The 45,834-nt window shown below is 59.1% G+C and carries 38 protein-coding genes (1 of these 38 only partly in view); 16 read left to right on the top strand and 22 right to left on the bottom strand.

Annotated elements, in window-relative coordinates:
* Together AC3WMT_RS17285 and AC3WMT_RS17280 are read left to right on the top strand one after the other, a co-directional pair.
* Positions 1 to 2,697 (top strand): immunoglobulin-like domain-containing protein (locus AC3WMT_RS17285; protein ID WP_492577875.1); only part of this gene is annotated, 2,697 nt, incomplete at its 5' end.
* An 822-nt stretch (positions 2,698 to 3,519) separates the two neighbouring features.
* Positions 3,520 to 3,879, top strand: a complete 360-nt coding sequence (locus AC3WMT_RS17280) for a DUF6124 family protein (RefSeq protein ID WP_315449314.1) — start codon at positions 3,520 to 3,522, stop codon at positions 3,877 to 3,879.
* Positions 3,880 to 4,132: 253 nt separating this feature from the next.
* Here the strand turns inward: AC3WMT_RS17280 and metR are convergent, their stop codons facing one another.
* Positions 4,133 to 5,050 (bottom strand): transcriptional regulator MetR, encoded by a 918-nt coding sequence (gene metR / locus AC3WMT_RS17275; protein WP_103305460.1) that lies wholly within the window; start codon positions 5,048 to 5,050, stop codon positions 4,133 to 4,135.
* Positions 5,051 to 5,163: 113 nt separating this feature from the next.
* Here metR and metE point away from each other — a divergent pair, with 113 nt between their 5' ends.
* Entirely contained in the window at positions 5,164 to 7,476 is a 2,313-nt protein-coding gene (gene metE / locus AC3WMT_RS17270) for a 5-methyltetrahydropteroyltriglutamate--homocysteine S-methyltransferase (RefSeq protein ID WP_103305461.1), read from the top strand.
* A gap of 76 nt (positions 7,477 to 7,552) precedes the next feature.
* On the opposite strand, the gene AC3WMT_RS17265 is transcribed toward metE, so the two are convergent.
* Positions 7,553 to 13,084 (bottom strand): dermonecrotic toxin domain-containing protein, encoded by a 5,532-nt coding sequence (locus AC3WMT_RS17265; RefSeq protein WP_103305462.1) that lies wholly within the window; start codon positions 13,082 to 13,084, stop codon positions 7,553 to 7,555.
* A gap of 209 nt (positions 13,085 to 13,293) precedes the next feature.
* Here AC3WMT_RS17265 and AC3WMT_RS17260 point away from each other — a divergent pair, with 209 nt between their 5' ends.
* Complete coding sequence (locus tag AC3WMT_RS17260) at positions 13,294 to 14,328, top strand: alpha/beta fold hydrolase (RefSeq protein ID WP_103305463.1); 1,035 nt, start codon at positions 13,294 to 13,296, stop codon at positions 14,326 to 14,328.
* A 162-nt stretch (positions 14,329 to 14,490) separates the two neighbouring features.
* The gene (locus tag AC3WMT_RS17255; RefSeq protein ID WP_103305464.1) at positions 14,491 to 15,156 is read left to right on the top strand and encodes a DsbA family oxidoreductase; all 666 of its coding nucleotides are present in this window, start codon (positions 14,491 to 14,493) and stop codon (positions 15,154 to 15,156) included.
* Positions 15,157 to 15,359: 203 nt separating this feature from the next.
* Here the strand turns inward: AC3WMT_RS17255 and AC3WMT_RS17250 are convergent, their stop codons facing one another.
* The 9 genes from AC3WMT_RS17250 to AC3WMT_RS17210 all read right to left on the bottom strand — a co-directional run bounded on the left by AC3WMT_RS17250 (position 15,360) and on the right by AC3WMT_RS17210 (position 24,362).
* Complete coding sequence (locus AC3WMT_RS17250) at positions 15,360 to 15,689, bottom strand: GlpM family protein (RefSeq protein WP_177431437.1); 330 nt, start codon at positions 15,687 to 15,689, stop codon at positions 15,360 to 15,362.
* An 8-nt stretch (positions 15,690 to 15,697) separates the two neighbouring features.
* Positions 15,698 to 17,026 (bottom strand): two-component response regulator AauR, encoded by a 1,329-nt coding sequence (gene aauR / locus AC3WMT_RS17245; protein WP_103305466.1) that lies wholly within the window; start codon positions 17,024 to 17,026, stop codon positions 15,698 to 15,700.
* A complete protein-coding gene (aauS, locus tag AC3WMT_RS17240; RefSeq protein WP_103305467.1) occupies positions 17,023 to 18,924 on the bottom strand; it encodes a two-component sensor histidine kinase AauS in 1,902 nt (633 codons plus the stop codon). Before aauS ends, aauR begins: the two co-directional genes overlap by 4 nt.
* 158 nt (positions 18,925 to 19,082) lie before the next feature.
* Positions 19,083 to 19,817, bottom strand: coding sequence for an amino acid ABC transporter ATP-binding protein (locus AC3WMT_RS17235; protein WP_007927141.1), 735 nt, complete (start codon positions 19,815 to 19,817; stop codon positions 19,083 to 19,085).
* Positions 19,814 to 20,485 carry an amino acid ABC transporter permease gene (locus AC3WMT_RS17230; RefSeq protein WP_103305468.1) on the bottom strand — a complete coding sequence of 224 codons (672 nt, stop codon included), beginning with the start codon at positions 20,483 to 20,485 and terminating at the stop codon, positions 19,814 to 19,816. The genes AC3WMT_RS17235 and AC3WMT_RS17230 overlap by 4 nt, the downstream gene beginning before the upstream one ends.
* Complete coding sequence (locus AC3WMT_RS17225) at positions 20,485 to 21,231, bottom strand: amino acid ABC transporter permease (protein WP_103305469.1); 747 nt, start codon at positions 21,229 to 21,231, stop codon at positions 20,485 to 20,487. The genes AC3WMT_RS17230 and AC3WMT_RS17225 overlap by 1 nt, the downstream gene beginning before the upstream one ends.
* A gap of 194 nt (positions 21,232 to 21,425) precedes the next feature.
* Positions 21,426 to 22,340 (bottom strand): glutamate/aspartate ABC transporter substrate-binding protein, encoded by a 915-nt coding sequence (locus tag AC3WMT_RS17220; RefSeq protein ID WP_103305470.1) that lies wholly within the window; start codon positions 22,338 to 22,340, stop codon positions 21,426 to 21,428.
* Positions 22,341 to 22,600: 260 nt separating this feature from the next.
* Complete coding sequence (locus AC3WMT_RS17215) at positions 22,601 to 23,014, bottom strand: DUF4440 domain-containing protein (RefSeq protein WP_103305471.1); 414 nt, start codon at positions 23,012 to 23,014, stop codon at positions 22,601 to 22,603.
* Complete coding sequence (locus AC3WMT_RS17210; protein ID WP_103305472.1) at positions 22,995 to 24,362, bottom strand: MFS transporter; 1,368 nt, start codon at positions 24,360 to 24,362, stop codon at positions 22,995 to 22,997. The genes AC3WMT_RS17215 and AC3WMT_RS17210 overlap by 20 nt, the downstream gene beginning before the upstream one ends.
* A gap of 105 nt (positions 24,363 to 24,467) precedes the next feature.
* On the opposite strand from AC3WMT_RS17210, the gene AC3WMT_RS17205 reads away from it, so the two are divergent.
* Positions 24,468 to 25,355 (top strand): LysR family transcriptional regulator, encoded by an 888-nt coding sequence (locus tag AC3WMT_RS17205; protein ID WP_103305534.1) that lies wholly within the window; start codon positions 24,468 to 24,470, stop codon positions 25,353 to 25,355.
* Between the two features lie 204 nt (positions 25,356 to 25,559).
* Here the strand turns inward: AC3WMT_RS17205 and glpD are convergent, their stop codons facing one another.
* The 4 genes from glpD to AC3WMT_RS17185 form a co-directional block, all read right to left on the bottom strand.
* Complete coding sequence (gene glpD / locus AC3WMT_RS17200) at positions 25,560 to 27,095, bottom strand: glycerol-3-phosphate dehydrogenase (RefSeq protein ID WP_103305473.1); 1,536 nt, start codon at positions 27,093 to 27,095, stop codon at positions 25,560 to 25,562.
* 274 nt (positions 27,096 to 27,369) lie between these two features.
* Complete coding sequence (locus tag AC3WMT_RS17195) at positions 27,370 to 28,125, bottom strand: DeoR/GlpR family transcriptional regulator (RefSeq protein WP_016986643.1); 756 nt, start codon at positions 28,123 to 28,125, stop codon at positions 27,370 to 27,372.
* Between the two features lie 95 nt (positions 28,126 to 28,220).
* On the bottom strand, positions 28,221 to 29,723 hold the full coding sequence (gene glpK / locus AC3WMT_RS17190; RefSeq protein ID WP_103305474.1) for a glycerol kinase GlpK: 1,503 nt from the start codon (positions 29,721 to 29,723) through the stop codon (positions 28,221 to 28,223).
* A gap of 77 nt (positions 29,724 to 29,800) precedes the next feature.
* A complete protein-coding gene (locus tag AC3WMT_RS17185) occupies positions 29,801 to 30,652 on the bottom strand; it encodes an MIP/aquaporin family protein (RefSeq protein WP_103305475.1) in 852 nt (283 codons plus the stop codon).
* Between the two features lie 362 nt (positions 30,653 to 31,014).
* On the opposite strand from AC3WMT_RS17185, the gene ybaK reads away from it, so the two are divergent.
* Together ybaK and AC3WMT_RS17175 are read left to right on the top strand one after the other, a co-directional pair.
* Positions 31,015 to 31,485: a Cys-tRNA(Pro) deacylase gene (gene ybaK / locus AC3WMT_RS17180; RefSeq protein WP_103305476.1), complete on the top strand. Its 471-nt coding sequence runs from the start codon at positions 31,015 to 31,017 to the stop codon at positions 31,483 to 31,485.
* 98 nt (positions 31,486 to 31,583) lie between these two features.
* Positions 31,584 to 32,366, top strand: coding sequence for a PhzF family phenazine biosynthesis protein (locus tag AC3WMT_RS17175; protein WP_103305477.1), 783 nt, complete (start codon positions 31,584 to 31,586; stop codon positions 32,364 to 32,366).
* A 115-nt stretch (positions 32,367 to 32,481) separates the two neighbouring features.
* Here AC3WMT_RS17175 and AC3WMT_RS17170 read toward each other — a convergent pair whose 3' ends face one another.
* Complete coding sequence (locus AC3WMT_RS17170) at positions 32,482 to 33,591, bottom strand: ABC transporter ATP-binding protein (RefSeq protein ID WP_103305478.1); 1,110 nt, start codon at positions 33,589 to 33,591, stop codon at positions 32,482 to 32,484.
* Entirely contained in the window at positions 33,588 to 34,508 is a 921-nt protein-coding gene (gene argF / locus AC3WMT_RS17165) for an ornithine carbamoyltransferase (protein ID WP_045123046.1), read from the bottom strand. The genes AC3WMT_RS17170 and argF overlap by 4 nt, the downstream gene beginning before the upstream one ends.
* Positions 34,509 to 34,911: 403 nt before the next feature.
* On the opposite strand from argF, the gene plzR reads away from it, so the two are divergent.
* From plzR to grxD, 3 genes are all read left to right on the top strand, one after another.
* Positions 34,912 to 35,202 carry a PlzR type 4 pili assembly inhibitor gene (plzR, locus tag AC3WMT_RS17160; RefSeq protein ID WP_103305479.1) on the top strand — a complete coding sequence of 97 codons (291 nt, stop codon included), beginning with the start codon at positions 34,912 to 34,914 and terminating at the stop codon, positions 35,200 to 35,202.
* Between the two features lie 133 nt (positions 35,203 to 35,335).
* Positions 35,336 to 37,441, top strand: coding sequence for a molybdopterin oxidoreductase family protein (locus AC3WMT_RS17155; RefSeq protein WP_103305480.1), 2,106 nt, complete (start codon positions 35,336 to 35,338; stop codon positions 37,439 to 37,441).
* A gap of 97 nt (positions 37,442 to 37,538) precedes the next feature.
* Complete coding sequence (gene grxD / locus AC3WMT_RS17150; RefSeq protein ID WP_016773402.1) at positions 37,539 to 37,880, top strand: Grx4 family monothiol glutaredoxin; 342 nt, start codon at positions 37,539 to 37,541, stop codon at positions 37,878 to 37,880.
* A gap of 177 nt (positions 37,881 to 38,057) precedes the next feature.
* Here grxD and bfr read toward each other — a convergent pair whose 3' ends face one another.
* Complete coding sequence (gene bfr, locus AC3WMT_RS17145) at positions 38,058 to 38,531, bottom strand: bacterioferritin (RefSeq protein WP_103305481.1); 474 nt, start codon at positions 38,529 to 38,531, stop codon at positions 38,058 to 38,060.
* Positions 38,532 to 38,732: 201 nt separating this feature from the next.
* Positions 38,733 to 38,951, bottom strand: coding sequence for a bacterioferritin-associated ferredoxin (locus tag AC3WMT_RS17140; RefSeq protein ID WP_003227725.1), 219 nt, complete (start codon positions 38,949 to 38,951; stop codon positions 38,733 to 38,735).
* A 313-nt stretch (positions 38,952 to 39,264) separates the two neighbouring features.
* Here AC3WMT_RS17140 and AC3WMT_RS17135 point away from each other — a divergent pair, with 313 nt between their 5' ends.
* The 3 genes from AC3WMT_RS17135 (at position 39,265) to AC3WMT_RS17125 (ending at position 40,944) form a co-directional block, all read left to right on the top strand.
* Positions 39,265 to 39,867 (top strand): peroxiredoxin, encoded by a 603-nt coding sequence (locus tag AC3WMT_RS17135; RefSeq protein WP_003227723.1) that lies wholly within the window; start codon positions 39,265 to 39,267, stop codon positions 39,865 to 39,867.
* 189 nt (positions 39,868 to 40,056) lie between these two features.
* Positions 40,057 to 40,527, top strand: coding sequence for a Panacea domain-containing protein (locus AC3WMT_RS17130; protein WP_103305482.1), 471 nt, complete (start codon positions 40,057 to 40,059; stop codon positions 40,525 to 40,527).
* A 3-nt stretch (positions 40,528 to 40,530) separates the two neighbouring features.
* Positions 40,531 to 40,944 (top strand): hypothetical protein, encoded by a 414-nt coding sequence (locus AC3WMT_RS17125; protein WP_103305483.1) that lies wholly within the window; start codon positions 40,531 to 40,533, stop codon positions 40,942 to 40,944.
* 57 nt (positions 40,945 to 41,001) lie between these two features.
* On the opposite strand, the gene rnt is transcribed toward AC3WMT_RS17125, so the two are convergent.
* Together rnt and pyrC are read right to left on the bottom strand one after the other, a co-directional pair.
* Positions 41,002 to 41,679 carry a ribonuclease T gene (gene rnt / locus AC3WMT_RS17120; protein ID WP_007916667.1) on the bottom strand — a complete coding sequence of 226 codons (678 nt, stop codon included), beginning with the start codon at positions 41,677 to 41,679 and terminating at the stop codon, positions 41,002 to 41,004.
* The gene (gene pyrC, locus AC3WMT_RS17115) at positions 41,676 to 42,722 is read right to left on the bottom strand and encodes a dihydroorotase (protein ID WP_103305484.1); all 1,047 of its coding nucleotides are present in this window, start codon (positions 42,720 to 42,722) and stop codon (positions 41,676 to 41,678) included. Before pyrC ends, rnt begins: the two co-directional genes overlap by 4 nt.
* Before the next feature lie 160 nt (positions 42,723 to 42,882).
* Here pyrC and AC3WMT_RS17110 point away from each other — a divergent pair, with 160 nt between their 5' ends.
* Together AC3WMT_RS17110 and AC3WMT_RS17105 are read left to right on the top strand one after the other, a co-directional pair.
* Positions 42,883 to 43,791 carry a flagellar protein MotY gene (locus tag AC3WMT_RS17110; RefSeq protein ID WP_103305485.1) on the top strand — a complete coding sequence of 303 codons (909 nt, stop codon included), beginning with the start codon at positions 42,883 to 42,885 and terminating at the stop codon, positions 43,789 to 43,791.
* A 129-nt stretch (positions 43,792 to 43,920) separates the two neighbouring features.
* The gene (locus tag AC3WMT_RS17105; RefSeq protein ID WP_003227714.1) at positions 43,921 to 45,138 is read left to right on the top strand and encodes an argininosuccinate synthase; all 1,218 of its coding nucleotides are present in this window, start codon (positions 43,921 to 43,923) and stop codon (positions 45,136 to 45,138) included.
* A 136-nt stretch (positions 45,139 to 45,274) separates the two neighbouring features.
* On the opposite strand, the gene AC3WMT_RS17100 is transcribed toward AC3WMT_RS17105, so the two are convergent.
* Positions 45,275 to 45,834: the 3' portion of a hypothetical protein gene (locus tag AC3WMT_RS17100; protein ID WP_103305486.1), read on the bottom strand. The gene runs 154 nt beyond the window's last position; only the last 560 of its 714 coding nucleotides appear in the window; the start codon falls outside the window, past its right edge — the gene reads right to left on this strand; it ends in the stop codon at positions 45,275 to 45,277.

Here is a 45,834-nt window from a genome sequence, read left to right as displayed (position 1 = left end):
TCGCAGATCGCCCTGTCCTATCGCCTGGAAAAGGCCGACGGTACTGCCGACCTGCGCGCCAAGACCCAGTTCATCAGCGCCATCGGCGAGGTGCAACGGCTCCTGGCCCCCGTGGCGCTAGACGCTGTGTCGGGAGCTCTCGACCCAGCGCTGCCGCAAGTGCTGATCGACATCCCCTTCGACAACTCCTTCGCCGTCGGCCAGTCGATCCAGCTGTTCTGGCTCGGCACCCGCCCCGAACTGACCCCGTACCTGCCCGACCTGGATTTGCGCCCAATCACCAACGGCGATATCGACAAAAAGGAACCGCTGCGGATCATCGTCGACAAAAAGCACTTGACCCCGATCAACGGCGGCAAGCTTGAGCTGTACTACCAGTTGATCATCAAGGACGGTGTACTGGGCACGATGAACCGGGTCAACGCCACCCACGCCATCCGCGAATCGATCCACGCCGACATCCTGCAAATCGGCGAACCGCGCCTGGAACTGCCGGAGCCGAAAGTGGCCGGCGTAGTCGACGGCGTGCTGCCCGCCGACACCCAAGGCACCACCCTCACCGTGGTGTACCTGAATACCGTCAAGGATGACGAAGTGGTTTACGAGTGGTTCGGTTCAAAAACCGGCAAGACCATCGACTCGCTCATCCTGAGCTCGTTCACCGCCGGCAAACCGATTGCGTTCACCATCGACGCCAAGGTGATCAAGGACAACGAAGGCGGCACCGTATCGGCGTCGTATTTCATCAAGCGTGCGGCGGGTGGGACGAGTTATTCCAATCCGCAGGATTTCAGGGTCGGGCGTGCTGTCGAGGATTTGAAACCGGTGATCAGCACGGTGAAGGATTCCAAGGGTGAAGACATTCCGCATAACGGTGGCACAGTCGATCCGAAGATCAAACTGACCGGCACCGCAGCACCGCTTCAGGAAGTCGAAGTGTTCGACAATGGGGCTTCAAAAGGTAAATACACCGCCAATGACGCTGGCATCTGGACCTGCGAAACCACGCTGACCGGCATTGGTACTCGCACGCTCACTGCCAAGGCGCTGTACGGTACGGGGCAGGTATCGCTTGGCAAAATCTTCACACTTTCCAATGCCATCAAGCCAACCATCATCTCGGTGAAAGACTCCAAAGATGTGGATATTCCCGATAAAGGCACCACGCTCGATACCACCGTCAAGTTGACCGGCGGCGGCACACCGCGTCTGAAAGTCGAGATCTTTGATGGCACGACACCCAAAGGCATAGCGGAGGTGGGTGCCAGTAATGGCAGATGGGAACTTGAGGTGACCGGCCTAAGCCTGACGGAGCACAGCTTTACCGCCAAGGCGCTGTACGCTCCGGGGGAGAGTTCCGTCGCCAGGACGCTGACCGTCGGCCTGTTTACACCGATCAAACCTTCCATCAAGGAAGCTGCCGGCAGCAGCAATCTGAACCCGATCGCTGCAAAGGAGCGCTTGACCGTGGTGGTGCCGCAATACACCGGCATGGACAGCAACGACCAGCTCACCGTGACCTGGACTGGCGCCGCCAACACCTTGCCGGGTGGGTCGCACACCTCGACGGCGTTTCCCGTGGGCACCGTTGGCCAGAAAGAAATTGAGATTCCCAATACGGTGGTGGCTTTCAACTTGGGCAAGTCAGTGAAGGTGTTCTACACGGTTACGCGTAACGGTGTGCCGACCAAGTCTGCGGAGTTTGACTTGAATGTGCAGGTCATCCCGAATGGCCATGCCGAACTCACCAAACCGACCATCGATGGGGCAACGGGCGATGTCCTGGATGTCAAAGCCTTGCCAGCCGGCGGCAGCACCCGTATCGCCCGTTGGCCGTTGATTGCCGTGGAACAAACCTTATGGTTACGATTTTCCGGGACCAAGGCCGATGGTTCGGCTTACACCTCGGCGCCCTATGTGGCGACTCCATTAACAACCGAAGGGCTGCCCACCGGAGTGCGCCCGTATACCCCGGATTTGCGTGGTTTGAAGGATAGCTCGACATTGCGGGTGGAGTTCAAGGTTGGGTTTGATCGCAGCACCGATGAGGCCAAAGCGGTAAGTTTTCAGTTGCGGAATTACACCGTTAATACGCTGCCAAAGCTCATCGTGGATACGTCACCGCTAACCCTCAGCGGAACAAACATAAAGTTTCTCGGAGTCAGCCCGCCATGGTCAATAAAAGGAACACCCCCGGGCACATCAGAAACTCGTGAAGCGAGCGGCGGAGTCCGCCCATATACCTACGTATCTTCCAATCCCCAAATCGCCACCGTCCATCCCACTGAAGGCATCATCACAAGCGTAGACAACGGCTCAACAACCATAACTGTGACAGATACAGCTGGCCAGACCGAGAAGATCGAAGTTGAAACAGCCAACGTAGTCCATGTTTATTACAATCCCATCAGTCTCACGCTGGGAAAATATGAAGAATGGTTTAAGGAAGTCGGCGGACGGGAACTCACTAATGGGCAGTGGAGGAGTATCGAAACAGCAATAGATGCAAAATATATGCACTCAGGAAGTCCACCCCAGAAATATTTCATTACTTGGCTCAGTACCCGCCAGGTTAATCCAGACTATATTGCAGGCTTGGAATGGTTCCCCCAGGACCGCAAATTTGTGATTAGCCCTTACGGAAGTATCACTTTACTCTCTTTTCCAGGACTTGCCGTAATGAACGAGCCAAACTAGTTGCTGGACTCCATCGTATTAATTCGATATTAACCCACCTCATCCACTTCCTACTCAGACAAGTGGATGAGGTTTCCCCTAAAGATTTGCAATCTTTCGCTTAAACTGAACGCCACATAAGAGATTATGACCAGCAACATTTTTCCCAAGACGTAATCCTCTGCTCACTACATTCGACATAAGTCGTGACCCGAATTCTGCTTCAAATTCAGCTGATCAAAAAGGTTATTAATACGCCCACACAGACATAACTAATTTTCTATTTAAGCTAATATAAACCCAATTTTTTATTTTCGGTATAAGCAGAACAGACTCCCCCACTTAACTCTTCTTCTAAACGTCTTAGGAAACGGAACACGATCACACTGTTGTAACGGGCTTGTTCGCGAAGGCGGTGTATCAGTCAGCATTTATGTTGAATGACCCACTGCCCTTGTGAGCAAGCCCACTCCACAGGGATTTGTAGCCATTCTGTAAGGGCTGCGATCTTTTGCTTTTAAACAGTCGCGTTTAAATGAAACGGCAAGACACGTAATCAGGCTACACGACCTTGCGTAATTGCCTACAGCTACGCCAGAATCCGCCGGCTTGTGCGCCTTGGGGGCGGGTTCTATTGTGGTGCGGTCGCTGACTAATCAGCGATCGGGTTTAGCAGCCCGGGTTATCTCTAGACGCATAAGGTCCGTTGTCGTTATGGCGGCTTTGCGTGGGGCACTTCGGTGCGCCGGGTTCTAGAGTCCTGGTCTGCTAACCCGCGTACAGCCGCCACCTCCTTCGTTAGCAGCGAACGGTGGCAGGTTCATTACTCTAGAGGCTTTTGCCATGATAAAACCAACACCTAACCCGCCCGAAACCGACCTCACCTCCCCCTACGAATCCCTCGATTCGAAAAAACTCAACGACGCCGCCGACCGCGCCCTCGATCACTATCTCTGTCCGCCCGGGTCCACGCCACCGCCCCGCAGAACCCGCAGGATGTACGCCGTTACCGCCGACTTCAAAAACGAGGAGATGCTGGCCGATGCCTTCGAGACCCTTGCTTCGGCAAGAACCATAGCCAGTGACTTCGCCCACCTCTTGCCAGCGTCGCAACGCCGGACGTTGTTAGGGATTGCGCAGCTGATCATGCTCGGGGAGTTGGCGGTGAATCGGGTGCTGGATAATTTGCAAATTCCGGACTGACACCTGCCCCCTGTGGCGAGGGGATAAATCCCCTCACCACAGGTATGGTGTTTCTGAAGGATCGAAGTCGCAGATTTTTGGGCTGCTGTGCAGCCCATCGGGGCGGTGCGAGGGTTCGCTAAACCCTCTCATCACAATGACTAGGTGGAGCGAGCCTGCTCGCGATAGCGATCTTTCAGTCTGCATCCAGGTGACTGACACACCGCTATCGCGAGCAGGCTCGCTCCTACAGGGGAGGGTGGCGTTGTTTCGATCAGCGTACGGCGCTGACGCCATCCAGGGTCGAGAACGAGGTGTCCTTGGCCGTCAGCAAAAAATCGCGCATGTACGGCGCATCGAGCATGTCCGCACGGATCGCTGCGTACAGCGTGGCGAACAGACCTTTCTCGCCCAGCCGCTTGCCCTTCACGTAACCGCGCGAGCTGTATTCATGCAGCGCCCAGTGCGGCATGCCGCAGACGCCACGGCCGCTGGCGACCAGTTGCATCATCATCACCGTCAGTTCCGAGGTGCGTACTTGTGCCGGTTCGATGTCGGCCGGTTCGAGGAAGCGCGTGAAGATGTCCAGACGATCGCGTTCCACCGGGTAGGTGATCAGCGTTTCCGTCAGCAAATCCTCAGGGACGATGTACGGTTTGCTGGCCAACGCGTGCTGATTGGCCACCGCGAGCATGGCTTCGTAAGTGAACAACGGCACGTAGGTAATGCCGGAGATGTCCAGCGGGTCGGAGGTCACCACCAAGTCCAGGTCGCCCCGGGCCAGCGCTGGCAGCGGGGCGAAGGAGAAGCCCGAAGCGAGGTCGAGTTCGACTTCCGGCCACGCATCGCGGAACTGATCGATGGTCGGCATCAGCCACTGGAAGCAGCTGTGGCATTCGATTGCCATGTGCAAACGTCCGGCGGTGCCGCCGGCCAGTCGACCGATATCACGCTCGGCGGCGCGCAGCAGCGGCAGAGTGGCGTCGGCCAGTTGCAGCAGGCGTAGGCCGGCGCTGGTGAAGCGCACCGGTTTGGTCTTGCGCACGAACAACGGCATGCCCATGCGCTCTTCGAGTTCCTTGAACTGGTGGGACAGCGCCGATTGGGTCAGGTGCAAACGATCGGCGGCATCGACCAGGCTGTCGGCTTCGCGCAGTGCGTGCAGGGTTTTCAGGTGACGGATTTCAAGCACCGGCTGGCTCCATGAGGAAAACTTGTGATCAACACGAAAAGGTTGAGTTTGTCTCATGTTGGTCTGGCTGTCGACAATGGCGCCATCTTTTACGCAAATGGAGCACCTTCGACATGGCCGTGGCCCACACCCTTGGTTTTCCGCGCATCGGCGCCGACCGCGAACTGAAAAAAGCCCTCGAAGCCTACTGGAAAGGCGATCTCGATCAGGCCGCGCTGAACCAGGTCGGCCGTGATCTGCGCGCCGCTCACTGGCAGTTGCAGAAAGATGCCGGCATCGACCTGCTGCCGGTCGGCGACTTCGCCTGGTATGACCAGGTGCTGACTCATTCGCTGACCTTCGGCGTGATCCCCGAGCGTTTCGACAATGTGCGCGATGAACACGGCCAGCCGAGCCTCGACACGCTGTTCGCCATGGCTCGCGGCGCGACGGCAGGCTGCTGCGGCGGCGAGCACGGCAAGACTCAGTACGCCCAAGAGCTGACCAAGTGGTTCGACACCAACTACCACTATCTCGTCCCGGAATTCACCGCAGACCAACCGTTCAAGCTGAGCTGGGAACAGCTGTTCGACGAAGTCGAAGAGGCCCGGGCACTGGGGCACAACGTCAAACCGGTGATCATCGGCCCGCTGACTTACCTGTGGCTGGGTAAGGCTAAAGGAAACGAATTCGACAAGCTCGATCTGCTTGAACGCCTGCTGCCGGTGTACAACGAAATCCTCGGCCGCCTCGCTGGCCAAGGCGTGGAATGGGTGCAGATCGATGAGCCGATCCTCACCCTCGACTTGCCGCAAGCGTGGAAAAGCGCCTTCGAACGCGCCTATCACATCCTCCAGTATTCGCCGCTGAAGAAACTCGTGGCGACCTACTTCAGTGGTCTGCAAGACAACCTCGGTCTGGCCGTGGGCCTGCCGGTGCAAGGCTTGCACATCGATGCGGTGCGGGCGCCGGAGCAGCTCGGTCAGGTGCTTGATCGCCTGCCGACCTACAAGATTCTCTCGGTGGGCCTGGTCAACGGGCGCAACGTCTGGCGCTGCGAACTGGAGCAGGCGCTGGCACAACTGCAACCGGCGCAGGAGCGTTTTGGCGACAACCTGTGGGTCAGCAGTTCCTGCTCGTTGCTGCACAGCCCGGTGGATGTCGAGCGCGAAGACAAGCTCGATCCGGAACTCAAGAGCTGGCTGGCGTTTGCCGTACAGAAGTGCAGCGAAATCTCGGTGCTGCGCAATGCCTTGAATGATCCACAAGCGCCCAAAGTGCAAAACGCACTGGCTCAGAGCCGGGCGATTCAGGCCAGCCGTGCGCAGTCGTCGCGCATTCATAAACCCGAGGTTCAGGCGCGGATCAGCGCGATCAATGCTGAGGACAGTCAGCGTCATTCGCCGTTTGCCAAACGCATCGCCCGGCAACAGGCGCGCCTGCAATTGCCGACGTTCCCGACCACCACGATTGGCTCGTTCCCGCAGACCGGTGCAATCCGGCTGGCGCGTCAGGCGTTCAAGCAGGGCAAGCTGTCGGCCAACGATTATCACGACGCCATGCGCAGTGAAATCCGCCACGCCGTGCAGGTGCAGGAACGCCTCGGCCTGGACGTGCTGGTGCACGGTGAAGCCGAGCGCAATGACATGGTCGAGTACTTCGCCGAGCAGCTCGACGGCTACCTGTTCACGCGTTTTGGCTGGGTGCAGAGCTACGGTTCGCGCTGTGTGAAACCGGCGGTGATTTATGGCGACCTCAGTCGTCCACAAGCCATGACCGTTGACTGGATCACCTACGCGCAGAGCCTGACCGACAAGGTCATGAAAGGCATGCTCACCGGTCCCGTGACAATGCTGATGTGGTCGTTCCCTCGCGAAGACGTGTCGCGAAAAGTCCAGGCGCAACAACTGGCGCTGGCCCTGCGTGATGAAGTGGTGGATCTGGAACGCGCCGGGATCAAGATCGTGCAAATCGACGAAGCCGCTTTCCGCGAAGGCCTGCCGCTGCGCCGGGCGCAATGGCAGGAGTATCTGGATTGGGCGGTGGAAGCGTTCCGTCTCACAGCCTCCGGCGTCAACGATGAGACGCAGATCCACACCCACATGTGCTACAGCGAATTCAACGACGTGATCAAGGCGATTGCCGCCATGGACGCCGACGTCATCACCATCGAAACCTCACGCTCGGACATGGAATTGCTGGAAGCCTTTGAAGCGTTCGACTACCCGAACGATATCGGCCCGGGCGTCTACGACATTCACTCGCCACGGGTGCCGGACACGGCGGAAATGGTCAAGTTGATGAGCAAGGCAGTGAAGCGGATTCCTGCCGAGCGACTGTGGGTCAACCCCGATTGCGGCCTGAAGACGCGTGCGTGGCCGGAGACGGAAGCGGCGCTGGTGAACATGGTGGCGGCGGCGCGGCAGTTGCGCAGCCAACTGGCGTAAACCTCTGGCCTGTCCGTTGATGCAGAACACCCGCTGAACCAAAAAGCCAGCGGGTGTTTTGTTTTAAGGGCGGCGATCAAAGCGCTTCGAAATGCGTCAACACCGCCGACTGTTTACCAATATCGGCATATGGCAGGCTGGCGTTATCGGCATGAGTCAAGAAGCGGTGTTCAGGCAGTTTCAGGTGGGCCTTTTCGAATGTGCGCATCACCGGCGTTGCGCTGGCGTAATGAAAGTGGGCATACCACAGTAGCTCATTGGGGATCAGGGTCTGATCCCAGATCTCATACTCCTGCAGGTAGTCTTTGCGCGCTTTTGGTTTGCTGAGGTTTTTCAGCAGGCTGGGTTTGCGGATCTCTACGGCGTCCTGTTCGATCAGGTCCAGCAGCATGCCGTCAGTGGGCCTTTTACTGGTCAGTGACTGGCGGGTACGCAGGTTGCGACCGGTGGCGATCAGCTCGTTGGCCTTGTTGCGTAGTTGGGGAATGACCGGATCCTGCGGCGCGACGTTCGCGATCCGGTCGGCGCGGTGGCTCAGCTCTGCGGCTTCACTGACCATCATGTGTTCAAGGTCGACCGGCAGCATGTCCTGATCGGCGTAGGACTCGACCCGGGCCCGATAACTCGCCTGAAAGTCGAGGCGTTTGCGCGCTTCGTTTACCAGTGTCGACAGGCTCAGTTGAGGCGGCGCCGGTGGCGCAGACTCTGTCAGTCGATACTTGCCGCTTGCGGTCTGTTCCCAGACTTCGCCGCTGTTCATTTCGAACTGAAGCTTCTTGTTTTTCTTGTCCCATCGCTCTACGCCGATCAGCCATTGATCGTCTTCGGTGGGAAAGACTTTGCGATTGATACTGCCTTGCGGTGGCGTGGCATGCACCGGGGTGCCAATGTTTTTGCGCGCCTGTTCGCCGAGCTTTTCTATCCCGGAGATCAGCGGCTCTATCAGTTCTTCATGGAAATACTGCGGGTAGCTGGCGGTCCAGACTTTCATTTCACGGATAAATTGCGCGTACGTATCGACGCAGTCTTGAAGAATGGCATCGCGCTGTACGCGGGTGACGTTGGCGCTGAGCAGATCGTGATGGGTATTGAGCGCACGGGCGACCTTTTCCCGTAATCGGCGCGCCTGCCCCAGCAGATAAATCCATGAAGCGTCGCCGACGCTACCGGCACGCTGTACCGCCTCAAGGCGTTGATAGGTCTTCTGAAAGCTCAGTAGAAACGGACTGTGTTTGGCGTTCAGGTCATCGACAAGGCTGGCCACCAGTTTCTTGTCTGCCGCAACGCGAACGCGTTCATACCAATGGTTGACGTCAACCCTGAGGTCTTCCATCCGGTCCAGTTTGCGCAGGTATTCCAGCCGCAGTTGGCGGCGCTCTTCCATCAGTGTCAGGCGTTGCGCGAGAGCATCGTGCGGCAGTTCATCCAGTTGCCTGTTCAGTTCCAGGATCCGTTTTGTCAGTGGCACGGTACTGTGCGAGTTGTGAATGGCGCGGCGTGTGTATCGGTCAGCCAGGAGTGCGGCGTTTTTGCTTTGCATCTCGATCAAGGCGCGACGTTTGTTGCCGTGGGTCAGCGGTTCCAGTTCAAGCAATGCCTGATAACGTCGGGTAGCCAGTTCAATATCACCGATGGCGGCAGCTTCGGCGGCAGGCAGAAGGGGTTGGCGTGCCGCATCCGTCTTCGCGGCGCCATAACGGTTGATGGTTACGTCGCTGTTTCCGCCGCGTCTTTCCAGTTGCACGGCAAGGTCGTCGGCGAGCTCGGTCAGGTAGTGATGACGGCGAAAGGTCCGGTCCGCCCACCAGCGCGGCAGGCGTTGACGAATTGCCTGCGGCCAGATCGGATCAAGCGCATCAGCCAGATGCCCAGCCACATTTCCGCCACCCAGACCACCGCCCTCGAACGTACTGCCGTAGACGCCGAACCAGGTGTCCCATTCGCCGTTTTCATTGAGTGCGACCGGTTGTTTGTAGGTGGCCTTGCGCGTGCCGCGCAAGCGCCAGTTGCGTGAATCGTTGCTGCGCTGCACCTCGAAGATCCGCCCCTGACGCAGAATGAAATCGCCGTCGGCATGCCGGTAAATGCCGCGATACACGCCATCGCGGCCCGGTTGCAGGCCGGCCAGGGAAATCGGTTTTTCATATTCGTAACCCGAGAACCGTACCGCGAGATGTCGAGCCTGACGCCGGGATGTGCTCCTTAGCGCTGCCGTGGTTCTGAGTAACACGCGCATCTGGCGTGCGCGAGTCACTGAGCGGGCCGCACGCGACAAGGCCGAAGACGCCAGTTCACCGGGCAGCAGATCCATCGCCGCGTCGATCAATGACAGCAGGACCGATTCGAGTTCGGCCAGACCGTCACCGACCTCGCCACGCAGAAACGCGGCCACCGCCTGGTTGGCCGCCGTCCAGGCATCGTAAACGGCGATGGCGCTGCCGATGAAGGGCAGCAGGCCGATGGCCATTTTCAGGTAGTTGAACGCGCGCGGTCCCTTCAGCGCGTGGCGTTCCATGTACAGCGCATCGTTGGAGCGCGAGGTGCCGCGATGGGCTTCGATCAGCCGCCCCATGTGCGCATCCAGCAAGTGCGCGGCGAACGAGGTACTGGCCGGCCAGCGCTCGCCGACGCCAATGATCGCGTCGAAATGCTTGAGCACGGCCTGGTTGAGCCGGCTCACGTGCGCCCGGACGTTACCCTGCAAGGCGCGGCCGGCCAGATAGCGGATCCAGGTGTCCTGTGTGCACATTCTGTACAACGCCATGCGCGCTGCTTCGAGGTTGTCGTATCGGCGCAGAAAGTGGTCGTCGGGACTGTCGGGCAGGTACAGCAGAGTGATGCCGCTGACCTGCTCCTCGATGAAGGTCACACCGGACAAGGTGACCGCACCTTCATTGGGCGTGTCCGTGCCGCCGGCGCTGAGATAGGCCGGAAGAATGACCACGCGTTTGCGCTCGGATCGCCAGGCTTGCGCGGTGTTGGCGTCAGCAGCAATGGTGAGGATCTGCAATTCCTCCAGGCTGATGTGGTGTTGCAAACGGGCGAATTCACCTTGCAGTTTGAGCATCGCGCGCCAGGGTTCGATCAGGCATTCGCGGCGATGCTCCCTGACGAAAGCCGATTCGTCGGACGCGCCGGTGAACGCTTCGCGAATGCGTTTTTCGTAGGCCTGGGGCAGATCCAGTTCCGGCAGCACGCGTTTCAGCCAGGTCAGGGTGAGACCTTTTTTCAAGGTTTCAGCCTCGACCGCATCGCTTGCATTGACCTCCACCCGCATGTACGTCAGGCGCAATGAAAGCGGTTCGAGCTGCATTGATGGCGTGTTGTCGATGTTCAGTTGGGCCAGTTCCACCAGCGACATTTTGCTGCGGGTGGCACTGGGCTCCAGCACCAACTCATAGCCCGAGTGGCCGGGAGCGGGTTTGTAGCGTTTGACCATTTTTACCGAGTCGGGCAAGTCGAGGGTGATCTCGAAACTGCCCTTGAGTGCGAAGTCCTTGCGCAGTCGCTCATGCAGATGTGTGCGGGTGAAGTCGTCCCGTGGTTCCAGAGCGAGGGTCAGTTGCTTATGGCTGCGTTGCATCGCGAGCAGGAACGTCTCGGTCAGTTGCTTGAGCGCACTGCGCTCAGTCTTGCCGAGCCGGGCGAGCCAGTCCGGTAGCGTGTCGGCGAGCGTGCCGCTGTTTGCCTGCTCCAGCACCTGAGTGAACGCCAGGCTGCGAGCGGCGTTGACCGGCACCTGTAACGTGCCGAGGCTGCGCTGGCGCAGGTCGGCGAGTTGTTCGTCGTACTCGGCTTTTTTACTCGTGTCGGCAAGGCGCGAGCGCAGGAGGCCGGCCTGTTCGTCGAAGTCACTGGTCAGTTGGTTGAGGCCATGCTGCAGCGGATCACCGCTGATTTTTTTCAGCTGCAAGGCAAGTGCCGTGTCTACCTCGGCAATCTTGAATACCTGCTGTTCCAGCGCCCGCCGATTGGCGAAACGTTGCAAACCACCGCCCGTGCCCGGCCAGTACAGCAACACGCTGTGCGCAGACGCCCGATCGAGCAATGCCTGCGGGTGGGTCATGACAAACGGGCCGTTGAGTTCAGCGGGGGCCGAGCTCTCGGCATCCGGCTCATGGGTAGACAGGATCAGGCTGGCCGCGACATGCTCGGCGCCGGGGTTTTGTGGCGTGTCGAGCAGGGCCTTGATCCGGTCTCGTTCGTCCTGGTTCAGTTCGGCCAGCAAGCCTTGTAATTCGGCTTCGGCGTGCAGACCGCTCTTGTGCGCCTGGTGCAGGGCGGTGAATTCACGGTTGAACGTCGTCAGATCGAGGACGCGCGCACGGCCGAGCAAGGCAGTCGCAGCCTTGTCAGCGGATTGCTCGGCGGTCTCCAGCGTCTCGTGTGCCTGCTTGAAAGGTTGCAGGGCGGTGTTGGCATCGGTGCTGTCGAGCAGTGTTTCGAGCGCGTCGCGGTGCCGGTTGAGCGCTGCCTGGCGCAGGGGCCAGGGAATGTCGGCGTAGAGGCTACCGAACAGGGCCTGCTGCTCAGGCTCGATCACTACGTTGTCGAGCGTTGGCGGCGAGGCAAACACCGCGCCGGTCTTGCGCTGATGATCGGTCTGATCGACGTTGTCGAGGGCCAGGCTGGCCTGTTCGTACAGGTCCGCTTTGCCGACACTGCCATTGCGCAGCGCATCGAGCTGGGCTTTGTATTGGTGAGCCAGCAGATCGGTCATGCCTGCCGTCAATGGCAGGTGTCTGCCGGTGTATTCAAATTTCAGGTCGGTGTGCGGCAGACCGGCGGGTACCAACGGTTGCGTCGATAGCCAGGTCTCAAGGTCCTGACGTTGGGCAAACACCTGGAATGCTTCGGGTCGCAACGGCAAGTACAACCACTGGGTGACCGGCGCCTCGGTCCCGAAACTGATGACCCAGGCAGCGGGCAATTTGACCTTGCTGCCATTGCTCAGCACCAGTGACAGTTGCTCGGTGGTGATGGAGGGTGTGGCGGCGCTGGCCTCCTGTAGTGTGGCGAGCGCCAGCAATTGTTCGGCGGTCAGGCTGCGCCGGGCGAAGGCGAGCTGCGCGGCCGCGTCCAGATGTTCGCGGTACAACTGGCTGGCGCGCTCGCGGCGCGATACCGGGCTGCCCGGCGCGCGGGCATCCCAATAGGTGTTCCAGCGCGCCTCCAGGGCCTGTTCGAGGGGGAGTGCCTTGAGCTTCGCGAGCAATTGCACCGGCGTGATGCCGAACAAACTGTGAGCGGTAGAAACGCCGGTGACCTGACAGGACGCATCGGCGGCAATTGTTGCCGATGGCTGCTGCAAGACAAAGGCACACACCTGCACCAGCGGGATGAACCGTTGCGGACGCGGGTCCTGCGCGTCAAAGAGCAGGCCGACGCCGGTTTGTTCCAGATTCAGGTGCTGCTTGAGCACCTGTAACAGCGTGTCCCGCGCGGCAGGCACTTGGGCAAACAACTGGTGCAACACCTCGCAGCTTTCTCGCCAGCGGTGGGCGGCATCCAGCAGCAGACCCTCGTCGTGGTGGGCCGGCAAGCGCCCTGCGGTCGACTGGGCGGGCGGCTCAAGGGTGGGGGTGTTCAACAATAATCGATCGGGCATGGTTAACGGCTCGCGGTGGGGAGCGGCGGAGGCGCTCCGGTCCTGAGCCATTCAACGGCGAAAGCGCTCGGCCATGGCGGTAGATAGTTATCGCCTGGGCGATGACCGCTCGGCACTCTTCATCAAACTGTCATCGAACTGTGGCAGCGCGCTTGTACAAACTTCATCAGACTCGCGCTCTACTGGGGTTCTGCGTTTCGGTGTTTTTCATGGGTAAGTTTTTTCTCTCGATCGCGGCCGTGCTGGCCGCGCTTTTGTTCGGCTCGCCGGCCTACGCCGCCTCACGGTGCGACGTCAATGTGCCGACCGAACGGGTCGATCTGGCGCAGGTGAGCCTGGCCTACCAGAGCATTGGCCGGGCGTCGGACCCGGCGCTGCTGCTGGTGATGGGCTTGGGTGGGCAGTTGATTCACTGGCCGGACGAAGTGGTGGTGGCGCTGTGTCAGCAGGGCTTTCGGGTGATCCGCTATGACAACCGCGATGTCGGTCTGTCGACCTGGCGGCAGGCCCCGGTCGAGGCCAATCTGACCTTTGAAGTGTTGCGCTACAAACTCGGGTTGCCGGTGGCGGCGCCGTACACGTTGACCGACATGGCCGACGATGCGCTGGGTTTGATGGATGCGTTGCACGTCGAGCAATTCCATGTGCTGGGCGCGAGCATGGGCGGGATGATCGCCCAGCACCTGGCCGCGATGGCGCCGCAGCGGGTCGAGAGCCTGACATTGATCATGACCAGTTCCGGTGCCGAAGGTTTGCCGGCGCCGAGTGCGGCGCTGGTGCAGTTATTGTCGCGACGCGGCGCGCCCAGCCGCGAGGTGGCGCTGGAGCAACAGGCTGACTTGCTGGCCGCGCTGGGCAGCCCGGCGGTCACCGATGATCGACAGGTTTTGCTGCAACAAGCGGCGGCGTCGTATGACCGCGCGTTCAACCCCGAGGGTGTCAAACGGCAGATCATGGCGATTCTGGCGGAGCCGAGCCGGGTGGCTCTGCTCAATCAATTGCGGGTGCCGACGCTGGTGGTGCATGGCACGGCCGATCCGTTGCTGCCGGTGATGCATGGCGTGCATCTGGCGGCGCATATTCGTGGCAGCCAGTTGAAGCTGATTCCCGGGTTGGCGCATCGCTTTCAAGAGGCCTTCAAGGCACCGCTGCTGGCGGCAGTGTTGCCGTATTTGCAGGCGCACCGTGAAGACACTTCGCACTGGGCGCAGATTGAGCCGGTGGTAGGTGGGAATCTGCTGTAACCGAAATATCGTGGTGTTGCTTCTGTCCTCATCGCGGGCAAACCACGCTCCCACAGGTTCGGTGTGATCCTTGTGGGAGCTGGCTTGCCAGCGATAGGGCCATCACTGTCGCTGCAAGACCTGACAGGTGTATCGTCTGGATTTTGCCGTGCGAGGTGAGTCATGAATTCCACTCTGAACATCGACTTCGTCAGCGACGTTTCCTGCCCCTGGTGCGTCGTCGGTCTGTACGGCTTGCTGCAGGCGCTGGAGATCCTGCGTAACGAAGTGCAGGCCAACATTCATTTCCAGCCGTTCGAACTGAACCCGAAGATGGGCCCGCAAGGGCAGAACATTACCGAGCACATCGGCGAGAAATACGGCTCGACGCCGGAGCAGTCGCAGAAGAATCGCGAGGCGATTCGTGCCCGTGGCGCCGAACTCGGGTTTGCCTTTCGCACCAACGGCAACAGTCGCATCTACAACACCTTCGATGCGCACCGCTTGCTGCATTGGGCCGGGCTTGAGGGGTTGCAGTTGCCGTTGAAGGAGGCGTTGTTCAGGGCTTATTTCAGCGATGGCGGCAATCCTTCCGATCACGGCCAACTGGTGCAGATTGCTGAAAGTGTCGGGCTGGATCGTCAGCGTGCCGAGGCGATTCTGGCGTCCGATGAATTTGCCGACCAGGTGCGCGAAGACGAGCAATTGTGGTTGCAGCGCGGGGTGAGTTCGGTGCCGACGGTGGTATTTAACGGCCAGTACGCGGTGACGGGTGGACAGCCGGTGGAGACGTTTGTCGGCGCGATTCGGCAGATTATGGCTGAGTCAAAAGGTGGCACCGTCAACTGAAAAGCTAAAAGCCCCTCACCCTGACCCTCCCGAAACGTCGGACCGCCCAGAGGGAGAGGGGACTGAATGGGGGATGCTGGAGTGATACGCCGACCTGAGGGTGTTGTAGCGAATCCATAATCGACTGGATCTTTCAGGTCGATGTCAGACGCAAGACACCTCGATCGGCCCCCTCTCCCGGAGGGAGAGGGCTGGGGTGAGGGTCAGCTGTGCAGGCGCACCCAAACGGTCACCAACACAGTGGCGGCCATCAACCAGGCTACCGCCGCCACTGCCAGCGAAGCCTCCAGCCTTAACCGGTCGACCATCACATACAACGTCGCCAGATACACAAAATACGGAATGATCGACCACATCCCGAAGACGATGGTGGTCTTCAGATCATCCACCGAGCGCCCCTTGCCAACGATGTAATGGGCGATCAGCGCAAACGTCGGAAACAGCGGCACCAGGCCCGCGATGTAATAGTTTCTGGTCTTGGCCAGTGCCGCGAGAATCACGACAACCGCGGCACCGAGTGCGGCTTTCAGCAGCAGATCCATCAGTGGCTCAACCCGTATTTTTTGACTTTGTCGAACAGCGTGGTCTTGGCCATGCCCAGCTCCAGGCTGGCCTGGGTCAGGTTGCCGCCGCTGCGGTGCAGGGCGTCGCTGAGCAGGTTGCGCTCGAACGCTTCCACCGCTTCGGCAAACGCCAGACCCTGACCCGCACTGCCCGCGCCGGACTTCTTGAAGGCCGGCAGGCCGAGGGCGAAGCGTTCGGCGACATTGCGCAATTCACGCACGTTGCCCGGCCAGTCGTGGCTCATCAGGCTCGACAGGGTCTGGTTGTCCAGTTCCGGCAAGGCGCGGTCGAAGCGCAGGGCCGACTGCTGGGTGAAGTGTTCGAACAGTTGCAGGATGTCTTCGCGGCGCTCGCGCAATGGCGGCAATTCCAGCGTGACCACGTTGAGGCGGTAATACAGGTCGCTGCGGAATTCGCCGGCCTTGCTCGATTCGTCGAGGTCGGATTTGGTCGCTGCGATCACCCGGCAATCCACCGCCACGCTCTGGTTCGAGCCGAGGCGTTCGAGGGTGCGTTCCTGCAGCACGCGCAGCAGTTTGATCTGCAACGGCAGCGGCATGCTTTCCACCTCATCGAGGAACAGCGTGCCGCCGTCGGCGTGTTCGATCTTGCCGATACGGCGTTTGCCGGCGCCGGTAAAGGCGTTGGCCTCGTGGCCGAAGATCTCGCTTTCGAAAAGGTTTTCCGGCAGACCACCGCAGTTCAACGCGACGAACTGCTTGCTGTGACGGCGGCTGAAATCGTGCAGGCAACGGGCGACCAATTCCTTACCCGTGCCAGTCTCGCCTTCGATCAAGACGTTGGCCGAAGTGTCGGCGACGTTGGCGATCAGTTCACGCAGGTTCTGCATGGCCGGCGAACGGCCGATGATCCGGCCTTCAAGGGAGTCGCGCTCGGCCAGTTGCCGACGCAACGACGAGACTTCGCGCGCGAGGCTGCGTTGCTCCAGCGCACGACGGGCGACGTCGACCAGACGCTCCGGCGAGAACGGTTTTTCCATGAAGTCGTAGGCGCCTTTCTGCATCGCGCCGACCGCCATGGAGATGTCGCCGTGGCCGGTGATCAGCACCACCGGCAGGCTGCGGTCGCGCTGCTTGAGGCGGGTCAGCAACTCCAGGCCATCGATGCCCGGCAGGCGAATGTCGCTGATGACGATCCCGGCAAAGTTGTCGCCGACACGCTCCAGCGCCTCTTCGGCACTGCCGACACCGACGCAGGGAATGTCTTCCAGTGTCAGCGCTTGCTGGCAGCCGAGCAGCACATGGGGGTCGTCTTCGACGATCAGCACACTAAGGTCGTGGTTCATATTGGCTCGGCAGGAGTAGGGCTTACCAACGGTAAACTGAGGACGAAGGTGGTACCACCGCCACCGGGGTGTTCGACACCCAGATGGCCACCGGTGGCGGCGGCGAGGCTGGCGGAAAGGGTCAGGCCCAGACCCAGACCTTGCTCGCCGGGTTTGGTGGTGAAGAACGGTTCGAACAGATGCTTGCGCGCTTCGGCATCGACACCGTGGCCGTTGTCGCGCACCCGAAGGCGATATTTGCCGTTGAACTCTTCACCTTCCAGCCACAGTTGTGGCAGCGGTTGCGCTTGCATGGCGTCGAGGGCATTGCCGATCAGGTTGACCAGAATCTGTTCGAGGCGGGTCTGGTCAATGTGCAACTGCACATCAATAAATTGCCGGTGCAGTTGCAATGCCGGGTTTTCCAGCCGTGCGCCGAGCAACTGCAGCGCCGCGTCCACGGCTTTGCCGAGGCTGGCCTGGCCCTGGTTGTCACCCCGGCGGGCAAACGAACGCAGGCTGGCGGTGATCCGGCCCATGCGGTCGATCAGGTCGTTGATGGTCTTGAGATTGGTGCTGGCGATATCGAGCTGCCCACGCTCCAGAAAACGTACGGTGTTGCCCGACAACGTGCGCATCGCCGCCAGTGGCTGATTCAATTCGTGGGCGATGCTGGTGGACATCTGGCCAATGGCGGCCAGTTTTCCGGCCTGGACCAGTTCATCCTGAGCGCGGCGCAACGTCTCTTCAGCCTGGCGCCGTTCACGGATCTGGCTTTTCAATCGATCGTTGCTGGCGCGCAGGTCGGCGGTGCGTTCGGTAATCCGACGCTCCAGTTGGTTGTTGGCTTCCTGCAAGGCTTCGCGGGCGGCGAGGCGGGTGGCGATGACCTTGCGCCGCTCGTTCCAGGCGATCAGCAGAAACGCCACCAAGGCAAACGCGACGGCGACCAGAATCCCTTGGTTGATCGCTTCACGGCGCAGGTCCTGCAACGGCGTGAGCAGGGTGAAATTCCATGGCGTATCGCTCAAGAGGCGGGTCTGCGCCAGATAGCTGATGTTTTCTTCGTCGGAATCAACTTCGCTGTTGGCCGGGAAGGTGAGTTTTTCCACGCCCTCGGCCAATGTTTCGCGGGCCAGCGGTTGCAGTTCGTTGAGCGGGAACCAGTAGTACTGCAGGCTGCGGGCGAGTTTTTCTTTAGTCTCGTCACTCAACGGCACTACCGATTTGAGGCGCCGGGCCGGATCGCTGGAGAGAATGATGATGCCGTTTTCATCGCTGACAAACGCTTCGAGACGCGCCCGTTGCCAGCGTTCTTCCATGGCTTCGAGGCGCACCTTGACCACGGCGACGCCGACGATCTTGCCGTGTTCTTCGAGACCATGGGCGAGGTAGTAGCCGGGTTCGCCGTTGGTGCTGCCAATTCCGTAGAAACGGCCGGGTTCGCCGCGTACGGCTTTTTGAAAATAGGCGCGAAAGGACAGGTCTTCACCCAGGTAACTGTCGACATCGCGCCAGTTGCTGGTGGCCATGACGCGGCCGGTGGTGTCCATCACATAGATGGCCCGACTGCGGCTGCGCCGGTTCAGGCCTTCGAGGTAGTCGTTGACCGTTTGCCGGTGTTCCGGCGTCGGCTCGGCCAGCAGTTGCGGGACACTGGTTTCCAGTTCCAGCAGGCTGGGCAGGTAGGTGTATTTGCTGATCTCGCTTTCGACCGCGCGGGCGTGCAGTTCCAGCTGACGCTGGCCGTTCTCGCTAAGGCTGCGAATGCCGAAATGCTCACTGGTCCAGAAGCCGATAAAACCCAGACCGATCATCAGCGCGATGACCAGTGGCGGCAGGAACAGATGACGAATCAGACGGGGCTTCACGGCAAGTGATGGCGGCGCGGCGCGATAGAGAGTGGGGTCGCATTTCATCACAGATGCCTTGGGTCAACCACAACACTTACCTGATAGCGAACACCGTCCCCTGTGGGAGCTGGCTTGCCAGCGATAGCGGTCTGACAGTCGACATCATGGTCGATTGACAGGGCCCCATCGCGGGCAAGCCCGCTCCCACAGGGATCGCGGTGCTTTTAGTGCTGCAGGATTTTCTCGAGGAAGTGCTGCGCGCGTTCGGAGCGGGCGTTGATGTCGCCGAAGAACTCTTCTTTCGGGCAGTCTTCGATGATTTTGCCGGCGTCCATGAAAATCACGCGGTCAGCCACTTTGCGGGCGAAACCCATTTCGTGGGTCACGCACATCATGGTCATGCCTTCGTGGGCAAGTTGCACCATCACGTCGAGCACTTCGTTGACCATCTCCGGGTCGAGCGCCGAGGTCGGTTCGTCGAACAGCATGACGATCGGGTCCATCGCCAGCGCACGGGCAATCGCCACACGCTGTTGCTGACCGCCGGACAGTTGGCCCGGGTGCTTGTGGGCGTGGGCCGACAAGCCAACGCGCTCGAGCAGTTGCAGACCTTTCTTGGTCGCCTCTTCCTTGCTGCGGCCCAACACCTTGATCTGCGCGATGGTCAGGTTTTCGGTGATGGTCAGGTGCGGGAACAGTTCGAAATGCTGGAACACCATGCCCACGCGCGAACGCAGTTTCGGCAGGTTGGTCTTCGGGTCGGCAATCGAAGTGCCGTCGACGACGATGTCACCTTTCTGGAACGGTTCCAGCGCGTTGACGCATTTGATCAGGGTCGATTTGCCGGAACCCGACGGGCCGCAGACCACGATCACTTCGCCTTTTTTGACCTCGGTGCTGCAATCAGTCAGCACCTGGAAGTCCCCATACCACTTGTTGATGTTCTTGATAGAGATCATACGGCGAACCTTTTTTGCAGACGCTTGACCAACCGCGAGGCGGCGAAGCTGATGATGAAGTACACGAGCCCCGCGAAAATCAGGAACTCATTGGAGCGGCCAATGATGTCGCCACTGGCGCGGGAGGCGTTGAGGAAGTCCACCAGGCCCACGGTGTAAACCAGCGAGGTGTCCTGGAACAGGATGATCGACTGTTGCAGCAGCAACGGGGTCATCTTGCGGAACGCCTGGGGCAGGATGATCAGGCGCATCATCTGCCCGTAGCTCATGCCCAGCGCCTGCGCCGCGCCCATCTGGCCTTTCGGGATCGACTGCACGCCGGCCCGGACGATTTCGCAGAAGTACGCCGCTTCGAACATCATGAACGCGACGATGCACGAGGTGAACGCGCCGATCGGGGTGTCTTCGCCGGTGATCCAGCGCAGCACGAACGGCACCGCCAGATAGAACCAGGTGATCACCAGCAGCAGCGGTATCGAACGGAAATAGTTGACGTACGCGCCGGCAACGTTCGACAGCAGTTTGTTATGCGACAGCCGGCACAGCGCGAGAATGGTGCCGAGAATGATCCCGCCCACCACGCCCATGGCCATCAGCTTGAGGGTCATCACCATGCCGTTCCACAAACCGGGAATGGCCGGGACGATGCCACTGAAATCGAATTCCATTATTTACCCCCCACGGAGATCAGGCCGGGCACGGCAACTTTCTTCTCGACCAGGCGCATCAGCAGCATCAGGCTCATGTTCAGGGTGAAATAGATCAGGGTCGCCAGGGTGAACGCTTCGAACAGGTTGGCCGAGAATTCGGCGGTCTGTTTGGTCTGCGCGAGCAGTTCCATCAGACCGATCAAGGACGCCACGGAGGAGTTCTTGAACACGTTCAGAAATTCCGAGGTAAGCGGCGGAATGATGATCCGGTAGGCCTGGGGCAGCAGCACGTTCCAGTAGATCTGTGGCAGCTTGAAACCCATCGCACGAGCGGCCGATTCCTGGCCACGCGGCAGCGCCTGGATGCCGGTGCGCACTTGTTCGCAGACGCGCGCGGCGGTGAACAGGCCCAGGCACACGACGACACTCAGGTAAGCCGAGGTGGTCGGGTTGAGGTCCTGCTTGTACCACTCTTGCAGGTCCGGCGGCAGCAGATCAGGCACCAGGAAGTACCAGATGAACAGCTGAACCAGCAGCGGCACGTTACGGAACAGCTCGACGTAGCAGGTTGCAATGCCCGACACGATGCGGTTCGGCACGGTGCGCATGACACCCAGTATCGAGCCCAGCAGCAGGGCGATGATCCAGGCCACGATGGCGATGGCAATGGTCCAGCCCAGCCCGGAGATGAACCAGTCGAGATAAGTCTCGCTGCCCACGCCGGTGGACTTGAAGAACACGCCCCAGTCCCAGTTGTAATTCATTAGGGTCTCCCCTCGATTCGATCGATGTACAAGTGCCCGCTTGGGGAACTCCGTTCCCTCCCTGACCTTGACGGTCAGGCACACGCGATCGGCTCGACAGCCACCGGTTCGAGTGTTTCCAAAAAAAGTGCCAGCAGGGAGTGACAAACTCCTGAAAGGGCTGCGCCCCTTCAGGAGATAAGGTTAGTCAGAAATCAGGATTTCTTGTCGTCAGCCGCTTTGTCGGTCGGATTGGCGATCAGGGCCTTGAGTTCGTCGCTCATCGGGAAGTTCAGGTTCAGGCCTTTTGGCGGGATCGGTTGCATGAACCACTTGTCGTAGATCTTGTTGATCGCGCCCGATGCGTAGGTCGCCTTGATCGCGTCGTCGACAGCCTTTTTGAACGGCTCGTCGCCTTTGCGCATCATGCAGCCGTAGATTTCGTACGACTGTGGGGTGCCGGTGACGGCCCAGTCATCAGCCTTCTTGGCTTTGGCGGCTTCGCCGGCCAGCAGGGCGTCGTCCATCATGAATGCAACGGCACGACCCGATTCCAGCATCTGGAAGGATTCGCCGTGGTCTTTGGCGGAGATGACGTTCATGCCCATCTGCTTGTCGGCGTTCATCGACTTGAGGATGCGCTCGGACGTGGTACCGGCGGTGGTCACGACGTTCTTGCCTTTCAGGTCATCGAAATCCTTGTACTGGGAGCCTTTCTTGGACAGCAGGCGAGTACCGATTTCGAAGATGCCGACGGAGAAGTCAACTTGCTGCTGACGCTCGACGTTGTTGGTGGTGGAGCCGCACTCGACGTCCACGGTGCCGTTCTGCACCAGCGGGATACGGGTTTGCGAGGTCACCAGGTTGTATTTGACTTGCAGGTTTGGCAGGTCGAGGTCTTTTTTGATCGCTTCGACGATGGCCAACTGGATGTCGTGGGAGTAGCCGACTGGCTTGCCCGACGCATCAGCGATGTAGGAAAACGGGATGGAGGCGTCGCGGTGGCCCAGGGTGATCACACCGGACTCTTTGATCTTCTTCAGGGTGCCGGTGAGTTCGGCGGCGAAAACTGGCGTGCTGATCAGAGCGGCAGCAATGGCTGCGCCCAGGATATGGGGAACGATGCGCATCAAATTTTCCTCGACATTGTTTTTTTTATGGAGCCAGTTTGTCGGCCCTTTTGTGCTTCGAATGCCTGACGGCTCCTGAAGTGTTGGCACAGCAGGCATTCGTCGAGAGAGTGTAGAGCATGAGTCGTGCCAGACCAGTCGTCGAAGGTTAACTGGCTGATTTACAACGTGATTAAGTTTTTGTGGCGGTATTTTTCGCCACAACTGATCCGGTTAACCGAATCGACCGCAAAGTCGCGTTCGGAAAACCGAACGAGCTTTTAACCGTTAGTCGGGGTGAACGCAGTTTCATGCAGGTATTGCCACTCAACACGGTCTGCCTGGACTCGCAGAATCGCTACCGAGACGCGTGAGGTGACGTTCTCACCCTGGCGATGGGTTTCGGTATAGCTCAGCGCAATCGTCTCGCCTTCCTGCCAGACCGTGTGCAGGTCACTGATGACGATCTCAAGCCCCGGCCCGCCACCCACATTTCGCCTGAACAACTGTTCTACCTGCGCTCGATCAACCGTCACCCCCGAGGTGGCGACCATGCTGAAGTCCTTGGCGAAGGCGTCCATCAGCGGCGCGATGGTGGCTGCGCCGCTGCCGTCGGTATCGGTAAACACGCGGTGAATCAGTTCATGCACGTGGTGAATGCTGTGTTGCGCTAGTTCAATCGGGTTGTTGTTCATGGTTTGCCTTTGCAGGGTTCAATTGACTCATCAAAAACAGCGGGACCAGGCCGACCAACGCCGCAATCGCAAACGTCGCGTGATAGGCCGAAGGGGTGTCGAACGGCTTGAGCAGCAGGTTGAAAATCATCAGAAACAGCGCGGCACCGAGGCTGAATGACAGCTGCCGATTGATGTTCCAGATCACGCTGGCCTTGTGCGTGTCGCTGCCGTTGAAATCCATCAGTGAGGTGGTTTGCGCGGTGTTGGCACCGATGCCGCCGCCAATGCCCATCAGGCTGTAGGCGATGACAATCAGCCAGAGATCGCTCGGCGCATTCACCTGTGTGAGGGTGACGATGCCGGCGCTGTGCAACAGCATGCCGAGGATGAACAGGCGCTTGGCGCCGACCCGGTTGTAGACCCGGCCGCCAATGGTCATCGCGATGAACGCGCCGATGGCGTAGACAATCATGAATGCGCCGGTCAGCCGGGCGCTGAAGTGCAGGGTGTTTTGCAGGAAGAAGATGCTCAACAGATTGACCCCGGTGAACACGCCGGGAATCGCGTAATAGATGAAGATCGACGTGCTGAGCCGCGTGCTGCTGAGCAAGCTCAGATCGATGATTGCGTGGCGCGACTGGCGGTAATGGCGCAGGTACAGCGCTATGAACAGCAGGCCCGCTGCGATGCAGGCCATGGCCAGCCAGGTCCGGGCGTCGCCGCCATACAGCGACATGCCCATCAGCAGGCTGGCGAGTGCCGTACTCACCAGCAACAGGCCTTTGATGTCCGGGCGTGACAGGTCGCCCGTTTTCGCTTCCTTGATCCACCGCCACGACAATCCAGCCGCGATCAGCGAGAACGGCACATTGCTGTAAAACACCCAGCGCCATGAACTGCTGTCGACGATGAAGCCGCCAACCGTAGGTGAAATCGCCGGGGCAATCAACGCAACCGCCATCACCAGCGTGGAGATCTTCGCTCGTTGCTCACCCTGAAACAGATTGAACGTCAGCGCCTGCCCGACCGGTATCAACAGACCGCCACCGATGCCCTGCACGAAACGCCAGATCACCAGTTCCGCGAAACTGTTCGCCAGCCCGCACATCCACACCGCTATGCTGAACAGCAGCATTGAAGCGGTGAGCACGTTCCGGCTACCGAAACGCGCGGCCAGCCAGGTGCTCAGTGGGATGATCAGGGTCAGCCCGAGAATGTAGGCGTTGGCGACCCACGCCACGGACGCGCTGCTGACGTGCAGCGTTGCTGACAGGCTGGGCAAGGCCACGGCCGACATGAAGATATTGATGCAGTCGATAAAGAAGCCGATCAGGAAGATCGACGCGACCTTGTAGCGATAACTCATGGTGTTTCCCCTTTGTCGGCGAGCTTAGGGGCGATAGACTCCGGGCGTCGATGCAATGGGGCTGAACACAATGTTTGAAGGGATTTGACAGTGAATCAGGGCGCCATGCACGGGCATTTGAATCGGGTCCAGACGTTTCTCGCGATCGTCGATCTGGGGTCTTTCACCAAGGCTGCCGATTACCTGAATATCAGCAGGGCCATGGCCAGCCTGCACATCAAGGCGCTGGAAGAGGCGTTGGCCACTACGCTGCTGATCCGCACGACCCGCACGGTAGCGCTGACTGAAACCGGTCAGAGCTTCTATAACGAGTTCAAGGAAATCGTCGCCGATATCGACAGTGCCTTTGATAACGTCCTGAAGGGCAGCAATCGGGTGTCCGGCAAGTTGCGGATCAGTTCGACCAGTGAGTACGGCGAGAAATACATCCTGCCGTTGATCCCGTTGTTTTTGCAGACCTATCCGCAGATCAGGCTGAGCTACCACGTCAACTCTTCATTGAATGATCTGGTGGCGGAGAAGCTTGATCTGGTGATTCGTCTGGGCCGCCTGGCCGACTCGGCGTTCAAGAGTCGCAAGATTGCTGACTATGAAATCGTCCTGGTCGCCACCGAGCAATTTCTCGGTCGTCATCCGGTGCGCGAGCCACAGGACCTGAGTGGTGTGCCATGGATCGCCAACAGCAATCTGCAGACGCCGACCCAGTGGTTAATGCGCGATGAGCGAGGGCAGGGCGTCGAGGTCAGCGGTGTGCATCACTTCGAAACCAATTCTTCGGCGGCAATGCGTTCGATGGCCCTGTCGTCGCTTGGGGTGTCGGTGCTACCGAAGTGGCTGATCGAGGATGACCTTGCCAGTGGACGGTTGATTCGCTTGTTGCCGGAGTATTCGTTGCCGCAGCGGTCGATCAATGTGGTATTTCCCAACACGGCGCACTTGCCGCACAAGTCGCGGGTGTTTATTGATTTTCTGCTGTTGCATCTGGCGCGCTGACATCGCTGGTGGTGGTGCAGCCTTGTGGCGAGGGGATTTATCCCCGATGGGCTGCTTAGCAGCCCCGCTTTTGTTTCAAGTGAGGGGCCGCTGCGCGACCCATCGGGGATAAATCCCCTCGCCACAGGTCAGCGCCTGATCCTGAGAAAAGAAAAAGCCCCTGAATCTCGCGATTCAGGGGCTTTCGTTTAAGCGCTGCTCAAGTCAGGCCGCTTCAATCTTGCGGTTCTGCTCGACCTTACCCAGATACGCCGCCAGTTTTTCCTGTTCGGCCGGGGTGGTGAACAGCCCCAGTTTGCTGCGGCGCCACAGAATGTCGTGGGCCGTCGTCGCCCATTCTTCGCTGCACAGGTAATCGACTTCACGGGTATAGAGCCCGCCGCCGAGGTGTTCGCCCATGTCCGCCAGGGTTTCCACACCTTCAAGCATGCGCCAGGTACGGCTGCCGTAGGTGGTGGCCCAGCGCCGGGCGATCTCGGTTGGCACGAAGTCGAACTTGTCGCGGATCAGTGCGCTCAAGGCTTGCGGCGTAGTCATGTCTTCGCCGCCGGGCAGGGTGGCGGTGGCCGTCCAGCTCGGACGCATCTGGGTGAAGAACGGCAGCAACTGCGCCATCGCCGACTCGGCGAGTTTGCGGTAGGTGGTCAGTTTGCCGCCGAACACCGACAGCAGCGGCGCTTCTTCACTGCTGCCCGACAGCGCCAGGGTGTAATCGCGGGTGACGGCCGACGGGTTGTCGGATTCGTCGTTGCACAGCGGACGTACGCCCGAGTAGCTGTGCTGGATGTCGTCGCGGCTGATTTGCTTCTTGAAGTGGGCGTTGACCACTTTCAACAGGTAATCGGTTTCGCCTTCAGTGATTGCCACTTTCGCCGGATCACCGGTGTATTCACGGTCGGTGGTGCCGATCAGGGTGAAGTGGTTCAGGTACGGAATGGTGAAAACGATGCGCTGATCTTCGTTTTGCAGAATGTGCGCGTGATCACCTTCGTACAGCTTCGGCACGATGATGTGGCTGCCCTGGATCAAGCGGATGCCGTACGGCGATTCCATCTTCAGGTCGTCACGGATGAACTTGGCCACCCACGGGCCGGCCGCGTTCACCAGCGCTTTGGCGGTGATCGAAAACAGGCTGCCGTCGGCGCGTTCCAGGTTCAGGTGCCACAGGCCTTTGGCGCGGCGGGCGCTGACGCAACGGGTCTGGGTGTGGACGTGGGCGCCTTTTTCACGGGCGGCCATGGCGTTGAGGACAACGAGGCGGGCGTCGTCGACCCAGCAGTCGGAGTATTCGAAGCCTTTCTTGATTTCGCTTTTCAACGCGCTATCGGCGCCGAACTTCAGGCTTTTCGAACCCGGCAGTTTTTCGCGCTTGCCGAGGTTGTCATACAGGAACAGGCCGGCACGGATCATCCACGCCGGACGCAGGTGCGGACGGTGCGGCAGCACGAAGCGCATTGGCTTGACGATGTGCGGCGCCTTGGCCAGCAACACTTCGCGCTCGGCCAGCGCTTCGCGCACCAGACGGAATTCGTAATGTTCGAGGTAGCGCAGGCCACCGTGGATCAGCTTGCTGCTGGCTGACGACGTGTGGCTGGCCAGGTCATCCTTTTCGCAAAGGAACACCGAAAGCCCGCGACCGGCGGCATCCGCTGCGATCCCCACGCCATTGATCCCGCCGCCGATGACGGCGAGGTCGTAGATCTCGGAGATAGGGGGCGTACGCAAGGTAGATGTGGACATCGGCTGGCCTCGGGCTCTTTTGATTTTCTGTATTGGAAATCGAACATGAATGTTCATTTGCGAAAATGGTAGCCCATAAAGACGCGCACAGCCAGTCGCCTTCGATTGAAAATACTCATCGAAGGGCAGGGAAAGGAAAATTTTCGAACATTCACAGGCAGATCGTTCCCATGCTCCGCGTGGGAATGCATCCATCGACGCTCTGCGTCGGCTTTTGAGATGGGACGCAGAGCGTCCCGGGCGGCATTCCCACGCAGAGCGTGGGAACGAGGGGTTAAACGACTTCCAGGCGAATCTTGTGCTGGGTCAGCAACTGCGCCAGCGCCGGCACTGGCTGCTGATCGGTCACCAGACAATCGATCAGGCTGATCGGGCCGAGGCGGATCATCGCGTTACGCCCGAACTTGCTCGAGTCCGCTGCCAGGATCACCTGGCGCGCATTGGCAATGATCGCCTGGGAAACCCGCACTTCCTGATAATCGAAGTCGAGCAGGCTGCCGTCCTCGTCGATGCCACTGATACCGACCAGCGCAAAATCAACCTTGAACTGATTGATGAAGTCCACGCTCGCCTGACCCACCACACCGCCATCGCGGCGCACATTGCCGCCAGTCAACAGCACGTCGAAATCATCCTTGGCACTGAGCATCGACGCCACGTGCAGGTTGTTGGTGATGATCTTCAGGTGATTGTGATTGAGCAGGGCGCGGGCAATCGATTCGGTAGTGGTACCGATGTTGATGAACAGCGAGGCATGATCGGGGATCTGTGCGGCGATCGCTTCACCGATGCGTTGTTTTTCATCGCGCATCTGATCGGCGCGCATCGCATAGGCAGTGTTTTCGACACTGGAATCATAGGCCGCGCCGCCATGGTAGCGACGTAGCAGATTGGCTTCCGCGAGCTGATTGATGTCGCGGCGGATGGTTTGCGGGGTAACAACGAACAGCGTGGCCATCTCCTCGATGCTCACATAGCCGCGTTCGCGGACCAGCTCGAGGATTTGCTGCTGACGGGGAGGCAGATTCATGGGGCTTCCTTTGGGCTGCCGTGCAAAATTTGCCCATGATGCCGCAGGAATCCGCTCCCTACCAGTTAGATGCCTATCTGGATCTGAAGGTTGGCTTATTCAGCGTCTTCACGCGCCCAGTCACGGGTGCGGCTGACGGCTTTTTTCCAGCCTTTGTACAGCTTCTCTTTCTCCACTTCGTCCAGGCTCGGTTCGAACTCACGCTCGATCACGGCCTTGCCGCGCAGTTCGTCCAGGCTGCCCCAGAAACCGCAGGCCAGACCGGCCAGATACGCCGCGCCGAGTGCTGTGGTTTCGCGCATTTGCGGGCGCTCGACCTGCGTGCCGAGGATGTCGGCCTGGAACTGCATCAGGAAGTTGTTCGCCACCGCGCCGCCGTCCACACGCAGGGCCTTGAGGCGTTCGCCGGAGTCCTGTTGCATGGCGTCGAGCACGTCGCGGGTCTGGTAGGCGATCGATTCCAGGGCGGCACGGATGATGTGATCCACGCGCACGCCGCGGGTCAGGCCGAACAGCGCGCCACGGGCATACGGGTCCCAGTACGGAGCGCCCAGACCGGTGAAGGCCGGTACCAGGTACACGCCGTTGCTGTCCTTCACTTTATTGGCGAAGTATTCGGTGTCGTGGGCGTCGTTGATGATTTTCAGTTCATCACGCAGCCACTGCACGGTCGAACCGCCGTTGAACACCGCACCTTCCAGGGCATAGGCGACTTCGCCACGCGGGCCGCAGGCGATGGTAGTGAGCATGCCGTGCTTGGATTTCACTGCTTTGTCGCCAGTGTTCATCAGCAGGAAGCAACCGGTGCCGTAGGTGTTTTTCGCCTGGCCCGGCTCGACGCACATCTGGCCGAACAGTGCTGCTTGCTGGTCGCCGGCGATCCCGCCGATGGCGATGCCGCTCTTGGTGCGGCCGTAGATTTCCGACGAGGCTTTGACTTCCGGGAGCATCTCGCGCGGGATGTCGAGGATCTCCAGCATCTTCGCGTCCCACTCCAGCGAGTGAATGTTGAAGAGCATGGTGCGCGAGGCGTTGGTGTAGTCGGTGACGTGCACCTTGCCACCGGTGAATTTCCAGATCAGCCAGCTATCGACGGTGCCGAACAGCAGTTCGCCGTTGCGCGCACGCTCGCGGCTGCCTTCGACGTTGTCGAGGATCCACTTCAGCTTGGTGCCGGAGAAGTACGGGTCGGTGACCAGACCGGTATTGTCGCGGATATAGTCTTCGTGGCCATCACGCTTGAGCTGCTGGCAGATCTCGGTGCTGCGGCGGCACTGCCAGACGATGGCGTTGTAGACCGGACGACCGGTGGTCTTGTCCCAGACCACGGTAGTTTCACGCTGGTTGGTGATGCCGATGGCGGCCACCTGGTCGTGATGCAGGCCAGCCTGAGCCAGCGCTTCAACCATCACCGCGCTCTGGGTGGCGAAGATTTCCATCGGGTCGTGTTCGACCCAACCGGCCTGCGGGTAATGCTGAGCGAATTCACGCTGGGCGGTGCAGACCACGTTCGCGTCGCGGTCGAAAATGATCGCGCGGGAGCTGGTCGTACCCTGATCGAGGGCAATGATGTAGTTCTTATTCTGAATGTCGGTCATGTCGATTGCCTTGGACGAAATAAGGGAGAGTGGGCCGGGGCGCAGGCTCTATCTGGCAGGAGCCTGCGCCGACTGTTTCAAGAAGTTCTTGGTTTGCCATCAATGGCCGGTTCTGCATCCTTTGTAGCAGGTGTGGCGCCGGTCAGGTGACGGGCGATGAGCCCGCGATACCCGGCAGCGCCGAGGCAGGCACCGACAATCGGTGCAAAAATCGGAATCAGGAAGTACGGAATATCGCGACCGCCAGTGAAGGAAATTTCACCCCAGCCCGCGAAGAAAGTCATCAGTTTAGGACCGAAGTCACGTGCCGGGTTCATCGCAAAACCGGTCAGCGGGCCCATCGAGCTGCCGATTACGGCGATCAGCAAACCAATCAGCAGCGGCGCCATCGGGCCTTTCGGCAAGCCGTTGTTATCGTCGGTCAGGGCCATGATCACGCCCATCAGGATGGCGGTGATGATCATCTCGACCAGAAAGGCCTGGGCGGTGGACAGCACCGGGTTCGGGAAGGTGGAGAACACCGACGCCAACTCCAGGCTGGCAGCCGAGCCGCGAACCATTTGGTGAGTTTGTTCGAAATCGAAGAACAGGTTGCTGTACAGCGTGTAAACCAATAGCGCGCCGCAGAAGGCGCCGGCAATCTGCGACAGGATGTAGAACGGCAGTTTGCGTTTTTCGAAGTCGGCGAAGATGGTCAGCGCGATGCTCACGGCCGGGTTCAGATGTGCGCCGGAAACGCCAGCGGTGAGGTAGATCGCCATGCTTACACCGACGCCCCAGATGATGCTGATTTCCCACAGACCGAAGCTGGCGCCCGCGACTTTGAGCGCGGCGACGCAGCCGGTACCGAAAAAGATCAGTAAGGCAGTACCCAGAAACTCGGCCAGGCATTGGCCCGAGAGCGTTGGTTGCTGTAAAGCAGTTGTCATTGAAAACCTCGATTTTTGTTGTTGTCTGGCGCTTTGCCGACAGGGCAAGGCGCGATTTTCCCCGGGGCAGGATCCCCATCCTGTTCCCGGTTTACTGCTGAGTGCTGCGGTAACCATAATTCTTACATTATTCAGATTCGAAAAAATATAGACAAGAAACAAACCTGTCAAAGGTCGAAAGTGAACTATCGGTCACAATAAAACTATTAGTGCTATGAATGATCCTCGGTGAGCGCTGTTCCCCATCGTTCTGGAAAGTCTGCAGGCCACGGGAAACGCGGCGTTGAACTAGAGCCTTTTGTGATCTGATCGCCTAGAATCCGGCGCAGGATTTTTCTGCCACTGCCAAGCCTGGAGCTGCCATGACCCCTGCGTTGGACTTGTTGAAAAAAGTTCGTGCCGAACATCGCGTGCACAGTTACGAACATGACCCGAAGGCCGCGTCCTATGGGCTGGAGGCCGCAGAAAAGCTGGGGCTTGAGCCGGCGCAGGTGTTCAAGACGCTGCTGGCTGCCAGTGAAAAGGGCGAATTGTTGGTGGCGGTGGTGCCGGTCGTCGGAAGTCTCGACCTCAAAGGTCTGGCTCATGCGGCAGGGGTGAAAAAAGTCGAGATGGCGGATCCGGCAGCGGCGCAGCGCTCCACCGGTTATCTGTTGGGTGGCATCAGTCCGCTGGGGCAGAAGAAACGCCTGCGTACCTTCATCGATAACTCGGCTCAGGCTTTTGCGACTATTTATGTCAGCGCCGGTCGGCGCGGGCTGGAAGTTGAACTGGCACCTGCCGTGCTGGCTGGACATACCCAAGCCAAATTCGCCGACATCGGTCGCGCGTAAGAGAAACCAGCGCTGTATGAAGAAAATTGGCCGGTTCTGTCACTGGCGCTGACCCGGCCAGCGCTGCATGCTCTGCCGACTGACTCAGGGAGTAGGTTATGCAGCTTGATTTTCATCAGGTCGACGCATTCAGTGATCGGCCATTCAGTGGCAACCCGGCGATGGTCTATCGGCTCGACGCGTGGCTCGCGGATGAGTTGATGCAGAAGATCGCCGCCGAACACAATCTGGCGGAAACCGCGTTTTTGGTGCGTGAAGGTTCGGCGTGGCATATCCGCTGGTTCACCCCGACCACCGAAGTACCGTTGTGCGGCCACGCGACGCTGGCCAGCGCTTATGTGCTGTTCGAGATCTACAAGGAAACTGCTGAGCGTCTGGACTTCATTTGCAAGTCCGGGCCGCTGAGTGTCAGTCGTGAGGATGGCCGTTTGTGGCTGGACTTCCCGTCAATCGTGCCTTCGGAAATTGGCGTGACGCTGGATGTCGAACGGGCGCTGGGCGTTGAAGCGGTGGATGTACTCGGCTCCAACGAGCTGTTTGTGGTACTGGAGTCGGAGCAGGCCGTGCTCGACTGCAAACCGGACATGGTCGCACTGGCCAAGCTGCCGTGGCTTGGGGCGATCGTCACCGCGCGCGGCAACCAGCACGATTTCGTCTCGCGCTACTTCGCTCCGGCAATTGGCATCAACGAAGATCCGGTCACCGGTTCGACCCATTGCAGCCTGATTCCGTATTGGTCAAAACGTCTGGGCAAGTCGAGCCTGACCGCCTGCCAGCGCTCGGCGCGGGGTGGCGAGTTGTTCTGTCGGCTTGAGGGTGAGCGGGTGAAGATCGGTGGCCATGCCACGCTCGTGGCGAGCGGCACCCTGATCCTCGGTTAACGCAACCCCCTGTAGGAGTGAGCCTGCTCGCGATCACGGTATATCAGTCAAATCTTCTGTGACGGATGTACCGCGATCGCGAGCAGGCTCACTCCTACAGGGCAATGGTGTTGGATCAGAGTGCAGTGCTGTAGCGGCGCACGCCGTTTTCCACCACCGGAATCTGCGCGGCGGTGCTGCCCGAGGCCTGGAACAACACCAGATGTTCAGCTGCAACCCGAATCCCCACTTGCGCACCCAGCTGATGGTCAGCATGACTCGGGAAAATCGACTCCAGCTGCGCACCGGTCGGCAATTGCAGGCGATACAGCGTCGAAGCACCAAGGAAAGTCTTGCCGACAATCCGTGCCTTCAGCGCGCTGTCCGGCGCATAAACAATGTCATCTGGGCGCAGCAACACATCCACTGCGCCGCCAATCGGCCAGGTATAGGCACGATTGCCACGCAGTTCGCCGAGTTCGGTCTGCACCGATTCCGGGCTGGCGAGCTGGCCGCGAATGAAATAACCCTGACCGATGAAGCTGGCTACGTAAGGCGTCGCCGGCTCGTGATACAGGTTGTACGGCGTGTCCCACTGTTCCAGCCGACCTTCCTTGAAGACGCCGACGTGATCGCTCACGGCAAAGGCTTCTTCCTGATCGTGGGTCACCAGAATCGCACTGGTGCCGCGAGCCTTGAGGATGTCGCGCACTTCGTGGCTGAGCTTGCGGCGCAACTCGCCGTCGAGGTTGGAAAACGGCTCATCCAGCAATAGCAGTTGCGGCTCGGGCGCCAGGGCCCGAGCGAGGGCGACGCGTTGCTGCTGGCCGCCGGACAGCTCGTGTGGGAAGCGCTTGCCGAGGTTTTTCAGGTTGACCAGTTCGAGCAATTCTTCGGTGACGCGATCTTTTTGCGGGTGTTTGCGAATGCCGAACGCGATGTTGTCCGCGACGCTCAGGTGCGGGAACAGCGCGTAGTCCTGAAACACCATGCCGATCCGCCGTTTCTCCGGCGCAAGCGTGAAACCGGCGCTGGAAATGGTTTCGCCACCCAGGGTGATCTCACCTTCGTGCACCGGCTCGAAACCGGCAATGGCGCGCAACGTGGTGGTCTTGCCGCAGCCGGACGAGCCGAGCAGGCAGCCGATGTCACCGGCATTGAGGTGCAGATTGAGGTTCTGCACCACTCGTTGATCTTGATAACCGCAAGCGAGGTTGCGCAGGTTCAGCAGTAATTCATGGCTCATGCGTGGTGATATGCCGGTTCTACTAGGAACTCGAGCAGGGCCTTCTGTGCGTGGAGACGGTTTTCTGCCTGATCCCAGGCGACGGAGCGCGGGTCATCAAGCAGGTCGAGACTGATTTCTTCGCCACGGTGCGCCGGCAGGCAGTGCATGAACAGCACGTCCTCGGCAGCGAGGTCGAGCAGGGCACGGTTGACCTGGAACGGTGCGAACAGCTTGAGGCGTTTGGCAGTTTCCTCTTCCTGGCCCATTGAGGTCCAGACGTCGGTGCTGACCAGATGCGCGCCGCGCACGGCATCCTGCGGATCGCGGACGATGGTCACGCGATCGCCGGCCTTGGCCACGAATTCAGGATTCGGCTCGTAACCTTCCGGGCAGGCAACGCGCAACTGGAAGTCGAACTGGATCGCCGCTTCTATATAGCTGTTGCACATGTTGTTGCCGTCGCCGATCCAGGCCACGGTCTTGCCCTGGATCGAGCCACGGTGTTCAAGGAAGGTCTGCATGTCGGCCAGCAACTGGCACGGGTGCAGGTCATCGGACAGGCCGTTGATCACCGGCACGCGCGAGTTGGCGGCGAATTCGGTCAGGGTGCTGTGGGCAAAGGTACGGATCATCACCGCATCGAGCATGCTCGACATGACAATGGCGCAGTCGCCGATTGGCTCGCCACGGCCCAGTTGCGTATCACGCGGCGACAGGAAGATCGCCTGACCGCCGAGCTGGATCATGCCCGCCTCGAAGGAGATCCGGGTACGGGTCGAGGATTTCTCGAAGATCATCCCCAGCACGCGGTTTTTCAGAGGCTCGAACAGTACGCCGCGGTTACGCAGGTCCTTGAGCTCAACGCCTCGACGGATCACGCTGACCAGCTCTTCGGGCGTGCAATCCATCAGGGAGAGAAAGTGCCTTGCGCTCATCATTGACTACCTTTTGCTACAAACCGCAGATGCTCAAAGCCTTGTTTAACGGAACAACGGGCGAGACCTGCGGCGTAAGCCGCACGGGGGCGACGAAATAGGGGAAGGCGCGATATTGACACTAAATGTCGCGTTTTTCCAATAGGCTACTTTTGTTGTGGGATTCGGAGGGCGGACTGCACGGTGCAGTAACGCATTTGAAGCCGGGTTCAGGACAGCAGCGAAGCACTTTGTACACTGGCGTCCCGGGGCTTGGCAATCCGGCGTGACGCGGATGCAGCGCTTTGGTCCGTTCGAGACCGAGTGGTTGCAGATTCGCTTGGTCGGATGCGCAGGCTGAAACATTTGCTAAAGCAAAGTGCTGAGTTATAACTACCTTTCGAGCGACGCAGGAAGCCTTTGAATGGAATCGAAAGAAAAACTGTTGATGGAGTTGCTGGGCCACACGGCTCGCTCCCTGACCCATCTCACCGCGTCGGTCACCTCCATGTCCTTCGAGTTGTTGCGCAGCGAAGATGACGTGGTCAAGGCTGCCAGCCGCCAGATGATCGACCGCATGGCGACGATCAGTGCCGGGCTTGACGAGCACTGGCGCCTGATCGGCGAGCTCACCGGCGTACACGTCGCTCACGAGCAGATCGAAACCATTCAGGAAATCCAGTTGCAGGCGCCGCCGCAGTTGCCGTCGAACTGATTCGACGGGCTATCGGCTCGCCTGATGGTCGTCGATTCACAAGACGAACGTCGCTGGCGCCTGGCTGGCGCACGGGCCATAGTTTTGTTCCCGCAGGCGTTGTTGCCTGCCCAGAACACAACAGAGACTGGCCATGACCAAGACTCTCCATCACCGTGCCTGCCACCTGTGCGAAGCCATTTGCGGTCTGACCATCGAAACCACTGAAACCGACGGCCATGTCGTGATCACCTCGATCAAGGGTGATGCCCTCGACACCTTCAGTCGTGGCCATATCTGTCCCAAAGCCGTCGCCCTGCAAGACATTCAGAATGATCCCGATCGCCTGCGTCAGCCAATGCGCCGGGTCGGCAGTGAATGGCTGCCAATCGAGTGGGACGAGGCATTTGCACTGGTAGCCGAGCGGCTGGCGGCGATTCAGGAGCGACATGGGCAGAATGCTGTCGCGGTGTATCAGGGCAATCCGAGCGTGCACAATTACGGGCTGATGACCCACAGCAATTACTTTCTCGGCCTGCTGAAAACCCGCAATCGCTTCTCCGCCACCTCGGTCGATCAGTTGCCGCATCACCTCAGCAGCTACCTGATGTACGGCCACGGTTTGCTGTTGCCGATCCCGGACATCGATCACACCGATTTCATGCTGATTCTCGGCGGTAATCCGCTGGCGTCCAACGGCAGCATCATGACCGTGCCAGATGTTGAAAAACGCCTGAAAGCGATTCAGGCGCGCGGCGGCAAGGTCGTGGTGGTCGATCCACGGCGCAGCGAGACGGCTGCGATGGCCGATCAGCATCTGTTCGTGCGTCCCGGTGGTGATGCTGCATTGCTGTTCGGGCTGCTCAACACGCTGTTTGACGAAGGCCTGGTCCGCGGCAGTCATTTGCCGGTCGAGGGTCTGGACGAGGTTCGCACGGCCGTGGCGTCGTTCACTGCCGAAACCATGAGTCCATTGTGCGCCGTGCCTGCCGAGCAGATCCGTCAGCTGGCCCGCGACTTTGCCGCTGCGCCGAGCGCCGTGTGTTACGGACGTATGGGCGTTTCTACCCAGGCGTTCGGCACGTTGTGCCACTGGGTGGTGCAGTTGATCAATCTGGTCACCGGCAACCTCGACCGGGTCGGTGGTGCGCTGTGTACCGAACCGGCGGTGGATCTGGTGGCGTCGACCTCCGGCGGGCATTTCAACAAATGGCAAAGTCGTGTGTCGGGCCGTCCCGAGTATGGCGGTGAGTTACCGGTCTCGGCGCTGGCCGAAGAGATGCTCACCGAAGGCGAGGGGCAGATCCGTGCACTGATTACCGTCGCCGGCAACCCAGTGCTGTCGACGCCGAACGGGCGGCAGTTGGAGCAAGCGCTTGATGGTCTGGAGTTCATGGTCAGCATCGACCTGTACATCAACGAGACCACGCGTTACGCCGATCTGATCCTGCCGTCGACCTCGGCGCTGGAGAACGATCACTACGACACCACGTTCAACCTGTTCGCGGTGCGCAACGTGACCCGCTTCAATCGCGCAATCCTCGCCAAGCCCGAAGGCGCGCTGCATGACTGGGAGATCTTCGTCAGCCTGGCCAAGGCCTTTGCCGAGAAGACCGGCAAGGAGCTGAAGCCGACCATGCCACCGGCGAAGATGATCGACATGGGCCTGCGCATGGGTTACTACGGCGATGCCTCCGAACACAAACTGTCGCTGGCGACACTGTTCGATCATCCCCACGGGCTAGACCTTGGAGCATTGAAGCCGAATCTGGCCAAGCGTTTAAAAACCCTTGATCAGCGCGTGCAGGCTGCGCCCCCCGAAATCCTCGCCGACCTTGCACGCTTCGCTGCCTTACGGGCGCCAGCCGCAGATGAGCTGTTGATGATTGGCCGCCGCCACGTGCGCAGTAACAATTCATGGATGCACAACTATCACCGTCTGGTGAAGGGCAAGCCGCGTCATCAGTTGTTGATGCATCCGGACGATCTTGCCAGCCGAGGCCTCAACGATGGGCAGTTGGTGCGTGTGAGCTCGCGGGTCGGGCAGATCGAAGTGGAAGTGCTCGGCAGTCTGGACATGATGAAAGGCGTGGTCAGCCTGCCGCACGGTTGGGGACATGCAAGGCCGGGGGTGCAGATGGCGATTGCCAGCGGCCAGCCGGGTTCGAGCGCGAACGATCTGACCGATGAATGTCAGCTCGACGAGTTGTCCGGCAATGCCGCGCTGAATGGCGTGCCGGTGACCGTCGCGGCGGCGTGAGCATGTCTGTCGGGGAGACCGAGCAGGGCGCTCGGGATTCCGTTACAATGCGCCACCGTGCCGACCCATGAGTCGGAAAGTTCAGCCGAGGTGCTCCATGGATATCATCGAAACGATTAAAGAGCAGATTGCCAACAACACCATTCTGCTTTACATGAAAGGTTCGCCGAATGCCCCACAATGTGGCTTCTCCGCGAAAGCTGCACAGGCTGTGATGGCGTGTGGCGAAAAGTTTGCGTACGTGGACATCCTGCAGAACCCGGAAATCCGCGCCAACCTGCCGAAGTACGCCAACTGGCCGACTTTCCCACAACTGTGGGTCGGCGGTGAACTGGTCGGCGGTAGCGACATCATGACCGAGATGGCTGCTGACGGTTCGCTGCAAAGCACCATCAAGGCGGCTGTCGAAGCGGCTGCTGCGAACAAGTCGGAAGCCTGATCGGCCTCTGTGAGAGCCAGCAATCTGGCTCTCACACTGGTTTTACCCGGCACCTGCTCCCTGTAGGAGCTGTCGAGTGAAACGAGGCTGTGATCTTTTGATCTGCAGCCAATAAAAAGCCCCGCGCCTCGAAAGAGGGCGGGGCTTTTTAATGTCTCGAGTTTAGCGGGCGCTAACTTACTCTTCGCCCATCTGCGATTGCAGATAGTTCTCAAGACCGACCTTATCGATCAGGCCCAGTTGGGTTTCCAGCCAGTCGATGTGTTCTTCTTCGGATTCGAGAATATCTTCGAGCAGTTCGCGGCTGCCGAAATCGCCAACGGTTTCGCAATGAGCGATCGCGGCTTTCAGATCAGCGTGGCCGGTCTTCTCGATGCGCAGGTCGCACTCCAGCATTTCCCGGGTGTGCTCGCCGATGTGCAGCTTGCCGAGGTCCTGCACGTTCGGCAGGCCTTCGAGGAACAGGATGCGCTTGATCAGCTTGTCCGCGTGCTTCATCTCGTCGATGGATTCTTTGTACTCGTGCTTGCCCAGCTTGTTCAGGCCCCAATCTTCATACATGCGTGCATGCAGGAAGTACTGATTGATCGCGACCAGCTCATTGGCAAGGATCTTGTTGAGATGCTGGATGACTGTAATGTCGCCTTTCATGATCGGAGTCCTGCCCTGTAATAGCTGTATATAAGGCGGAGTTTGAGCTTCGTACTTATAAGTGTCAAACCTAAGTTATTGAATAATATATGAAAATTAATCGGAATAAGAATGTTTGTGTTCCGCGTCTAGACGCTAACCAATTGATTTTCAGGCATAAAAAAACCGGACATAAGTCCGGTTCTTTGAAATAGGGGTAATTTACGCAGCGGTAAATTCTACAGGATAGGGGATCGCAGCCTGGGCGGTTTGCAGCTTGGTCAGGGTTTCGCGTACGACTTCCTTGGCAAGGCAGGCACATTTGCCGCATTGGCTGGCGACGCCGGTGGCCTGGCGGACTTCTTTATAGCTGCAGCAACCTTCATAGATCGCTTCGCGGATCTGTCCGTCGGTGACGCCAGTGCAGAGACAAACATACATAAGTGAGAACCGTCGCTGGTTGTGACTCAATTGCGATGGATCTTAATGTTAACGAGAATGATTGTCAAAGTGCTTTCGGAAAGCTTTGCGCAGGATTTGCGCGTGACTGACGAGCGGTAATGACTGGCCATCTGCCTGGCCCCGTAAATGCAGCGCCGTTAACCGCTGCTTTAAAAAACCGTTAAGGACAGGCCAAAAACGCAGTGTATGATGGTCGGCCCTTGCGAAGGGGGTTCGTGTCACAGGGCTGTCGCCTGAGGGTGGCAGGCTGGCCCGGACCCTGAACTTCAAGTTTTTACACCAGGAGATATCAATGAGCGTACTCGTAGGCAAACAAGCCCCTGACTTCACCGTCCCGGCCGTACTCGGCAATGGCGAGATCGTTGACAGCTTCACTCTGTCCTCGGCCATCAAAGGCAAATACGGCCTGGTGTTCTTCTACCCACTGGACTTCACCTTCGTCTGCCCGTCCGAGCTGATCGCTCTGGACAACCGCATGGCTGACTTCAAGGCTCGCAACGTTGAAGTGATCGCCGTGTCGATCGACTCGCACTTCACCCACAACGCCTGGCGCAACACCCCAGTGAACAATGGCGGCATCGGCCAGGTGAAATACACCATGGCTGCCGACATGAAACACGACATCGCCAAGGCCTACGACGTTGAGTCCGAAGGCGGCGTGGCTTTCCGTGGCGCATTCCTGATCGACGACAAGGGTGTTGTCCGCTCGCAGATCATCAACGACCTGCCGCTGGGCCGTAACATGGAAGAGCTGATCCGTCTGGTCGACGCTCTGCAATTCCACGAAGAGCACGGCGAAGTCTGCCCTGCCAACTGGAAAAAAGGCGACAAAGGCATGAACGCTTCGCCAGAAGGCGTTGCTGCATACCTGACCGAGAACGCTGCTGCCCTGTAAGGCGCAACGTCGAGGTACAAAAAAACCGGCCCACGTGGCCGGTTTTTTTTATGTGGAGAATTATTTGAAACAGCCTTTCGGCATCATTTGTTTCAAATGCGCGAGAAAAATACTGGATGACTGAACAGTGGTTGGATAGGGTTGTGCTCGAGCGATAACAGGTCGCCTCACTTCAGTAAGGACGGTGCAATGGATTGCATGATGCAGAAGGGGATTCAAATGCCGAGTAGCCTGGACGTTGCGGATTATTTCCTCTGCCTGGAAGGGCATGAGGGGGAGATCTCCAATCTTAAAATTCAAAAAATGGTTTATTACGCTCAAGGATTCAGTCTGGCCGTCCATGGCGAGGCTCTCTTCCCTGAAAAGCTGGAAGCGTGGATGCACGGGCCAGTGGTTCCGGATCTGTATCGAAGATTCAGCCAATTTGGATCGAGTGCCATTCCTCCTCCAAGTGATTTCAATCCAGATGTCTTCAGTGCCAAACAACAAAGTTTGCTCAACGAAGTGTTCGACGTTTATGGCCAATTCTCGGCGTGGAAACTACGTCAGCTGACACATGAAGAAGCCCCTTGGCGTAGAAACTTCAAGGAAGGGGAGTTCAGCCGAGAAATTCCCGCCTGTGAGATGCAGGAGTATTTCCGAGAGCATTTGGTGAACTGAAAAATGGCCAGGTTCAAACGCAGGGAACGCGATGCGGCGGCTGCAGTAACGGCAAGGACGTCCACCATCGAAATGGATTCATCGGAAGCACGACCTCCGGTTTTCTCATTTGAATATTTGCAGAATGGATGGTGCATTCAAGATTGCGAGGCCGTCGAACGCTCGAAAATGCTTGAGCGTCTGAGGATTCCGGGAAAAATGCCTTGGAGAGAACTGCGCAAGGAGCGTAGGCATCGATATGGCTGTGAAACGATTGAGAGAAACAGCTTGAAAGTCGGGATACCTGATTTTTTAACAGGTGATGTCAGATTGTTGGTGTTTCGGGCTTTCGAGCGTGTAGCGATGGTTGGCTACAAAAACCATCGGGTTTTCTACGTCATGTGGATTGATCGAGAATTTAAGCTCTATAAGCATTAAACGAAAAACCGGCCCACGTGGCCGGTTTTTTTATGTGCAGGATTTACCCGACGAGGATCAGTCGTCGAAGTCTTCCCAGCCGCCCATCTGTTTCCAGCGGTTGACGATGCCACAGAACAGCTCAGCGGTTTTCTCGGTGTCGTAACGCGCGGAGTGCGCCTCACGGCCGTCGAAATCGATGTCGGCGGCCTGGCAGGCTTTTGCCAGTACGGTTTGACCGTACGCCAGACCGGCCAGCGTCGCGGTGTCAAAGCTGGAGAACGGGTGGAACGGGTTGCGCTTCATGTCCAGTCGCGCAACCGCAGCGTTGAGGAAGCCGAGGTCGAAGCTGCTGTTGTGGCCGACCAGAATCGCCCGTTTGCAGCCGTTGGCCTTCAGCGCCTTGCGAATGCCGCGGAAGATGTCGGTCAGTGCCGTCTCTTCGCTGACGGCCATGCGCAGCGGATGATCGAGCTTGATCCCGGTGAACTCCAGCGCTGCCGCTTCGATGTTGGCGCCTTCAAACGGCTCAACGCGGAAGAAGTAGGTGTGATCCGGGTAGACAAAACCCTTTTCATCCATGGCGATGGTGGTCGCGGCAATCTCCAGTAACGCATCGGTGGCAGAATTGAAGCCACCGGTTTCTACGTCGACGACAACCGGCAGGTAGCCACGAAAGCGTGCTGCCATCGGGTGACGGGAACCGCCACCGCCACTTTGACCGTCCAGTTCGTCGTCGAAATGGTCTTCACTCACGCGTGTTCCTCCAGCAGGCGCCAGCGCAGTTTTTCACCGGCGCGCAGCGGGATAACGGTCAGCTCGCCGAATGGCAGGCTGGTCGGGGCGGTCCATTCTTCACGAACCAGGGTAATGCGATCGGTATTCGCCGGCAGGCCATAGAAGCGCGGGCCGTTGAGGCTGGCGAAGGCTTCGAGCTTGTCCAGCGCATTACGCTGTTCGAAGGCTTCGGCGTACATCTCGATGGCGGCGTACGCGGTGTAGCAGCCGGCGCAGCCGCAGGCGGCTTCCTTGGCGTGCTGGGCGTGCGGCGCCGAGTCGGTACCGAGGAAGAACTTCGCGCTGCCGCTGGTGGCGGCGTCGAGCAGAGCTTCCTGATGCGTATTGCGCTTGAGGATCGGCAGGCAATAGAAGTGCGGCCGAATCCCGCCAACCAGCATGTGGTTGCGGTTATAGAGCAGGTGATGTGCGGTGATGGTCGCGCCGACGTTGGCCGAGGCGTCGTTGACGAACTGCACGGCATCGCCGGTGGTGATGTGTTCGAACACCACTTTCAGTGTCGGGAAACGCTCGACCACACGACGCATGTGCTCGTCGATGAAGATCTTTTCGCGGTCGAAGACATCGACATCGCCACGGGTCACTTCGCCGTGGATCAGCAGGGGCATGCCGACTTCGGCCATGGCTTCCAGCGCCGGGAAAATCTTGTCGATGCTGGTCACCCCGGAATCGGAGTTGGTGGTCGCACCGGCCGGGTACAGCTTGGCGGCGTGTACGAAACCGCTGGCCTTGGCTTCACGAATTTCTTCGGGCTGGGTGCGGTCGGTGAGGTACAGCACCATCAGCGGCTCAAAGCGACTGCCGGCCGGGCGGGCAGCGAGAATCCGCTGGCGATAGCCGTCGGCTTCAGCGGCGTTGCGCACTGGCGGGACCAGGTTGGGCATGATGATGGCGCGGCCAAAGGTGCGCGCAACATCGGCAACGGTATTGGTCAACACGGCACCATCGCGAAGATGAATGTGCCAGTCGTCGGGACGCAGCAGGGTCAGGCGGTCGGACATGAGGGGATTCCAGGCGGGTCAAACTGAGGCGAATGCTACCGGAAAAGACTCTTGCAGGCACTCGCTATCAAGTTTTGCGGGATGCTTCCGATATCCCGTAGGTATGCCGTAAACATAGTGTGAATCGGTCTTTGTGTTTCAGAAGCCAATGGAGCCTCCCGTGCGCCAGCGTTATTTAGCCTTGCTCAGTGTGTTTGCCAGCCTTCCCGCGATGGCGCTCACCTACCAGACTCGCCTGGAGAACATTGAGTGGACGGTCGCCGGCGACAAGTTCGAGTGCCGCCTGACACAGCCGATCACCGATTTCGGTTCGGGTGAATTCGTGCGCAAGGCTGGCGAACAGGCGATCTTTCGTCTGAATGCCTACAACGCCATGCTCGGCGGCGGTTCGGCGACTTTGCTGGCAGCCGCCGCGCCTTGGCAGCCGGGGCGCGGTGACATCAATCTGGGCAGCGTCAGGCTCGGCAGTGGCAATGTCTTGTTCAGCAGCTCGCAGTCCCAGGCCGGTGGCCTGATCAGCGGTCTGCTGGACGGTCGTAGCCCGGTCGTGCGTCGTGCTTCGGGCGATGGCCGCGTGTCGGAAGTGCGTTTGTTGCCGGTGAAATTCAGTAAGGCGTTTAACGACTATCAAACCTGTGTGGCGAAATTGCTGCCGCAGAATTTCGACCAGATCAAGCAGTCGCAGATCGGCTTCCCCGGCGAGGGCGTTGACCTGGACGCTGCCGCCAAGGCCAAGCTGCAAGTGATGCTCGAATTCATGAAGGCTGATCCGACGGTCAATCACATTGAGCTCGATGGGCATTCCGACAACAGCGGCAATCGCTTGACCAACCGTGAACTGTCGCGCCGTCGGGCGCTGGCGGTGGTCGACTTCTTCAAGGCCAACGGCATTCAGGAATCGCAGATCACCGTGCGTTTCCATGGCGAGCAATATCCCATTGTGCCGAACACAAATGCGGCCAATCGGGCGAAGAATCGTCGGGTTAACGTAAAACTCGCGCGCGTGGCTCCAGTCACGGCCCCGGCACCACAAGCGAGCACTCCAGCCAACACTGCAGCAACTTCCTGACCCATCGGTCATCGTCGCGCTCTCGACAGATTCTGTCGCTTTGTCGTCTTAAGCTGTCGCGCCTCTGTAAATTATCGCGTTTGAGCGGTAGACTCCTCGGCTTTCCGTAGAACCCCGTGGAGTGATGGCATGGCGGACGTAAACAAGGTCGTTCTGGCGTATTCCGGCGGCCTGGACACTTCGGTGATCCTCAAGTGGCTGCAGGATACTTATAACTGTGAAGTGGTGACCTTCACCGCTGATCTCGGTCAAGGCGAAGAGGTCGAGCCGGCCCGCGCCAAGGCTCAGGCCATGGGCGTCAAAGAAATCTACATCGACGACCTGCGCGAAGAATTCGTGCGCGATTTCGTATTCCCGATGTTCCGCGCCAACACCGTTTACGAAGGCGAGTACCTGCTGGGTACCTCCATCGCACGTCCGCTGATCGCCAAACGTCTGATCGAAATCGCCAACGAAACCGGCGCTGACGCCATTTCCCATGGCGCCACCGGCAAGGGCAACGACCAGGTGCGTTTCGAACTGGGCGCCTACGCGCTCAAGCCAGGCGTGAAAGTAATTGCCCCTTGGCGTGAGTGGGACCTGCTGTCCCGCGAGAAGCTGATGGACTACGCCGAGAAGCACGCGATCCCGATCGAGCGTCATGGCAAGAAGAAGTCTCCGTACTCGATGGACGCCAACTTGCTGCACATCTCCTATGAAGGCGGCGTGCTGGAAGACACCTGGACCGAGCACGAAGAAGACATGTGGCGTTGGACCGTCTCCCCGGAGAACGCGCCTGACACCCCGCAATACCTGGAACTGACCTATCGTAACGGCGACATCGTTGCGCTGGACGGCGTCGAAATGACCCCGGCCACCGTACTGGCGACGCTGAACAAGATCGGCGGTGCTCACGGTATCGGCCGTCTCGACATCGTCGAGAACCGTTACGTCGGCATGAAGTCCCGTGGCTGCTACGAAACCCCGGGCGGCACCATCATGCTGCGCGCTCACCGCGCCATCGAATCGATCACCCTGGACCGCGAAGTCGCTCACCTCAAAGACGAGCTGATGCCGAAATACGCCAGCCTGATCTACACCGGCTACTGGTGGAGCCCTGAGCGTCTGATGCTGCAACAGATGATCGACGCTTCGCAGGTCAACGTGAACGGTGTGGTTCGCCTGAAACTGTACAAAGGTAACGTGATCGTCACTGGCCGCAAGTCCGACGATTCGCTGTTCGACGCAAACATCGCGACCTTCGAAGAAGACGGCGGTGCTTACAACCAGGCCGACGCGGCGGGCTTTATCAAGCTCAACGCGCTGCGCATGCGCATTGCTGCCAACAAGGGCCGCAAGCTGTTCTGATTTTTCAGACTGACGCGCAATAAAAGGGCGGCCTTGTCTTCGAGACAGGGCCGCCCTTTTTTACATGATTCTTTTTTTCGGCGCTCATCGAGCAATGTCTCTGGTCTGTCCGCTTGCGCGACAACGACCCCATCCTTCAAGTCCGTCCCAACAGCGTCACCGCTTGTGAGCACAGGTTGTAAACAATACAAAGCGTGGTGCCTGAGTCTTTCTTGGCGTGTTTGATCTGTAGCAGCGCTCTCTTCGTCAGTGAAGCGTCTGACACATGATTGGAAAGAAACACGATGACGCGGGTGGTTTTCCTGTCGTTGAGCCGGATTCTTTGCACAATTGTGGCGAGTTCTCTCGACGCATCGATGTCACGGGCATCAATGATGTGCAGGTTGCTGACGCAAACGGGCAACTGAATATTGTGTTGGACCGTCAGGTTTGACCTCGCACGGGGGGGCGTTGGCGGATCGGGTGCGTTGTGGATTTCGCACGAGTCCGCGCATTGTGCGGCGGTATCATGAGGTACGACGCGACTCGAAATTCCGAAAGTATGGTGTGTGGTGGATCCCTCTTTGGATGTGTTGCGTTTGTTGTCGCGGTCATTGCTGTCCATGGCTTTCAAGAAAGTCGCGTCCTTACCGAAATCGGAAGGTGAATAGAGTGAGCGATAATTGAAGTTCAAAGTTATAAAAAAAAGAAATAACA

The organism is Pseudomonas sp. FW305-7 (assembly GCF_058786735.1).
This window is presented reverse-complemented; position numbering and strand designations above follow the sequence as displayed.

Bases quoted from the DNA above. Each gene is read 5' to 3' on its own strand.
- AC3WMT_RS17280 (WP_315449314.1), top strand. From the start codon at position 3,520: ATGATAAAACCAACACCTAACCCGCCCGAAACCGACCTCACCTCCCCC.
- metE (WP_103305461.1), top strand. From the start codon at position 5,164: ATGGCCGTGGCCCACACCCTTGGTTTTCCGCGCATCGGCGCCGACCGC.
- AC3WMT_RS17265 (WP_103305462.1), bottom strand. From the start codon at position 13,084: ATGCCCGATCGATTATTGTTGAACACCCCCACCCTTGAGCCGCCCGCC.
- AC3WMT_RS17260 (WP_103305463.1), top strand. From the start codon at position 13,294: ATGGGTAAGTTTTTTCTCTCGATCGCGGCCGTGCTGGCCGCGCTTTTG.
- AC3WMT_RS17255 (WP_103305464.1), top strand. From the start codon at position 14,491: ATGAATTCCACTCTGAACATCGACTTCGTCAGCGACGTTTCCTGCCCC.
- aauR (WP_103305466.1), bottom strand. From the start codon at position 17,026: ATGAACCACGACCTTAGTGTGCTGATCGTCGAAGACGACCCCCATGTG.
- aauS (WP_103305467.1), bottom strand. From the start codon at position 18,924: ATGAAATGCGACCCCACTCTCTATCGCGCCGCGCCGCCATCACTTGCC.
- AC3WMT_RS17235 (WP_007927141.1), bottom strand. From the start codon at position 19,817: ATGATCTCTATCAAGAACATCAACAAGTGGTATGGGGACTTCCAGGTG.
- AC3WMT_RS17230 (WP_103305468.1), bottom strand. From the start codon at position 20,485: ATGGAATTCGATTTCAGTGGCATCGTCCCGGCCATTCCCGGTTTGTGG.
- AC3WMT_RS17225 (WP_103305469.1), bottom strand. From the start codon at position 21,231: ATGAATTACAACTGGGACTGGGGCGTGTTCTTCAAGTCCACCGGCGTG.
- AC3WMT_RS17220 (WP_103305470.1), bottom strand. From the start codon at position 22,340: ATGCGCATCGTTCCCCATATCCTGGGCGCAGCCATTGCTGCCGCTCTG.
- AC3WMT_RS17215 (WP_103305471.1), bottom strand. From the start codon at position 23,014: ATGAACAACAACCCGATTGAACTAGCGCAACACAGCATTCACCACGTG.
- AC3WMT_RS17210 (WP_103305472.1), bottom strand. From the start codon at position 24,362: ATGAGTTATCGCTACAAGGTCGCGTCGATCTTCCTGATCGGCTTCTTT.
- AC3WMT_RS17205 (WP_103305534.1), top strand. From the start codon at position 24,468: ATGCACGGGCATTTGAATCGGGTCCAGACGTTTCTCGCGATCGTCGAT.
- glpD (WP_103305473.1), bottom strand. From the start codon at position 27,095: ATGTCCACATCTACCTTGCGTACGCCCCCTATCTCCGAGATCTACGAC.
- AC3WMT_RS17195 (WP_016986643.1), bottom strand. From the start codon at position 28,125: ATGAATCTGCCTCCCCGTCAGCAGCAAATCCTCGAGCTGGTCCGCGAA.
- glpK (WP_103305474.1), bottom strand. From the start codon at position 29,723: ATGACCGACATTCAGAATAAGAACTACATCATTGCCCTCGATCAGGGT.
- AC3WMT_RS17185 (WP_103305475.1), bottom strand. From the start codon at position 30,652: ATGACAACTGCTTTACAGCAACCAACGCTCTCGGGCCAATGCCTGGCC.
- ybaK (WP_103305476.1), top strand. From the start codon at position 31,015: ATGACCCCTGCGTTGGACTTGTTGAAAAAAGTTCGTGCCGAACATCGC.
- AC3WMT_RS17175 (WP_103305477.1), top strand. From the start codon at position 31,584: ATGCAGCTTGATTTTCATCAGGTCGACGCATTCAGTGATCGGCCATTC.
- AC3WMT_RS17170 (WP_103305478.1), bottom strand. From the start codon at position 33,591: ATGAGCCATGAATTACTGCTGAACCTGCGCAACCTCGCTTGCGGTTAT.
- argF (WP_045123046.1), bottom strand. From the start codon at position 34,508: ATGAGCGCAAGGCACTTTCTCTCCCTGATGGATTGCACGCCCGAAGAG.
- plzR (WP_103305479.1), top strand. From the start codon at position 34,912: ATGGAATCGAAAGAAAAACTGTTGATGGAGTTGCTGGGCCACACGGCT.
- AC3WMT_RS17155 (WP_103305480.1), top strand. From the start codon at position 35,336: ATGACCAAGACTCTCCATCACCGTGCCTGCCACCTGTGCGAAGCCATT.
- grxD (WP_016773402.1), top strand. From the start codon at position 37,539: ATGGATATCATCGAAACGATTAAAGAGCAGATTGCCAACAACACCATT.
- bfr (WP_103305481.1), bottom strand. From the start codon at position 38,531: ATGAAAGGCGACATTACAGTCATCCAGCATCTCAACAAGATCCTTGCC.
- AC3WMT_RS17140 (WP_003227725.1), bottom strand. From the start codon at position 38,951: ATGTATGTTTGTCTCTGCACTGGCGTCACCGACGGACAGATCCGCGAA.
- AC3WMT_RS17135 (WP_003227723.1), top strand. From the start codon at position 39,265: ATGAGCGTACTCGTAGGCAAACAAGCCCCTGACTTCACCGTCCCGGCC.
- AC3WMT_RS17130 (WP_103305482.1), top strand. From the start codon at position 40,057: ATGGATTGCATGATGCAGAAGGGGATTCAAATGCCGAGTAGCCTGGAC.
- AC3WMT_RS17125 (WP_103305483.1), top strand. From the start codon at position 40,531: ATGGCCAGGTTCAAACGCAGGGAACGCGATGCGGCGGCTGCAGTAACG.
- pyrC (WP_103305484.1), bottom strand. From the start codon at position 42,722: ATGTCCGACCGCCTGACCCTGCTGCGTCCCGACGACTGGCACATTCAT.
- AC3WMT_RS17105 (WP_003227714.1), top strand. From the start codon at position 43,921: ATGGCGGACGTAAACAAGGTCGTTCTGGCGTATTCCGGCGGCCTGGAC.